Raw genomic sequence first — 55,191 nt, 5'->3', positions numbered from 1 at the left:
CAGGCCGAGCGGGACGCGGTCGAGGCCGCCGTCGCCGAGTTCACCCCCGACGCGGCCGGCGTGCACCGGCTGCTCGACCGCTACGTCGACTTCTGCGCGGCGCACCCGGAGATCCCCGCGCTCTGGATGCACCGCTGGCTGTCGGACGCCGCCGACATCGCCGGCCTGGAGGAGCGCTACGCCCGCCCGCTGCTGGACCGGATCGCCGGGACGGTGCGCGCGGTCGCCCCGCCCGGCGTGGACGCCGGGTACGCCGTCATGACGGTCGTGTGGTGCACCCACGGGTTCGGGCAGGGCGGCGTCCTGGACGCCGCCGGCGCCCGCCGCTCCCTCGCCGACGACGCCGAGACCGCCCGCTTCCGCGCCCACCTGCACCAGCTCATCGGCCGGCTGCTGTGCATCTGACCAGGGCGCGGCTGCTCGGCTACGGCATCGGCTCGGTCGGCACCGGCGTCTTCTCGGCCGTCCCGGGCCTGCTGCTGCTCTACTACCTGACCGACGTGCTCGGCGCCCCGGCCGCGCTCGCCGGGGCCGTCCTGGTGCTGCCGAAGGCGTGGGACGTGGTGCTGAACCCCGTCGTCGGCGCGGCCAGCGACCGCGAGGCGGTGCGCACCGGCCGCCGCACCCGCCTCCTGCTGACCGGCGCGCTCGCGCTGCCGGTGCTGTTCGCGGCCATGTTCGCGCTGCCCTCGCCGCTGCTGACCGGCGCGGCGTTCCTGCTGGCCGCGACCGCCTTCGCCTGCTTCCAGGTGCCCTACGTCGCGCTGCCCGCCGAGATCTCCGAACTGCCCGACCAGCGGTCGCGCGCGATGGCCTGGCGGGTCGTCTGCCTCACCCTCGGCATCCTGCTCGCGGGCGGGCTCGCGCCGGCGCTGGTGGACGCGGCCGGCGGCGGGCGCGGCGGGTACGCCCTGATGGGCGCCGTCGTCGGGGCCCTGCTGCTCGCCGCGACCCTGGCCGCCGCGCTGGCCACCCGCTGGATCCCCTCCCGCCCCGGCCCGCGCCCGCTCGGCCTCGCCGCCGCGCTGCGCACCGCCCGCGGCAACCGGCCGTTCTTCGCGCTGCTCGGGGCGTTCACCACGCAGTCGCTCGCGGTCGCGGTCATGCTGGCGGGCGCCCCCTACATCGCGACCTACCGGCTGGACGGCTACGGGCTCACCTCCGCCATGTTCGTGTGCATGGTGGCGCCGAGCGCGCTCGCCGTGCCGATGTGGCGCAGGCTCGGCCGCCGGTACGGCCAGGAGACCTGTTATCTCTTCGCCGTCGTCCTGTTCGCCGCCATCGCGGCCCTGCTGTATCCAGCGGTCAGCGCCGGCACGCCCTTCGTCCTGGCCCTGACCGCCCTCATCGGGGTCTGCTACGCCGCCGTGCAACTGCTGCCGCTCTCTCTCCTGCCCGAGACCGTGCACGCGGACACGGGCCGCACCGGCCACGCCCAGGCGGGCGCGTTCACCGGACTGTGGACGGCCGCCGAAACCGGCGCGCTCGCCCTCGGCCCCGGGCTTTTCGCACTGCTCCTGGCCGCCACCGGATTCCGCTCGGCGGACTTCGAGCACCCCGTCCGCCAGCCTGATTCGGCCCTGACCGGCCTCACCGCCGGATTCACCTTCGTCCCCGCCCTGCTGCTGCTGGCCGGCGTCCCGATGCTGCTGGCCTACCGACGCCTGAAGGAAAACCATGCTGCCTGAGATCGGACGCCCCGTCCCCGACCTGCTCGCCGAACTCGCCGCGCTGCGCGAGAACGACCTGCCGGTGCGCGGCGGCAAGGTCACCGCCTACGTCTACGACACCGGCCGCGCCGCGATCCACGACGGCGCCGCCCGCGCCTACCAGGAGATGCTGGAGGTCAACTGCCTGGACCCGACGGCGTTCCCCAGCATCGTCGCGCTGGAGCGGCAGGTCGTCGGCGCCGTCGCGGACCGGCTCGGCGGCGGCACGGGGATCTTCACCAGCGGCGGCACCGAATCGATCATGCTGGCGGTGAAGGCGGCCCGCGACGCCCGCCCCGTCGACGGGCGCGCCCAGCTCGTCGTGCCGGCCACCGCGCACCCGGCGTTCCACAAGGCCGCGCACTACCTGGGCATGGACATCGCCGCGGTCCCCGTCGGGCCCGACCTGCGCGCCGACGTGCCCGCCATGGCCGCCGCGATCACCCCGCGCACCGTGCTGCTCGTCGCGTCCGCGCCGTCCTACCCGCACGGCGTGCTGGACCCGGTGGCCGAGATCGCCGCGCTCGCCCGCGCCCGCGGCGTCCTCTGCCACGTGGACGCCTGCGTCGGCGGCTGGGTGCTGCCGTGGCTGCCGGACGTCCCCCCGTTCGACCTGTCGGTGCCCGGCGTCACCTCCCTCTCGTGCGACCTGCACAAGTACGGGTACGCGCCGAAGGGCGCCTCGGTCGTCCTGTTCGCTTCCGAGGACCTGCGGCGGCACGCCTACTTCGCGTCCGCCTCCTGGCCCGGCTACACCGTCATCAACGCGGGCGTGCAGAGCAGCCGGAGCGCGGGCCCGCTCGGCGCCGCCTGGGCGACCATGATGGCGCTCGGCGACGACGGCTACCGCGCCCTCGCCACCGAGGCCAAGGCCGCCGCAGACCGCCTGGTCGCGGGCGTCGCCGCGATCCCGGGGCTGCGGGTGCTGGGCGAGCCCGTCGCGCCGCTCGTCGCGGTCGCCTCCGACGACCCGGCGCTGGACGTGTTCGTCCTCGCCGACCAGGCCCGCGCCCGCGGCTGGTTCTTCCAGCCCCAGCTCGCCTACCAGGGCATCCCGGCGAACCTGCACTTCACGCTGACCGGCGTCTCCGCGGCCGGCGACCTGCTCGCCGTCCTCGCCGAATCGGCCGAGGCGGCCCGCGCCGCCGGGCCGGTCCCGCCCGGCCTGCTGGACGGCGTGGACCTGGCGGCCCTCACCGACGCCGACTTCGCCGCCCTGCTGGAATCGACCACGGCCACCGGGATGGCCGTGGTCAACACCATCTTGGACGGGCTGCCGCCCGAGACCCGCGAGGCCCTGCTGATCCGGTTCCTGTCGGCCCTGTACTCAGGAAAGGCGTAGCAGCCGCTGGACGGGCGACGGCTCGTCCAGCTTGCTCTCCAGCACCAGCGGGATCTTCCCGGCGCCCACCGTGACGGCGCCGACCCGGTCGCCCGCCGCACCCGTGTGCGGCGGGTCGCCCGCCACGCCGATCGGCACGGTCATGCCGGGCCAGCCGATCACGTTCACCGGGACGTCGGTCTTCAGCGGCGTGTGCCCGCCGAGCCCGTCGTCGACCTGCGCGACCCTGCCCCCGGCCGGGGCCAGCGTCACCGACGTCAGCGCGCCCTCGGCGGCCTGCACCAGCCGCTGCGCGACGCTGATCGCGCCGACCGCGCTCGGCGACCGCTGCCCCATCACCGCGCCGACGATCATCGTGGACACCCCGCCGACCTTCTTGCGGGCCGCGAACACGTAGTTGCCGCCCGCCTTGTCGGTGTAGCCGGTCTTGCCGCCGACGACGCCGAGCCGGCCGAGCAGGATGTTCCCGCCGGGCCGCGCCGGGCCGCCGTCGGCCGGGACGTAGGCGCGGTTGCCGACGACCTCCGCGAAGGCGGGCACCTTCATGGCCGCCGTCAGCAGCTTGACCTGGTCGGCCGCGGTGCTGACCGTCCCGGCGTCGTAGCCGCTCGGGTCGGTGTAGGTCGTGTCGTTCATGCCGAGCGCCTTGGCGGCCTCGTTCATCTTCCGCACGAACGCCTGGTCGGCGCCCGAGTCCCAGCGGGCCAGCTCGTGCGCCACGTCGTTCGCCGAGATGATCATCAGGGCCTCCAGCGCCTTGCGCTCGCTGAGCCGCTGCCCCGCCGTGATGCCGAGCATGGACTCGCCGCGCTTGCGCCGCGCGGGCAGCTCCGCCACGCCCTGCGCCGAGACGGCGCGCTCGGGCCCGGCCTCACCCGGCTTGAGCGGGTGGTTCTTCAGGAACACATAGGCCGTCATCACCTTGGCGACGCTCGCCGTCGGCGTCGGGGAGCCCCCGCCGGAGGAGCCCATGGTGCCGAGCCCGTCCACGTAGACGCTGGCCTGCCCCTGCCCCGACCAGGGCAGCTGCGGCGCCGTCCCCGCGAAGGTGTGGCTGGTGGCCGGCAGGGTCAGCTTCAGCTCCGGCTCGGGAACGGGCCGCACCAGCTGCCCGGTGACCCCGCCGGCGACGAGCAGGAGCACGACCAGGCCGACGACGAGCCACAGCCGCTTCTTCTTTTTCGGCTCAGGCTCCTCGGCCGCCGCCTGCTGCTGCTGTTCCGACCACGGCACCGCCCACTGCCCGGACGACTTGGTGGAGGGAACCTCGGAGGCGGGCAGCCGCAGCTCCATGGGGAACCGGCCGTCGTTCTCAGCGGCCGGCGTGGCGGACCAGGCCCCCGAATCCCGCGTGCCGCCCTGCTGCTGCCAGCCCTCCACGTTGGGCCGGATGTCCTCCCGCGTCCGCGAGAGGGAGTCGTCCCACTGAGGCGCAGGCGGAGCCTCCCACCCGGCCAGGTCCTCACGCTGCGGTGCGACCCCAGCCGACGCCGCGCCAGGCCACGGAGCCGCGGGCCCAGCCGGCGGCGCGTCGGGCGCACGGTGCTGCGCGCCGGGCCACTGAGACGGCGAGCCTTCACGCTGCGGCGCGGGCCCAGCGCCCGGCGTGCGGTGCTGCGCGCCAGGCTGTGGGGGCTGCTCTTCCTGCTGTGGCGTAGGCCGAGCCATCGGTGCGTCGGGCGCACGGTGTTGCGCAGCGGGCCGCTGGGGCATGGAGTCTTCGCGCTGCGGCGCGGGCCCGGCACCCGGCGTGCGGTGCTGCGCGCCGGGCTGTGGAGACTGCTCTTCCTGCTGTGGCGTGGGCCGAGCCATTGGTGCGTCGGGCGCACGGTGTTGCGCAGCGGGACGCCGTGGCGCCGAGTCTTCGCGCTCTGGCGCAGCCCCAACCCCCGGTGTGCGGTGCTGCACACCGGTCTGCGGCTGCCCTTCCTGCTGCGCCGCAGGCCTGGCCGCTGGCGCGTCGGGCGCTTGGTGCTGTGCGGCGGGACGCTGAGGCGTGGAGTCTTCGCGCTCTGGCGCCGGTCCGGCACCCGGTACGCCGTGCTGCGCGCCAGGCTGTGGTTGCCCTTCCTGCTGTGGTGCAGGCCGGGTCGTCGGCGCGTCGGGCGCTTGGTGCTGCGCGGCGGGACGCCGTGGCGCTGAGTCTTCGCGGTGTGGCGCGGGTCCGGCACCTGGTGCGCGGTGCTGCGCACCGACCTGCGGCGGCCCTTCCTGCTGTGGTGCAGGCCCAGCCGAGGGTGCGTTGGGCGCTGGGTGTTGCGCGGCAGGCCGCTGAGGCGCGGAGACTTCGCGCTGCGACGCGGATCCGGCGCCCGGTGCGCTGGGCTGCGGTGGCTGCTTCTCCTGCTGCGGCGCAGGCCCAGCCGACGATGCGTCGGGCGCTTGACGCTGCGCGGCGGGACGCCGTGGCGCTGAATCTTCGCGTTGCGGCGCGGCTTCAACTGCCGACGTCTCAGACGTATCGGAGCTCTCGGGCCTCGGCGCATGGCGGTGCGCACCGGGCTGCGGCGGCTGCCCTTCCTGCTGCGGTGCAGGCCGGGCCATCGGTGCGTCGGGTGCACGGTGTTGCGCGGCGGGCCGCTGGGGCGTCGAGTCTTCGCGCTCTGGCGCGGGTTCCGCGCTAGGTGCGCGGTGCTGCGCGCCGGGCTGTGGCGTGGGCTGGGCCGTCGGCGCGTCGGGCGCTTGGCGCTGTGCGGCAGGACGCCGTGGTGCCGAGTCTTCGCGCTGGGGCGCGGCTTCAGTCAGCGGTGTCTCAGGCGTAGCGGAGCCCTCAGACCTCGGCGCACCAGGCTGCGGCGGCTGCTTCTCCTGCTGCGGCGCAGCCTCGGCCGACGGTGCTCCAGGTGCAGCGGAACTCTCGCGCTCTGGCGCAGGTCCGGCACTCGGCGCGCGATGTTGCGTGCTGGGCTGTGGCGCGGGCCCAGCCGAGGGCGCGTCGGGGACCTGATGTTGCGCGGCGGGCCGCTGGGGCGTCGAGTCTTCGCGCTGCGGTGTGGCTTCAGCCGGCTGCGTCTCAGGTGTAGCGGAGTCCTCGCGCTCTGGCGCGTGTCCAGCGCTCGGCGCACTGGGCTGCGGTGCAGGCCCGGCCGACGGGGCGTCGGGCGTTTGGTGCTGCTCGGCGGGACGCCGGGGTGCTGAATCTTCGCGCTGCGGTGCGGCGGAGCCCTCGGGCTGCGGCGTGGGCTTGGTGGACGCCGCGTCTTCCCGCTGCGGCGCAGGTCCCGCCGACGGCGTCTCCGGCTTCGGGGCGGGCGTGGCGAATGGCGTGTCGGGTATGCCCGACACGCCTGGACGTGAGTCCTCACGCTGCGCGGCGGGGCGCCGGGACTTCGGCTCTTCACGCCGCGGCTCAGCCTCGGAAGGCGGCGCTTCAGACGCGGCGCCGTAGCCCTCGGGTGTCGGCGCAGCTTCAGCCGGTGCGCGGTGTTGCGCGGTGGGACGCGGTGACGCCGGCCCTTCCTGCTGCGGTGCTTCAGACGTAGCGGTGCCCTCGGGCGTGGGCGCGCCTGGTGCGCGGTGCTGCGCGGCCGGTCGCTGGGGCGTCGGGTCTTCGGCCGGCGGCGTCTCGGGCGCAGCGGCGCTCTCGGGCTCCGGCGCGTCAGGGCGCGGTGGCGCCGGGCGTTCCTGCGCGGCCTCAGCCAGCGGAGTTTCAGGGGCGGCGGTGGAGCCTTCCGGCTTCGGTGCGGGCGTGGCGAACGGCGTGTCGGGCATGGCCTGCGCGCGCCGCGGTGCGTCGGGACGCCGAGGCGTCGCCTCCTCGCGCTGCGGTACGCCTTCGGCCGGCGGTGTCTCGGGTGCGGCGTGGCCTTCGGGCTTCGGCGCGGCGGCAGAGCTCTCGCGCTTGGGGGCGTCTTCGGCGAATCCCGCTTCGGGCGCGCGGTGCGGCGCGGCGGGAAGAGGGGCTGCCGGGCCTTCCTGCTGCGGCGTCGGCTCGTCCTCTGAGGCCGGCATTTCGGATGCGGCGGAGTCTTCGGGCTGCGGTGCGGGCGCGGCCGGGCGCGCGGCGGCGGAACTCTCGCGCTTCGCGGCGTCTTCGGTCGGCGGCGCCTCGGGCTCGGCTTCGGCGGACGGCGCCTCAGGCGCGCGATCCGGCGCGGCGGGTTCCTCCGGCGTGTCGTCTTCGGGCTGGGGCGCCTCCGCCTTGCCGGCAGGGGCCGGGCGGCGGGGCGGCCAGGGCACTTCGACCGTCTTCTCCTGCGCGATCCGCGCCGCGTCGGGCACCTCGGCGGGCTTCTGCCGCGGGGTGAACCAGGGGTTCGCGGGCTCCGCCGGGCGGGTATGCCCGGGGACGGTGAACTCCGTCGTCTCCGCACGGCTCGCCTCGTCTTCGGAGACGTCCGCGTCGCGCTCCACGGGCTCCGTCGGATCCGGTTCGTTCACGGCGACCTCCTCGGCTCTGTGCCTTTGCCACGCACACGGAGCGGTCTGTCGCTCACAAGCCCCCCGTACCCCTTTCAAGGATGCGTAGCTTAGCCGGAAAGTTCACTTTGTTATGTATTGGTGATCAAGAAAAGCGGGGCTGACCGTGAACCCGGATCCGGGGGTGTGGCGATACATCCCTGTCATGTCCCCCCGCACGGGAAGGCCGGTCCGCATGCCATGGTGTCCGCGATGACCGCACCCCCCGCCCTCGGCGCCGCGACGGCCGACGCCGAGATCATCCGGCGGTCGCTCGCCGAGCCGGAGGCGTTCGCCGTCCTGTTCGACCGGTATTCGGGAATGCTCTACCGCTACGTCTCCCGCCGGCTCGGCCCCGAGGTCGCCGAGGACCTGGTCGGCGAGACGTTCCTGGTGGCCTTCAGCAAGCGCCGCCGCTACGACCTCGAGCACGCCGACGCCCGGCCCTGGCTGTTCGGCATCGTGACCAGGCTCGTCGCGCGGCACCACCGCGGCGAGGCCGCGCGCTACCGGGCGCTGCGGCGCAGCCCCGTCGAGGAGCGGGTGGAGTGCCCGGCCGACGAGGTCGCGGCCCTGGTCACCGCGTCCGCGTCGCGCCCGCTGCTGGCCGAGGCGCTGGCCGCGCTGCCCCGCCGCGACCGCGACGTCCTGCTGCTGGTCGCCTGGGGCGACCTGTCCTACGCCGAGGTCGCGCAGGCGCTCGGCATTCCGGTCGGGACGGTCCGGTCCCGTCTCAACCGGGCCCGGCGCAAGGTGCGGGCGGCGCTCGGCGAAGTCGACCCGATGAGCGAGGAGGCGTAGCCATGGACGACCTGAAGATGCTCCGCGACCTCGGCCGCGACCTGGAGCACGAGCCGCCCGCGTCCCTGGTCCGGCAGCGGCAGCGGCTCGCGGACGCCGCCTCGGGGCGGCGCGGGGCGCTCCGGCGGCCCGGCGGCTGGACGCTCCTCGGCGTCGTCGCCGTGGTCACCGCCGCGCTCATCCTCGTCCCGACGGTCCTGCTGCGCGGCTCCGAGCGCGCCCCGGCCGGCACGCAGAAGATCGGGAAGACGGCGCACCGGACCCTCAACCTCCTGGTGCTCGGTTCGGACAAGCGGGGCTTCGGCGCGCCCCGCACGGACACGATGCTGCTGGTCCACCTGCCCGCCGACCGCAGGAACGCCAAGGTGGTGAGCCTGCCCCGCGACCTGATGGTGCCGATCCCGGCCTGCAAGAAGGGCGGCCAGGTCATCCCGGCCCGCGCCTCCGCCCTGCTCAACTCCGCCTACACCCTGGGCGGGGTGCAGTGCGCCATCAAGACCGTGGAGAGCGTCACCGGCATCCGCATCGACCAGACCCTCACGATCGACTTCGGTGGCTTCAAGGACATGGTGGACGCGCTCGGCGGTGTGGAGGTCACCCTGCCGCAGAGCGTCAACGACTCGAAGTCGGGGCTGCGCCTCTCCGCGGGCCGGCACTTCGTCAAGGGCAAGGTCGCGCTCGCCTACGTGCGCGCCCGGCACGGCCTGGGCGACGGCTCCGACCTGGACCGGGTCAAGCGCCAGCAGCGGTTCCTGGCGGCGCTGTCGCGCCGGGCGCGCGGCCAGGTGTTCAAGGACCCGGCGGGCGTCGCCGCGTTCGCGCGGGTGGCGGCCCGGTCGATCGACGCGGTGCCGCGCCTCGGCCTCACCGAGTACCAGGACCTCGCCCGCAGCCTGGAGCACACCGACCCGGGCGAGGTCGACTACAGCACCGTCCCGTGCGGGCCGTCGCCGAAGGACCCGAACCGGCTCGCCCTGACGCCCGAGGCCGCCGAGGTCTTCGCCCGGTTCAGGTGAGCGCGCGGCACTACAGGGCCGTGACCAGCCGCTCCAGTTCGGCCTCGGTGTTGTAGTAGTGCACCGAGGCCCGGACGGCGGCCGGGGCCGCGTCCAGGTCGTAGCCGTGCTGCCGGGGCGTGGTCACGCTGACGTTGACGTCCCGCTCCCGCAGCGCGAGCTTGATCTCGCCGGGGTCGCGCCCGGCCACGGTGAACGTGACGATCCCCGACATCCGCTCGCCCCGGTCCAGGACGGTCACGCCGGGCCGCTCGGCCAGGTCCGCCCGCAGCCGCGCCGCCAGCGACGTCACCCGCTCCTCGATCGCCCGCAGCCCGAGTGCCGTCGCGTAGTCGACGGCGACGCCCAGTCCGATCTGCCCGGCCACGAAACGCTCCCAGGTCTCGAAGCGCCGTGCGTCGTCGCGCATCTCGTAGGCGTCCGGGGCCTGCCAGTCCGCCGCCTGCAGGTCCAGGAACGGCGGCTCCAGCGTCCGCAGGACGTCGCGCCGCACATACAGGAAGCCGGTGCCGCGCGGGCCGCGCAGGAACTTGCGGCCGGTCGCCGACAGCATGTCGCAGCCGATCTCCCCGACGTCCACCGGGAGCTGCCCGACCGACTGGCAGGCGTCCAGCAGGAACAGCGCGCCCGCCTCCCGGCACAGCCGTCCCACCTCCGCGGCCGGGTTGACCAGGCCGTTCTGTGTCGGGACGTGGTTCAGCGAGACCAGCCGGACGCCGCCCCGGCCCAGTTCGGCGGCGAGCGCCTCCAGGGAGATCTGGCCGTGGGCGTCGTCGGGCACCACGTCGACCCGCACGTCCCGCGCGCGCGCGACCTGCCGGTAGGCGATCGCGTTGCTGGAGTATTCGCTGGCGGTGGTGAGGATGCGGTCGCCGGCCGCGAACGGCACCGAGTAGAACGCCATGTCCCAGGCGCGGGTGGCGTTCTCGACGTAGGCGATCTCGTCGGGAGCGGCGCCGAGCAGCGCGGCGACGGCGTCGTAGAAGCGGCCGATCGCCGCGGCGTTCTGCTCGTACGCCTCGTACCCGCCGATCGACGCCTCCAGCGTCAGGTGCCCGACGACCGCGTCCAGCACCGCAGCCGGCTGCAGCGCGGCGCCGGCGTTGTTGAGGTGGACGACCTCGGCGCATCCCGGTGTCTCCGCCCGGACCTTCTCGACATCCATCACGATCACCCCTTCCTGATCATCATCTCCTGCCGCGAAAATGTCAGACCCCCGCGCGACGCTGGGATCGTCCGACCCGGAGGTGACCTCGCTCACGCCGGGCTTGACCTCAACCAATGTTGAGGGCACAGCATGGCCGATGAGATCCCCGAGCACTGGCGGTAACGATGGACATGGAAGTGACCGCGTGGATGTCGCTGCACCACGCGATGAACGCGCAGAACGGCACCAAACCGTTCTCCCGCGCCACGCTGCGGCGCATCGGGGCCTTCGCCCGCCCGCACCGCCGGCGGCTCGCGGCCTTCCTCGCGCTGAGCGTCGTGATGGCCGTGCTCGCGGTCGCCACGCCGGTGCTGGCCGGACGCGTCGTCAACGAGATCGTCGGGCACGCGAGCACCGGCACCGTGGTGGGCCTGGCGGTGCTCATCGCGATCCTGGCCCTGGCCGAGGGCGGCCTCGGCCTGCTCACCCGGTGGCTGTCGGCCCGCATCGGCGAGGGGCTGATCCTGGACCTGCGCACCTCGGTGTTCGACCACGTCCAGCGGATGCCGGTCGCGTTCTTCACCCGCACCCGCACCGGCGCCCTGGTCAGCCGCCTCAACAACGACGTGATCGGCGCCCAGCGCGCGTTCAGCGACACCCTGTCGGGCGTGGTCAGCAACCTGGTCACGCTGCTGCTGACCTTCGCCGTCATGGTCAAGATCTCCTGGCAGGTGACGCTGCTGGCGCTGGTGCTGCTGCCGGTGTTCGTGCTGCCGGCCCGCCGGATGGGCCGCCGCCTGGCCGCGCTGCAGCGCGAGGCCGCCGCGCACGACGCCGCGATGAGCACCCAGATGACCGAGCGCTTCTCCGCCCCCGGCGCGACGCTGGTCAAGCTGTTCGGGCGGCCCGCCCGCGAGTCGGCCGAGTTCGCCGCGCGGGCCGGCCGCGTCCGTGACATCGGCGTGCGCACCGCGATGGTGCAGCACGTCTTCATCACCGCGCTGACCGTCGTCTCGGCCCTCGCCCTCGCGCTGGTCTACGGGCTCGGCGGCTGGTTCTCGCTGCGCGGGCAGCTCGACGCGGGCGCCGTCGTCGCGCTCGCCCTGCTGCTGACCCGCCTCTACGCGCCGCTCACCGCCCTGGCCAGCGCCCGCGTCGAGGTGATGAGCGCGCTGGTCAGCTTCGACCGCGTCTTCGAGGTGCTCGACCTGAAGCCCCTGGTCGCCGAGCGCCCGGACGCCCGCCCGGCGCCCGAGGGCCCGGTCTCGGTCGAGTTCGAGGACGTCACCTTCGCCTACCCGTCCGCCGACAAGGTGTCCCTGGCCTCTTTGGAGGAGGTCGCCACCCTGGACACCCGGGGCGGCGTGGACGTCCTGCACGGGGTGTCGTTCCGCGCCGAACCCGGCCAGATGGTCGCGCTGGTCGGCTCGTCGGGGGCGGGCAAGTCCACCATCGCGCAGCTGCTGCCGCGCCTGTACGACGTGGACGCGGGCGCGGTCCGGCTCGGCGGCGTCGACGTCCGCGACCTGTCCTTCGAGGCCGTCCGCGACACCCTCGGCATGGTCACCCAGGACGGCCACCTGTTCCACGAGTCGATCCGCGAGAACCTCCTGCTGGCCCGCCCCGAGGCCACCGAGGACGACATCTGGGACGTGCTGCGCCGGGCCCGCCTGGACACCCTCATCGCGGGCCTGCCCGACGGCCTCGACACGATCGTCGGCGAGCGCGGCTACCGCCTGTCGGGCGGCGAGCGCCAGCGCCTCACCATCGCCCGCCTGCTGCTGGCCCGCCCCCGCGTGGTGATCCTCGACGAGGCCACCGCGCACCTGGACTCCACCTCCGAGGCGGCGGTCCAGGAGGCGCTGTCGGAGGCCCTGGACGGCCGCACCGCCATCGTGATCGCGCACCGCCTGTCCACCATCCGCGCCGCCGACCTCATCCTGGTCGTCGAGGACGGCCGGATCGTCGAGCGCGGCACCCACGAGCAGCTCCTCGCCGAGAACGGCCGCTACACCGAGCTGCACCGCACCCAGTTCGCCCAGCCGGCCCCGGCGGAGGCCATCGCCTGACCCGGGAAGGGGGGCACCGCCCCCCTTCCCGGTTTTCAGGCGAAGTCGGCGACGTGGTCGCGGGCCCACTCGGCGTAGGAGCGGGCCGGGTGGCCGGTGAGCCGCTCGACCACCGTGGTGACCTGGGCGGGCTTGCCGGCCGTCGCCGCCATCAGGTCGAACAGCGCGTTGACGAAGTCGGGGTCCATGAACCGGCCCATCTGCTCACGGACCGGCGCCGGGTCGAGCTCCTCGAAGCTCAGCGGGCGGCCCAGTGCCGCGCCCAGGACGGCCACCTGCTCGGCCTGCGTCAGCGACTCCGGGCCGGTCGGCTCGTAGACCGCGCCGTCGTGCCCGGTGCCGGTGAGCACGGCCGCCGCGACCTCGGCGACGTCCCGCTCGTGGACGGGGGCGCTCGCCGCGTCCGCGTACGGCGCGCGCACCACATCGCCGTTCGCGAGCTGCATCCCGAACGACAACGAGTTGATGGCGGGGAAGAACAGCCGCAGGAACGTCCACCGCAGCCCCGACGCGATGATCGCCTGCTCGACCCCGTGGTGGTACTCGGCGATGACGTCCGGCTGCCGCTCGGCGCCGTCCACGACCGCGCCCGACGACAGGAACACCACGCGCTCCACCCCGGCCTCCCGCGCGGCCCGCAGGAACGCGGCCGGGTCCAGGCCGTAGGGCAGGACGAGGAACACCGCCGTCACGCCCTCCAGGGCCGCCGGCAGCGTCTCGGGCACGGCGAGATCCCCGCGGACGACCTCGACCTGCGCGGGCAGCCCGGCCTTCTCGGGCGTCCGCGTCAGCGCCCGGACGGGCCGGCCCTCGGCCAGCAGGGCGTCAACGGTCTGCCGACCGAAGTGAGCGGTGGCACCAATGACCAGGTACATGGGAAACCCCTTTCGACACCCCCACCATATCAGAACGGAATGATCTGTTCCACAGGGCGAACCCAAGTACCCTGCTTCCGTCACCCCACGGCCCCGCACCCCGCCGGCGTCCTCGACGCAGCCCACACGGGCACGACTGCAGCAGAGCATGACCGTCATGACGCCGACCGCCGATGCGCCTCCATCAACACGGCCACGCAGGTGCAGGGGCTCGGTGCGGCGCCGGCCTATATGAGCGGCGGTGCCGCCATCGCCAATGCGGCTGTGCCGCCGGCGCGGCCTTCATCCGGCGTTGGCCGCCACCAGCGCACAAGCGCGAGCGGTGGCGTCACCATCGCGGCCCGGAGTGATCGGAGGTATGGCACTGGTCGGCGTACGCGGCCATCGAGTCCGGGGCGGCGGGGCCGCGGAAGGTGTCGCACGAGGTCCTTGCCGCGGCGGGCGTCGCCCTCCCTGCTCTGGGAGATGGGCGGCAGCGGGCCGGTCCCGCGGATCTCGTAGTGGACGCGACGGCCGGCGGGGCGCCCGTGGTGATCGCGTCCATGGGTGCTCTCTTGCTGTGAAGGCGGCGGGGTCAGTTCCGGTTCAGGTCGCGGCCCAGGAAGGCCAGCAGCATGCGGTGGGGCGGCGCGCCGTCCTGGGCGGGGACGGCGGGGCCGAACATGCCGGGGCGGCGGAAGGCGTCGAAGTCCATGCCGCGCATGATGCCGAGCAGAGCGGCGCAGGGTTCTTCGGCGATGAGGTGCTCCTCACCGGTGGCCAGCGCCAGGTCGGCACCGTGCACGAGGACCTCGGTGAGGTGGATGAGCGCGGCCGCCGGCCCGGGGACCTCGCCGAAGCCCAGGCGGACGGTGGTGTCCAGGGCGTCCGGCCGGTGCCAGGCGGCGCGGTCGAGTTCGGCGGCGGCGGCGTAGGCGGCCTGGGGGCCGGGGCCGAGCCAGTCGTCCTCGTGGGCGCCTCCGGGGTCGGTTCCGGTCAGTTCGGCGGCGAAGACGCGCATGCCGCCGACGAGGTGGTTCAGTTCGGTGCGCACGTCCCAGCCGGGGCACGGCGTGGGGGCCGCCAGCCGGTCGCCGGTGATGGTCGCGACGATGGCGCCGGTCATGTCGAGGGCGTCATCGATCTGGTCGATCACCGAAGCGGTCATCGTGGCCTCCAGGGGGTCTGCATCGTGGTCGGGCGGGAACGCGGCCGGCCTGTCGTCGAGCCGGTCGCCGACGTGGCCGGAACTCCTAACGCAGTTCTTGGCTGCGTTACGGCAGCGTAGATCACTGGCTTCAATAAACGCAAGTGCGGGCTGCGTTAAGCTGGACGGCGTGCCGGAGCAGAAGCCGGCCCGGCGTCCTGGGGGCCGCAGCGCCCATGACCGCGCCGCAGTGCACCAGGGCGGTCACCGGCCTGGTCTCCGAACGCGGCTACGGTGGCTTCACTGTCGGTGAGATCGCGGCCCGCGCCGGGGTGGCCGATACCGGCGGCCACCGCCGTTGGGGCACGCTGGAGTCGCTGCTCATGGGTGGGGAGAGCGCCCGTCCGCGAGCCTGGACATCCTGGCCCCGATGTACATCCGCGTCCTGCTCGGCATGGACGCCCGCACCTCTGGCTACACCGACAACCTCGTCGACCGGCTCCTGCACCTCTGCGCCGCCCGCCCCTCTTCTGGCCCGCGGCCCTGGGCGCGGCAGGGTCGCCCCCCTCAACTAGAGAGGCGGCGGTTCGTTCGGCGCGGGCGCGGCGGTAGGGGATCGGTGCCGGTTTCGGTCGGTGTGGTCCCTCTGGGGTTGCTCGCACGGCCGCGCGGCGTCATCGCCAACGTCGCCGGCCCGGAACGGTCGCGAGCCAGGACGCTGATCGGTGTGCGGCTTGGCGCGTCGCCATCGGGATGGCGGGCCGGCCCCAGCTAGCGGCGGGGGTGCTCAGCCGGGCTTGCCGGCGGTGCGGCCGGCGGGCTGGCGCATGCGGTCGGAGGACTGCAGTTCGGCCAGGAGCTCGCCCTGGCCGGCCGGCAGGTCGGTGAGGATGCGCCGGGCCGCGAGCATCAGTTCCGAGACGTCGGCGCCGGCCAGCTCGTAGGTCACCGTGGCGCCCTGCCGGCGGGCGTCCACGATGCCGGCCCGGCGCAGCACCGCCAGCTGCTGGGACAGGTTCGACGGCTCCACCTCGATGGCCGCCAGCAGGTCGCGGACCGGCATCGGCCCCCGGCCCAGCAGCTCCAGCACCCGGACGCGCACCGGGTGGCCGAGCGTCTTGAACAGCTCGGCCTTGGCCTGATGCAGCGGTACCGGCACCCGCTCAACCCCCCACCCCGCGGCCGGGGTGCGGCCCGGCCGTCCTTGCGAACCTCACCGCCCGGCGGACGCGGCTCAGCCCCGGGCCGCTACTCGGCCCGGTCGCCGCTCTCGTCGGCGCGGTCGGCGGTCTCGCCGGACGGGCGCGCGGCGGCGCCCAGCTCCCGGCGCAGCCGCTCGAAATCGGCGCCCGCGTTGCCGTACTTCACCTGGCGGGCGATCTTCGTCTGCTTGGCCTTGGCCCGTCCTCGCCCCACGGCTGACCCCCTCGACCGGACGCGCCGCGCCCGGCACCTCTCCCTGCCATCAGATGATTGCAGCATACACAATTGAAGGATTCTTCAAGTCCTCATGCCCGCGGCGGGCGGGCGCCCTGCTGCGGCGCGCCGATCTGCCCTAGGGTGCGGCTGCGACCACGCGGACCCCTGAGGACAGTTCATGGACGATGCCCGGACCCAACCGAAACGCGTCACCTGGGCGGAGTTGTTCTTCGACCTGGTCTTCGTCTTCGCCGTCACCCAGGTGTCGGCCCTGCTGCACCACGACCACTCCTGGGCCGGGGCCGGCCGCGCCCTGGTGGTGTTCGTGCCGGTCTACTGGGCGTGGGTCGGCATGTCGGTGCACGCCGACACCCGCGACGTCGACAACCCCCTCGACCGGATCGGGATCTTCGGCGTCGGGCTGTGCGCGCTGTTCATGGCGCTGGCCACCCCGCTCGCCTACGCGGAGCGGGGGCTGCTGTTCGGGGCGTCGTACTACGCGGCCCGCCTGCTGCTGGCCGTGCTGATCTTCCGGGGCGGCCGGATGGCGCTCAGCCCGTTCAGCGTCGCCATCGTCGTGAGCGGCCCGCTGCTGGTCGCCGGCGGCCTGGCGGACGGCGGCCTGCGGACGGGCCTGTGGGCCCTCGCCGCCGCCGTCGACCTGCTCACGCCGCGGCTGCTGCGGTCGCGGCTGACGGGGCTGCGCTTCGACGCCGACCACATGCCCGAGCGGTTCGGCCTGTTCCTGCTGATCGCGCTCGGCGAGTCGGTCGTGGCGACCGGCGCGGCCGCCGCGTCCGCGGACCGGCTCGGCGCGGACGTGCTCGGCGCGGTCGCCGCCTCGTTCGTCCTGGTCTGCGCCCTGTGGTGGGTCTACTATCACTTCGCCGCGGACGCGGTCCGGCACGCGCTGGAGACCGCGGAGGTGCAGACCGACATCGTCCGGCAGGTCCTGTCGTACGGCCATTTGGCGTTCATCGCCGGCGTCGTCGCGCTGGCGGGCGGCCTCGCCGAGGTGGTCGGCCACCCCGGCGACCACCTGCACCCCGGCACCGCCGGGCTGCTGTTCGGCGGCTGCGCCCTCTACCTGACGACGTTCGGCTACACGCGCTGGCGGATGTTCCGCAAGATGTCGTGGACGCGGGTCGCCGCCGGGCTCGTCGTCCTCGCGCTGCTGCCGGCGGCGCCGCTGGTCCCGGCCCTCGCGGCGCTGGTGCTCGTCGCCGCCGTCGCCGTCGCGCTCAACGCGGTGGAGTTCGCGGTGGTGCGCCGGCGGGGCGGCCTGTGACGCCGCGCGCCGGCACCGCCGCGCCGTGCACGGCGGCGAGCGGCCCGAGCGCCGCGGCGAGCGCGTCGGCGAGGGCGTCCAGCGCCTCGTCCCGCACCCGCGCGGCGTCCGGGTCGCCGCCGACGTCCAGCGCGACGACCGTCACTTCACCGATCCCGCCGTGAGCCCGCCGACCAGGTACCGCTCGATGAACACGAACAGGATCACCACCGGCACGATCGCGATCAGCGAGGTGGCGAACAGGAACTGCCAGTGCTCCTGGTAGAGCGTGACGAACGAGGGGATCGCGACCGTCAGCGGCTTGCGGTTCGGCGACGAGGAGATCGTCAGGGCGACGATGTACTCGTTCCACGCCGAGATGAAGGTGTAGACGACGGCCGTCACCACCCCCGGCATGGAGATCGGCAGGGTGACCCGGGTGAGCGCGCCGAGCCGGCCCGCGCCGTCCAGGAACGCCGCCTCCTCCAGCTCGCGCGGGATCGAGGCGAAGTAGCCGTGCAGGATCCACACGCAGAACGGCAGGTTGAACGCCGAGTTCACCAGGATCAGCGCGAGCAGCGTGTCGGTCAGGTTCAGCGCGACCATCTCGCGGAAGATGCCGACGACCAGCGCGGTCGGCGCGAACATCTGGGTGACCAGCACCAGCAGCAGGAACGCGCCGCGCCCGCGGAACCGGTTGCGGGCGGTGTAGTACGCCGCGGGCAGCGCGCACACCAGCGTCACCAGCGTCGCCACCGCCGAGACGATCAGCGAGACCTGGATGCTCTGCCAGATGTCGGACTGCGACCACACGTCGACGAAGTTGCCGAACTTCCAGTGCTGCGGGACGTACCCGCCGGGGGAGCGGGTCAGCTCCGGCTCGGGCTTCAGCGCCGTCAGCAGCATCTGCGCGTAGGGCATCAGGAAGATCAGCGCGACCAGCCAGCCGACGCCGGTGAGGACGATCGTGCGGGGCCTCATCGGGTCTCCTCCCGCCAGCGCGAGGCGCGCAGGTACAGCAGCACCAGCACCAGGATCAGCGCGAAGTTCACCACGGCCATCGCGGCCGACATGCCCACGTCCTGGTCCGCGAAGGCGAGCTTGTACATGAACGTGGTGGTGGTGTCGGTGGCGTGCCCGGGGCCGCCGCCGGTCATCGCCCAGATGATCGGGAACGAGTTGAACACGTTGATGATGTTGATGATGGAGGCGATCAGCACGGCCGGCCGCAGCAGCGGCAGCGTGATCGTGAAGTAGGTGCGCAGGGTGCCCGCGCCGTCGACCCGGGCCGCCTCGTAGACCTCACCGGGGACGGTCTGCAGCCCGGCCAGGATGACGAACGAGGTGAACGGCAGCGACACGAACACCGCGACCCACATCATCCACAGCATCGCCTGCGTGGGGTGCGCCAGCCAGTTGACGGGCTCGTCCAGCACGCCGAGGTCCAGCAGCACCCGGTTGACCAGGCCCGAGTCGTTGTCCAGCATCCAGCGCCAGATCAGCGACGTCATCAGCACCGACGCCGCCCACGGCACGATCACCGCCCAGCGCACCACGCGCCGCCCGGGGAAGCGGGCGTTCAGCAGCTGGCCGAGCGCGAGCGACAGCAGCACCGTCACCACCACCACGCCCGCGACCCACCCCAGCGTGCGCAGCACGACCGGCCAGAAGTCCTCGTCGGCGAACAGGTCGGTGTACTTGCCCGCGCCCGCCGAGCCGAGCGTGGCGCCCGACGAGCTGATCCGCAGCAGCGAGGTGCGGACCATCTCCACCACCGGCCAGAGCACGACCAGGCCGATCAGCGCGATCGACGGGCCGAGCCACAGCAGCGGCGCGAGCGCCCGCCCGAGCCGCCGCGCGGGTCCCGGGCGGGGCGCGGTTCCCGGACGGGGCGCGGAGGCGGCCGCCGCCTCCGCGCCCTGCGTCCCGGCTTCGGACATGGCCAACTCAGCCGCTCTTCTCGGCCGTCTGCTGGATCTTGTCCAGCACCTTCTTCGGCTCCTGGCCCGCGACCGCCGAGCCGAGGTCCTGCTTGACGGCCCCGGCCACCGCGGTCCACGCCGGGTTGGTGGTCGGCGCGAACTTCGAGGCCGGCAGCGCGTCCACGAACTGCTTGAAGTACGGGTCGGCGCTGAGCGCGTCACCGGCCGACTTGGTGACCGGCAGGAAGTTCTCCAGCTTCAGGAACTTGGCCGTGTTCTCCTTCTGGTAGTAGAAGTCGAGGAACTTCTTCACGGCCTCCTTGTTCTTGCCGCCGTCCTTCTTGAACGCGGCCAGAACGTCCATCACGCCGAGCGTGTTGTGCTCGCTGCCGCTCTTGCTCGGCAGCGGCGCGATCCCGTACTGCAGATCCTTGTTCACCTTGTCGATGAACCCGGCGCGGGTGAACGGGCCGCCGATCGCCATGCCGATCCGGCCCTGCGCGAACTGGTTGAAGACCTTCTTGCGGTCGGTGGTCTCGGGGTTGGGCTGGGTGAGGCCGGACTTGGTGAGGTCGCGCAGGTAGTTCAGCGTGTCGACGTTGGCCTGCTGGTTGATCGCCCACTTGCCGGACGCGTCGACCCAGCCGCCGCCGTTGTTCATCGCCCAGGAGTAGAACTCCGCCTGCGCCTCCTCGGGCCCGAGCGGCAGGCCGTAGCCGATCGCGCCGCTGCCCTTGATCTTCTGCGCGTCGGCCTTCACCTCGTCCCAGGTCTTCGGCGCGTCGGTGATGCCGGCCTTCTTGAACAGGTCCTTGTTGTAGAACAGCAGCCGCGCGCTGGAGATGAACGGCAGCGCGTACTGCTCGCCCTGGTACTTGGCCTGCTCGACGAAGGTCGGGGTGAAGTCGCCCAGCACCTCCGGCGAGACGACCTCGGAGGCCTTGTAGATGAGGCCGTCGCGGGCGTAGTCGGAGAAGGAGTTGTAGTTGAGGACGTCGGGGACCTGCTTGGTCTGCACGTAGGTCTTGACCTTGCCGTCCATCACGGTCCAGTCGACCATCTCCAGCTGGACCTTGTAGCCGGGGTTCTTGGCCTCGAAGTCCTTGATGAGCTGGTCCCAGTAGCCCTGGGTGTTGTCGTCGTAGATCGCGGCGACGAACTTGATGGTCTTGCCGCCGCCGTCGCCGTCGCTCGACGAGCTGCCCTTGCCGCACGCGCTCACGCCGAGCGCCACGGTCAGACCTGCGGCGATGACGCCGGTGAGGTGCCGTTTCATGTGTCCGCCTTCGACTCGCGGGCGCGCCCGCGCGCGTCCGTTGTGGGGGTGCGGCGTGCTCGCGGCGAGCGCGCCCTCGGTGCGGTCATGACCGAACATGCGCGATTCGTGCACAGATTGAGCACAAACGCGCGCTGTCCTGGAAAGATAAGAGGTGGTCCGTACCAGTTCAAGGGCCTGTTTCCGCAAGAGTCTTAACTGTTATCGGAGGCGTCTGTGGTCCGGGTCACACGCTGGACTGGTCCGGTCGGGCCCCGCAAGCGCGGTCCGGTCCGCCGCGCGGGCCGGACCGGCGGCGGCGCTGCTCGCTGCTGCTTGTTTCGCCCGATTTTGGGCGGGTAATCGCCGCACGTACCCCAGCCGACGGGGAGGTGGCGAGACCATGAACTTCCGTAGCGGGATCGCGCTCGGCGCGGGCGCGACGGCCGCGGCTTACGCGGCCTCCCGGTCGGCCCGGGCCGGGCTGAGGCGCCTGCGCCCCGGCCGCCGCCTGATGGACGCTGTCACCACCCGCGTCCAGAACAGGCTCGACCAGGCGGCGCGCACGCTGACGGCCAAGGCCGAGCACGGCGGCCCGCTGCCGAAGGCCGCGCTGGCCGGCGTCCGCGCGCTCGCCGAGGGGAAGTCCCCGGTGCGGGCGCTGCTCGGCTTCGGGTGGACGCTGCTGAAGGAGACCCTCAAGAAGATCTTCGGTGGCGGTAAGAAGCAGAAGGTCACCAACATCGTCGAGGAGATCGACATCGGCGCGCCCCGGCGGCTGGTGTACGACCAGTTCACGCAGTTCCAGCAGTTCCCGGGCTTCATGAAGAAGGTCGTCAGCGTCGACCAGGCCGGCGACGAGAAGCTGAACTGGAAGGCGAAGATCTTCTGGTCGAACCGGACGTGGGAGGCCACGATCGTCGAGCAGGTGCCCGACGATCACATCACCTGGCGCTCCAAGGCGCCGAAGGGCCACGTCGACGGCACCGTCAGCTTCCACAGCCTGGCACCGAACCTGACCCGCGTGCTCGTGGTGCTGGAGTACCACGCGCAAGGGCTGTTCGAGCGGACCGGCAACCTGTGGCGCGCGCAGGGCCGCCGCGTCCGGCTGGAACTCAAGCACTTCCGGCGGCACGTCATGACCCGCACCCTCCTGCACCCCGAGGAGCTGGAGGGATGGCGCGGAGAGATCCGCGACAGCCAGGTCGTCAGGTCCCACGAGGACGCCGTCGCGCAGGAACGCAAGCAGAGGCCGAAGTCGGCCGCGCGGGCCGGCTGAGACCGGCCCGCACCACCCCCCGGACATCGACACAGGCGGAGGAACGCACATGGCACGTGGAGGGATCGCACAGAAGCTGCCGGTCGGAAAGGCCGTGAAACGGCTGCCGATCGGCCGGCGCAAGAAGGGGATCGCCAAGGTCCTGAGCAACCTGCCGCTCCCCAAGAGCCTGCCGGGCGGCAAGGCCACCGGCACCGCCGGCGGGCTGCTCCTCGGCGCGGGCGCCGCCGTCGCCGCCAACCAGGCCGTCAACCGGATGGGCAAGCGGAACGCCGCCCGCGAGGACGAGGACGCCAAGACGCGGCGCGCCGATGACGAGTCCGCCGACCAGGCCGACCTGGAAGAAGAGGACGAGGAGTACGAGGACGAGCCCCGCGCCGAGGACGACGACGCGGACGAGGGCGAGCAGAAGCCGGGCTTCTTCAGCCGGCTGTTCAAGCGCGACGGCAAGAAGGGCGGTGGCGGTGGCGGCAAGAAGCAGAAGGTCACCAACATCGTCGAGGAGATCGACATCGGCGCGCCGCGCCGGGTCGTCTACGACCAGTTCACGCAGTTCCAGGAGTTCCCGGGCTTCATGAAGAAGGTCGTCAGCGTCGACCAGGCCGCGGACGAGAAGCTGAACTGGAAGGCCAAGATCTTCTGGTCGAACCGGACGTGGGAGGCCACGATCGTCGAGCAGGTGCCCGACGACCACGTCACCTGGCGCTCCAAGGCGCCGAAGGGCCACGTCGACGGCACCGTCAGCTTCCACAGCCTCGCGCCGAACCTGACCCGGGTCCTGGTGATCCTGGAGTACCACCCGCAGGGCCTGTTCGAGCGGACCGGCAACCTGTGGCGCGCGCAGGGCCGCCGCGTCCGGCTGGAACTCAAGCACTTCCGCCGGCACGTGATGACCCAGACGATCCTGCGCGCCGACGAGCTGGAGGGATGGCGCGGGGAGATCCGCGACAGCGAGGTCGTCAAGACCCACGAGGACGCCATCGCGGAGGAAGAGGACAAGAAGTCCGGGCGGGACGAGGAGTACGACGAGTACGAGGAGAAGCCCGCCGAGGAGTACGAGGAGGCCCGCTGACCTGCGGCGCGTAGCCCCCGCCGCCCCGCGCGGCGGGGACCACGCCACCCGTCGTCAGCGCCGCAGCGTGGCGCGCACCAGGCGGGCGAACTCGAACGGGCGCAGGGCGTCGTCCCGCTGCCAGCAGGCGGCGGGGACCGCGTCCCGGAGCCCGACGTCCTCGACCACCGTCAGGCCGTGGCCCGCCAGCAGCCGCTCCGTCTCCCCGGGCGTGAGGAAGGTGAGGTAGGGCTCGCCGCGCTCGGCGACGGCCTGCGCCGCGTGCGCGGCGTAGGCGTCACCGGCGGCGTCCCGCAGCGCGGGCGGCAGCAGGTACTCCATGACCAGCTCGCTGCCCTCCGCCAGGGCGGCGAGCCCGGCCAGCGTCGCGCCGATCGCCTCGGACGTCAGGTAGACGCTGACGCCGAGCCAGCTCACCAGGGCCGGGCGGTGCGGGTCGAGGCCCGCTGCGGCGAGCGCCCGCCACGGGTCGTCCGCCTCGAAGTCGACGGGAACGTGCACGACCTCCCCACGCGGGGAGAGCCCGGCCGCGGCGAGGAGCGTGCGCTTCCACTCCTGCGTGGCGGGGTGGTCGACCTCGAAGACGCGCACGCCGCCGTCGCAGCGGTAGGCGAACGTGTCCAGGCCCGCGCCGAGGATGACGTACTGGCTCGCGCCCGATTCGGCGACCCGCCGCTCGGTGTAATGCGCGCGGGCGGTCGTCAACGCGCGCGTTCCAGCGAGCAGGAGATGGTCGCCGTGCGCACGGTGGTAGCCGATGATCTCCTCGGCCAGGCCGCCGAGCAGCGGGGCCGCGACGGTGTCGCGCAGCAGGTGGGGGGAGTGGTCCACGACCAGGTGGGCGGCGCGGGCCGCGGCCGTGGCCAGGGCGGTCCGGCTGGGCTTTCCGATATCCATGAAAGGGAAAGTACAAACCTTTCCCGTGACCATATCAGCCGGATATAAATTATGAATAACCAGAGCATTCCGGTGTCGTCAGGGTGCCGCTGCGGGACGGTCCGGTGCACACCGGGCAACCCGTTTCATAGGCGACGCCCGGCGCGGGGCGCTAGGGTGGCCGCGAAACCGGCCAGACGACAGGAGAATCGGCAATGCGCAGGCTGCTGATCGCCGTCATCCTCTTGACGGTGCTCGCCGGCCTCGGCCTCAGCCAGGTCCGGCAGACCTCCCCGGCGGGGGCGTGCCCCGAGGACGGCCGCGAGGCGTCCCGGCTGGCGCGCGCCGTCGACCGGCTGACCGACACCATGGACGAGGCCCTCGCCGCCGGCGGCCGCAGCGGGCCGTGCCGGCACGCCGACCCGCCCCGGGCCGAGCAGCCCGGCGCGGAGCAGCCGCACTACAGCCCGGCCGGCGCCTGACGGGCGCGCTCAGACGTCGCCGTCGAGGTAGACCCACGCCCCGTCCACCCGCGCGAACCGGCTGATCTCGTGCAGCTCGCCGCCGTTGTGGCGGGCGCGGAACTCCACGACGCCGGTGCGGTTGAACGGCGTGCCGTCCACCGTCCGCACGATCGTCAGCCCCTCCCAGGCCAGGCCCGGGTCGAAGTCGATGCGCGGCGGCCGGGTCGAGGGGTGCCAGCTGGCGAGCAGGTAGCGGGCGTCGCGCACCACGTAGGCGCTGTAGCGGGACCGCATGAGCTGCTCGGCGGTCGTGGCCGCGGCCTCGCCCCGGTGCAGCCGGCCGCAGCACTCCTGGTAGGTCCGGGGCAGCCCGCACGGGCAGGGCTTGGTTTTCGGCATGCCCCTATTGTTCTACGCCCGGTCGGCGCGGCGGCCGAGGAAGTGCAGCAGCACGGTCACGTCGTCGTCGCCGCCCTCGATCACGGGCCCGAACGCGCCGTAGTCGCGCAGCGGCTGGATGACGACCTGCCGCGCGACCGGCAGCAGCTCCCGGGCGAGGCCGGCGGTGAGCGGCGACGGCTGCCCGGTCGCGACCGCGACGTCCCAGGCGTGCACGGCGGCGTCGAGCGCGCAGGCGCCCGAGCCGACGACGGCGCTCATCGTGTTCGGCGGCATCGGGACGGGCACCTCGGCGGCGTCCGCGGCGACCTTCGCCCACGCCCGCGAGGCCGCCGCCACGGCTTCGTCGATCATGTCGGCGGGGGAGCCGGCCAGCGTCCCGGACGGTGCGAACGGGTCCTCCGCGGGCATCGACCCCTCGCCGAGGAAGGCGGCGTAGGCGATCTGGTCGCCGGCCGCGTGCTGGAGCACCTGGGCGACGGTCCACTGCGCGCACGGCGTCGGCCGGGCGAGGTCGTCGGCGGAGACGCCGCGCGCGACCGTGCGCAGCGCCTCGTGGGCCTCGGCCAGGACGGGCCACGCGGTGTTCTCGCTCATCGTTCCCTGCTTCCCTCGGGGGCGTTTCCGATGCCTCCACTCTAGCAGAACGGAACGATCTATTCCACTCTTCGGACGTGCTCCGCGATCTCGTCCACCACGCTCGCGTAGAGCCCGAACAGCCGCGGCACCGGGGTTTCGGCCGACCGCTCCAGAAGCCCGGCCCAGCACCGCGCGATGAGCTCGCGCGCCGTCGCCCCCGGCCAGGGCCGGGGCAGCAGCTCGGGCGGCAGCAGGGGGTCGGGCTCCATCGCGCGGGTGAACTCGGCGGCCAGTTCGATCGCGACCGTCAGCAGCTCCGGCCGCCCCAGCGGGGCGGGGTCCGCCAGCCGCGCCAGGCGCTCGCGCGCGACGCGGGCGAGCCGCTCGTGCCCGGCGGCCAGGTCGTCCAGCGGCCAGAGGCGCGCGGCCAGCTCCCGGGCGTCGCGGGTGCCGCCGACCCGCAGATCGGTGCTGGTCAGCAGGGTCACATAGGGCTCGGCGCCGAGCCGCGCCACCTCGGCCTCCAGCAGCTCCTCCCACGGGTTGGCCGTCACGTACAGGCCGCCCTGCAGCGCCGCACCGCCGAGCGCGACGATCGCGTCGCGCAGCGCGTCGCGGGCCGTCCGCGCCGGCTCGGGGACGGCGAAGGCCGCCAGGTGCCACACCCCGTCCCAGGGCGCCTCGCCCCGGTCCTGCTCGTACATGAACCGCACGAACGCCGCGTTCGGTTCCAGCGCCCGGTGCGTCTCGGCGGTCGCGCGCAGCACCGCGCGCCGGCCCCGCCCCTCCTGGGCGAACCGCCCGTCGGCGACCAGGCGCTTCACGCAGAGCCGCACCTGCTGGTCGGTCATCCCGAGCGCCCCGGCGACCGCGTAGAGCTCGCCTGCGTCCACGGTGCCGTCCGCGCGGACCATGGCCTCCACCAGCGTCCGGGTGGGGACCTCCACCTCTCCGGTCGGCATGCGCCGCCCCCTTCCTGCGTCACCTCGTGTGTGCAACTATAGTACGGTCGATCTAGAAACGATCGTTTGGAAAACGTACGAAAGTGAGGGTGCCGATGCGACGGATCCTGGCCACGCTGCTCGCCCTGGCCGCGCTCGCGGTCGCCGCGGGGGGCTGGGTGGTCTACCAGAACGCCTACGACATCCGGGAGCGCAAGGTCACGATCACCGGCGGGAGGCAGCCGCTGCAGGGCGTCCTCGCGCTGCCGAAGCAGGGGAGGGGCCCCTACGGGCTGGTCGTGTTCGTGCACGGCGACGGCCCGGTCGACGCCACCCACGACACCTTCTACCGGCCCCAGTGGGAGGCGTTCGCCAAGGCCGGCTACGCCTCGCTGTCCTGGGACAAGCCGGGCGTCAACGGCGCGCCGGGCGACTGGCTGGACCAGAGCATGGACGACCGCGCCGCCGAGACGGCCGCCGCGATCGCGTGGGCGAAGCGGCACGCCGGCGTCGACCCGGGCCGGATCGGCCTGTGGGGCGCCAGCCAGGCGGGCTGGGTCATGCCGAAGGTCGCCGCCCGCGTGCCGGGGCTGCGCTTCGTCATCGCGCTCTCCCCGGCGGTCAACTGGATGCGCCAGGGCCGCTACAACCTGCTGGCCGAACTGCACGACGAGCACGCCCCGCCCGCCAAGGTCCGGGCCGAGCTGGCCCGCCGCGACACGACCACCGCGCTGCTGCGCCGGCGCGCCACGTTCGAGGAGTACAAGGCGGCGGTCGGCGACGTGCGCGGGCTGACCCCGGCCCGCTGGCGCTTCATCCTCAAGAACCACACGGCCGACGCCACCGCGGACCTGGCCGCCATGCGCACGCCGACCCTGCTGATCCTGGCCGGCCACGACCGCAACGTGGACGTCGCCGACACCGAGGCCGGCTACCGCCGCCTGCCCGCCCTGCGGATCCGGCGCTACCCGGACGCGACCCACTCCCTGGTCCGCAAGGACATCGAGGACTCCGAGGCCAAGGCGTTCCTGGTCGCCGTCGCGGCGCCCCGGTCGCTGTTCGCCGCGGGACTGCTGGACGACGAGCGCCGCTTCCTGGAGGAGCAGGCCGGAACGGAGCAGAGATGAGAGTGCTCGCCCTCGGCGGGCCCGGGGCCATGGGCGCGGTCGCCGTCCGCGTCGCCGCCGGGCTGCCCGCCGTCACCGAGATCGTCGTCGCCGACCGCGATCTCGCCGCCGCGCAGGCCCTGGTCCGGCGCCTCGCCTGCACCGGCGCCCCGCTGCGCGCCCGGCGCGTCGACGTGACCGACGCCGCCGCCCTGCACGCCGCCCTCGCCGAGGCCGACGTCGTGCTCAACACCGTCGGCCCCTACTACCGCTTCGGCGTCGCCGTGCTCGGCGCCGCCATCGCGACCGGCACCCACTACCTGGACATCTGCGACGACTGGGAGCCGACGCTGCAGATGCTGGAACTGGACGGGGCCGCCCGCGCGGCCGGGGTCCGCGCCGTCGTCGGGATGGGGGTGAGTCCAGGCGTCAGCAACCTGCTCGCCGCCCTCGCCGTCCGCGAGCTGGACACCGTCCGCGACCTGCACACCGCCTGGCCGGTCGACGTCCCCGGCTCCGGCACCGACGGCGAGGCGGCGCTGGTCGCCCCGGACGGCGGCCCGAGCGCGGCGGCGGTGCACTGGATGCAGCAGCTCAGCGGCGAGATCACCGTGGTCGAGGGCGGCGAGCCGGTGCGCCGCCGCCCGCTCCGCCCGGTGACCCTCGCCCTGCCCGGCGGCCGGCGCGGCACCGCCTACACCGTCGGGCACCCCGAACCGGTCACGCTGCGGCGCAGCTTCGGGCTGCCGGGGGACGCCGCCAACCTGATGGTCGTCACCCGCGGCACCGCCGCCTACCTGGACGTCCTGCGCGACGACATCGACGCGGGCCGCCTCACCCTCCACGCGGCGGCGGCGGACATGGCCAAGCCGACCCTGCGCCGCGCGCTGCGCTCCTTCCTGCGCGTGCCCGCCCTGCGCGGCCCGCGCACCCTGCCGCCGTTCTTCGCGGCCGCGACCGGCACCCGCGCGGGCCGCCCGGCGACGGCCCTCGCCCACCTGCCGGGCACCGTGGCGATCACCACCACGGCCGAGGCGACCGGCGTCCCGCTCGCCCTCGGCCTGGCCCAGCTGCTGGACGGCACGATCGGCGAACCGGGCGTCCACCCGCCCGAGACGGCCGTGGACACGGGCCGCTTCTTCCGCGACCTGGCCCCCTACACCGGCGTCCCCGAGGAGGTGATCGTGGAGCAGGGCTAGGGCTTGCGGCCGATCCCGCCGAGGATCCACTGGTGCCCGCCGAGGATCCCCTGCCGCGTCGGCCAGTCCATCACCGGCACCACGCCCGGCTCCAGCAGCTCGGCACCGCGGAACAGCGCCTCGATCCGCTCCTTGGACCGCGTCACCATGGGCGCCGAGGCGCGGTTGTAGACCGACGCGGCCTTGTGCGCGTCGTCGGGGCGGACATCGGCCGTCGCGTGCGAGATGACCAGGTGGCTCCCGGGCGGCATCGCGTCCATGAACGCCCTGACGACCTCGCCGGGCCTTTCCTCGTCGGTCAGGAAATGCAGCACCGACACGAAAAGCACCGCGACGGGCTCGCCCGCGGCGACGATTTCCCGGACCAGCGGATCCGCAAGGATCTCCGCCGTGTCGCGCATGTCCGCGTTGATGATGCCGACCTGCTCGCTGGCTCCGATGAGCGCCTGGGCGTGCATCGTCACCATCGGGTCGTTGTCGACATAGACGACCCGCGCGTCGGGCCGGACATCGAGCGCGACCTGGTGCACGTTCTCCTGCGTGGGCAGCCCGGCGCCCAGGTCCAGGAACCGCCCCACCCCCCGCCCGGCGAGCCACCGGACGGCCCGCCCGAGGAACGCCCGGTTGGCCCGTGCCAGCGCGGCGGCCTCGGGCGCGGCCTTCAGCACCTCGGCGACGGCGGCCCGGTCGGCCGCGAAATTGTCCTTGCCGCCGAGATAGTAGTCGTACATCCGGGCGACGTTAGGCCGCGTTCCGTCCACACCCGACATCCGGTCACCCATGCACGGCTCCTCTGTTCTCGAGTCCCTCGAAATCTAGCCGCACCATTCACGTCACAACAGCTGTTCCTTGACGAAGCCGGCGAGCAGGACGCAGAAGCCGCCGATCTCACCGGCGATCAACGAGTTCATGAATACGGCCGTTCCGCGTGCGGGGCGGCGGAACTGGTTGTCGGTGTCGCGGCGCAGCCCGTGCACGACATAGGACACGATCGCGGCCACGAAGAAGAAGACCAGGACACCGGCCGCCGTCAGGTCCACCCATATCGGCCAGCCGCTCAGCTCGACGAACACCGCGAGCAGCAGCGTCGCGAACGAGTAGAGCAGCGCGGCCCGGTGCGCGATGTCCACATACGGGTGGGCCAGGTGCTCCGCCGAGACGGCCATCTGCCGGTACTTCCACGCCCCCAGCACCAGCGCCCACAAAAAGATCAGCCCGGCGGCCAGCAGGACCGCCCGGGTGTCCGCGCTAATGGACATGCGGGCCTCCCGGCAGCTCCGGCTTTCCGGCCGGGACGAGCCCGGCGGCGAGCACGGCCGCCACCGCCGCGACGGCGGCGAACACCGCGAAGGCGTCGGTGAACCCGCCGACCGACGGCGCCTCGGCCAGCCCGGCCGCCGCGACCGTCGAGGCCACCGCGACCCCCGACGCCGCGCCCAGCTCGTGGCAGGTGTTGATCATCCCGGCCGCGAGCCCGGCCTCGCCGTGGCCCGCGTGCCCGAGCGCCGACGTGGTCGCGGCGACGAACACCGGCCCGACGCCGGCGGCGGCGACCACGAGCCCCGGCAGCAGGACGCCGTCCGCCGGCAGCCCGGTGAGCAGGGCGGCCCCCGCCGCGACCAGGACCAGGCCGCCGACGGCGACCGGCCGGGTGCCTGCCGTCCCGACGAGCCGCCCGGCGACATGCGCCCCGGCCCCGGTCGCCAGCGCCGCGGGCAGGAAGAGCAGCCCGGTCCGCAGGGCGCCGGCACCCCGCGCGTGCTGCAGGTACAGCGACCCGAGGAAGAACAGGGAGATGAGCAGGCCGGAGGCGACGAGCATGAGGAACGCGCCCGCCGCGACCGGGCGCCGGGTGAGCATGCCGACGTGCATCAGCGGGAACCGGACCGTCCGCTCGACCCACCCGAACACCGCGTACAGCGCAAGAGCCCCCACCAGCGGCAGGACCGTCTCGCCGGCGCCCCACCCCTCATCGCCCGCATGGGTCATCCCGTAGATGAACGAGGCCGTCGCGGCGGTGACGGCCAGCGCCCCGAGCACGTCAAGGCGCCGCTCCCGGCTCGGCTCGCCCGCCCGGACGAACGCGGGCAGAGCCGCCAGAACGGCCAGCCCGACCGGAACATTGACGAAGAACACCCAGCGCCATCCCGGCCCGGCCGTCAGAAGCCCGCCGATCAGCACCCCGGCCGCGAACCCGATGCCGCCCAGCCCGGCCCACACCGCCAGCGCCTTGTTGCGCTCGCCGCCATGGAAGGACGCGGTGACCGTGGACAGCGCCGCGGGCGACAGCATCGCGGCCCCGACGCCCTGCACGGCACGCGCGGCGAGCAGCGACACCTCGCCCTGCGCCAGCCCGGCCGCCAGCGAGGCGCCGGTGAAGACGACCAGCCCGGCGGTGAGCATCCGGCGCGCCCCGAAGGCGTCGGCCAGCCGCCCGCCGAGCAGCATCAGCCCGCCGAAGAACAGCGTGTAGACGGTGACGGCCCAGGTCAGGCCGGTGCGCCCGAGTCGCAGCTCGGCCCCGAGTTCGGGCAGCGCCACGTTCACGACGGTGACGTCCAGGACCAGCATGAACTGCGCGACGCAGACCAGCGCGAGCGCCGCCCAGCGCCGCGGATCGGCCTGCCCGCCCGTGCCGTGCCGTACCGGTGCGGTGTGCGCCATACGAGGACCCCCTGCTCAGCACCGGACACGACTCGACCGCCACATCTCGAACAGTGCTGTACGGGTTATAGCGCCGGCGCCCCTCAGAACGCAAACACCTGTGTTCGACTTGGCGTCCGCTCAGTCCAGCGCCAGCTGGATCATCCAGACGCCCATGGCACCGAAGAGGAACCCGCCACCACCCGGGCGATCAGCGGCGGCAGCATGTTCGTCCCCTCCTTGGCCACGTAGTAGCAGGCCTGGATGGCGCCGGCGATGGGCGCGATCAGGCAGAGGGCGCCCACGAGCAGAAGAATGATCATCGTGGGATCGAAGCGCCGCCGCCCATCCGCCCACAAGATCGCCCCGTGTCCGCCACCGGCCACATCCCGTTCCGCCGAAACAACCTGGGAACGACACCCTTACGTGGTGAGTTGAAACGGCAAAGCGGCCGGCGCGAATCGATGGCGCCCGTGCGGTAAGCCGGAGAGGGGCAAGTCCGTCATGGAACGCTTCAGGAATTTCCGCCTGTTTCTCTTCATGGTGGTTTATCGGGCCTTCCGCGTGGTGACCTTGCAGGCGCGCCGTGACGACATGGACGTGGACGAGGAAAGGCCGCCCCCTCTCCCCGGTGTGCTTCCTCCTTGGGACGGCCCGCCCCCGCAAGCCGAGGCCAGGCGGCTCTGGTGATCTGAAGGCGGGAATGCCGACACTGGGCGTGCGTGTGGGGTGCGGTTCCGTCTTTCATGGGGGCAGAGGGGCAAAGCCGGCCGCCCTGCGCCGCGTCTACTCCGGCGCGGGCATCGGCTGGAGCCGCACGAGGATCATCCAGTCGTGGTCGCCTTCCCGGTAGGGGTGCCGCCGGAATGCGGCAGAAAGGGGCCGCGCCCGCGCTGACCGGACAGAGGCGCGGTTCTGCCCGGTCCAGCCGGGAAGATCACCGCAGGTCATCGCCACGGTGACGACCTTGGCGCCGATCAGGTCCCGAGCCCTGCGCCACCATCCACAGCCGAAACCAGGGCGCTGGGGGCGCAGCCCTCGTAGATGCGCCGGTAGGCGGCGATCCAGCGGGCGACCTCGTCCTCGTCGCTGCCGCAGGCCACCGCGAAGCCGCGCATGTAGGCGTGCTTCATCGGGGGGCGCTTAGCGGGGTTCTCGTTCAGCGGGCCCGCGATCGTGGTGTGCGAGAACGTCCCGTGCGACCACGTGGCCGGCTGGCGGGTGGTGTAACCGCCGGCCCGGCGGCGGAGCGCCCCATCACCGCCACGAACTTGGAGCGTGAGGACCAACGGCGCAGGATCGTGCGCTTGGCGCGCTGCCGCAGATAACGGGGCCGCTTCATGTCGTCTCTGGCGGACAGCGCCGCTGCTCAACGTGATCGGTGCCATAGATATCAGGTCCTTATCTGTGGCAGGTCGTCACGAGCCGTACAGGCGCACGATCCGGACCGGATGTTCCTCGGCCCCCGGGTCCGGCCGTCCCTCAACTGAGCCCGGCATTACGGCCGGTCGTACGCACCCGAGTCCCGGTCCCGATGGTGCGGGCCACTTGTCAGGGGTTACCTGACGGGCTAGCTTTGTCAGGTAACCCCTGACGAAAGGATCCTCGTGAACCGCTGCTCCTTCTGCAACCGCTCGGCCGACGACGTCGACACCCTGGTCGCCGGCGCCGGCGTCTACATCTGCAATGACTGCGTGGCTTTGAGTGCCGACATCATCAAGAGCAAACCCGCAGGGCCGAAGCGCACCACCCCCGTCTGGGAAGGCGTCGACGACGACGCTCTTCTGGCGCACCTGCCGCGCATCGACGCGATCCGGCACCAGGTCGACGACGATCTGCGCTCCTGGGTCGGCGAGGCCCGCCGTCGCGGCATGTCCTGGGACCGTATCGGCGAAGCACTCGGGATGCGCCGCCAATCGGCGTGGGAACGGTTCTCGTGACCCGCCCAGAGCGCCGCCGGACACCGACAGACCTGGATTTTCTGTCAGCTCAGCGCCCGCCGGGCACGGTGCATTTCTGGCGTACTCGGCCGGGTTCGAGACCGACGGAATGGCTGCTGCCGCTTCCCAATTCAGGGCCGGGCCAGGCGGAGCCGAACAGCACCACCGCCCCGTCCACGTCCCAGGCGAGGTCCTCCTCCCAGGGGAAGCCATCGCGCAGGGCCTGCCGGGCGGCCTCCAGCAGAGACGCTTCGAAGTCCGCCGCTGGCAGGTAGGTGGTCGCGGCCGGTTCATCTCTCAGCACAAGTACCTGTTGCTCGCCGATCGGTACCAGGCCGATATGCCCCTCGACCGCGCAGGCCCGCCCGTAGTCACCCCACGTCTCGACCGGCCCGTCGTTCACATAGGAGCCGCCTCGATGCGGGAGCCCCGAAGGCGGCGCGAGCAGAAGTGGCCTGCCATTCGATCGACCTCCGGCGGCTTCCTGGCGGCCCGCTACGACGGCTCCGTCCCCGCCCGGGGCGCGCACCTGTTCGCGCAGTCGCCGAGCAGGGACGGCGTCTACGTGTACGCCGGCTACGGCAGCACCTGGGCCAAGGCCGGCGGCCTCGGTGCCCAGTTCGCGGTGACCGGCGACCACCTGTACGGGCTCGGCACCGACAAGAGCGGCGTCCACCTGTGGTCGGGCTCTGGCCCGGCCTGGACGAAGGTCGGCGGCCCCGCCGCGGGCATCGCCACCGGCTGACCTGCGGCGCGCCGGGAATTGTCCCGGGGCGCTGGTCCGTTGGGCTGGCGTGACAGCAGCGGAACTGGACGAGGGCGGTGTCCTGGTCGTGGACGACCAGGCCGAGGTGCGGGAGGCGCTGGCCGAGGGCCTGCGGATCGCCGGGTACGAGGTGCGCGCCGAGGCCGACGGCGCGGCCGCCCTGCGCGCCGCCGCGGCCTGGCACCCCGACGTGATGATCGTCGATGTGATGATGCCGGGGATCGACGGCCTGGCCGTCTGCCGCGCGCTGCGCGCCCGCGGCGACCGGACCCCGGTGCTGGTGCTCACCGCGCGCGGCGCCGTCAGCGACCGGATCGAGGGCCTGGACGCGGGCGCCGACGACTACCTGAGCAAGCCGTTCGACCTCGGCGAGCTGGTGGCGCGGGTGCGGGCCCTGCTGCGCCGGTCCCGGCCCGTCCCGGCGCAGGGGTTCGCCGACCTCACCGTGGACGCGCGGACCCGGACGGGCTGGCGCGGCGACCGCCGGATCGAGTTCTCGCTCACCGAGTGGAACGTGCTGGAGGTCCTGCTGGAGCATCCGGGCCGGACGCTCAGCCGGGCGCAGATCGGGGAGCGGGTGTGGGGCCTGGACTTCGGCCCCTCGTCCAACTCGCTGGCGGTCTACATCGGCTACCTGCGCCGCAAGCTCGAGGACGGCGGCGAGCCGCGCTTGGTGCACACGGTGCGCGGTCTCGGCTACCGGCTGGGCACCGAATGAGCGGCGGGCGGTGGCGCCGCGCGCGGCTGCGCACCCGGCTGGCGGCGGCGACGGCCGGGGTGATGGCGCTGATCGTGACGGGCCTGACCGCCGGCGTGTACGTCGCGGTCCGGCACGAGCTCGACTGGCAGCTGAACCTCGTCCTGCGGCGGTCCCTGGACGACTGGCGCAAGGGCCCGCAGGCGCGGACGGCGTCCCCGCCGTGGGTCTCGTCCGTCTCCTGTTCCCTGCGCGGCCCCGACGTGTGCGTCCAGACGATCCCCGCCGGGACCCCGGCCGGAACGGTCGGGCGCTCAGGCATGCCGGTCACCGTGGGCGCGGCCCGGGTCGCGGCGGGCCGGGCGGTGTCCGACCGCTCCGACGTCATGGTGAACGGCGCGCGGGGACGGGCGCTGACCGTCCAGCTCGAGGGCGGCGCCGTCCAGGCGGCGGTCCAGTCCCAGACCTACGCCAACTCGGTGGCGCGGCTGCAGGCCCTGCTCCTCGCGCTCGGCGCGGCGGGGATCGCGCTGGCGGCCGGCGCCGGCTGGCTCGTCGCCCGCGCCGGCCTCGGCGGGGTGACCCGGCTGACCGAGACCGCCGAGCTCATCGCCGCGACCGGCGACCCGCGGCGCCGCGTGGAGCTGCCGGTCGCGGCCGGCGAGCCGGGCCGCGACGAGGTCGCCCGGCTCGCCGGCGCGTTCGACACCATGCTGGACGTGCTGGAGCGGTCGCTGGCCGCGCGCCGCCGGCTCGTCGCCGACGCCTCGCACGAGCTGCGCACCCCGCTGACCGCGCTGCGGACCAACATCGACATCCTCGGTTTCGGCGACCGCCTCACGCCCGCGCAGCGCGACCGCGCGGTCGCCGCCTTGAGCGGGCAGCTCCGCTCGATCACCGGCCTGGTCGACGACCTGGTCGAGCTGGCCCGCGGCAAGGAGCCGCCCGCGCTGCTGGAGGACGTGCGCCTGGACGAGCTGGTGCTGGACGCCGTGGCGACCGCCCGCGCGAACTGGCCGCGCATCGTCTTCGAGGCCACCACGACCGAGACGGTCGTGACCGGAGTGCCCGCCCGCCTGGCCCGCCTGATCTCGACCGTCCTGGACAACGCCGCCAAGTTCAGCCCGGACGGCGGCACCGTCGAGGTCGTGCTCACCACAGGCGAGCTGACGATCCGCGACCACGGCCCGGGCATCGCCGAAGAGGACCTGCCCTACATCTTCGACCACTTCTACCGGGCACGCAGCGCGCGCGCTCTGCCCGGCTCGGGCCTCGGCCTGGCGATGGCCCGCCAGATCGCGGTCTCCCACGAGGCGTCCCTGGACGCCGAGAACGCACCCGGCGGCGGCACCCTGATCCGGCTCCGCTACGCGGCCACCCAGCCCTGAACCCGCTCGGCCGCACCGCTCCGCGGCGGCCGCTCCAGCCCGCGGACGGCCGCCTCGACCAGCGGCGGCGCCAGCCGGCACGTCGAGGCCGAGCTGAAGGCGTCCCGATGCCCCAGGATCACCCCTTGCACCAGCACCGGAACACCCTCCTTGCGAACCAGCGCCAGGAACACGAAGTTGCCGCCCGCCGCACGCGTATAGCCCGTCTTGCCAGCCACGATGCCCTGCTGCCCGAGCGCCAGATTGGTGGTCGGGCGACGCCCCACCGTCCCCGGCGCCTCGAACCAGGGCCGGGACGCCGCCGCGAGAAAACCCGGCAGCCGCGAGGCCGCCCGCAGCAGCACCAGCTGATCGACCGCCGTGCTCACCGTCCCGGAGTCGAACCCGCTCGGGTCGGTGTAGCGCGTGTCCTTCATCCCCAGCTCACGGGCCGCGGCGTTCATCTTGGCGACGAAGGCGCCCTCGCTCCCGGCGTCCCACCGCGCGATCTCGTGCGCCAGGTTGTTGGCCGAGACGGTGAGCAGCGCCTCCAGCGCCTGCCGCCGCGTGTACCGCTGCCCGGCCCGCACCGGCACCAGCGACTCCTGCCGCGCGAGCCGCTCCCCGTACCGCTCCGCCTCCTCGGCGGAGACGGTGTAGACGGCCCGCCCCCGGCCCTTGAGGAAGACGTAGGCGGTCATGACCTTGGCGACACTCGCGATCGGCGTGGGCCGCCGCGCCCCGTGCCGCAGCACCCCCGGCATCCCCTCGATCTGCAGCGCCCCCTGCGCCCCCTGAGGCCACGGCAGCCCGCCGGCCTGCCCCCTGGCCAGGCCGAACACCCCCGCCACGACCGCCAACGCCAGCCCTACGGCACCCGTCACCAGCATCCAGCGCCGTCCCCGCAACCAGTGGATTCTCACCATGACCGCGACGCTAGAAACCCCCGATAAGCCGTAAATAAGACCTTTATAGAGAGCTTCTCTAGAAAATCTCTCTAGTTTGGCCTACGCTCCCCAGGCATGGGTGAAGCAAGGACCGTCGTCGTCACGGGGGCCAATCGGGGGATCGGGTACGCCGTCGCCGCCGGGCTGCTCGCGGCCGGGCATGACGTGGTGCTCGTCGCGCGCGACCGGGCCAAAGGAGAGGCCGCGCTGGCCTCGCTGGGCGGCGGGCGGCTCGTCGTCGGCGACCTGTCCAGCGTGCGCGCCACGCGCGACACCGCCGAGGCGCTGCGGAAGGAGTGCCCGCGCATCGACGTGCTCGTCCACAACGCGGGGGTGTGGCCGAGCCGCAAGGTCCTCAACGAGGACGGCCTGGAGCAGGCGTTCGTCACCAACCACCTGGCGCCGTTCCTGCTCAACCACGAGCTGGAGCCGCTCCTGCTGGAGTCGCGGGCCAGGGTCGTCCAGGTCAGCGCCGGCCTCTACATCAAGGGCCGGGCCGACCCCGAGCGCACCCCGGCCGGCCTGGACTTCCACCCGATGCGCACCTACGCCGACACCAAACTGTGCAACCTGCTGATGATGCCGCGGTTCGCCGCGCGGTGGCAGGGCACCGGGGTGACGATCAACGCCCTGCACCCCGGCGTCATCCGGACCGGCCTCGGCGACCGGCCAGGCCCGGTCGGCCTGCTCCTCAAGGGGGCCAAGCTGCTGTGGAAGCCGCCCGCCACCGGCGCGCGGCCCGTCGTCCGCCTCGCCACGGCCGAACCGCCGCCGAACGGGCGCTACTTCCACCTGGACGAGGAGCAGCCCCTCGCGCCCGTCGCCCTCGACGACGTGCTGGCCGGGCGGCTCTGGGAGCAGGCCCTAAAGTACGTGGGTGTCACCTAAACAGCAGCGGGGCGAGGCGACCGTCGCGAAGGTCCTCGCGGCGGCGCTGGACCTGTACGCCGCCGAAGGGCCGGGTGCGCTCACCACGACCGCCGTGATCGAGCGGTCCGGGGTCAGCAGCGGCAGCCTCTACCACCACTTCGGCGGCATCGACGGCCTCTCCGCCGCGCTGTACGGCCGCTGCATGGCCGGCCTTCTGGACGCCCTCGTGGCCGCGCTGGAACGCGCCCCGTCGGCCCGCGAAGGGGTGCGCGCGATGGTCGAGGCCTACCTGGGCTTCACCGAGGAGCACCGGGCCGAGGCGCACTTCATCCACGCCTCCTCCTACGCCGACCACCTGCCGTCCCACGCCGCGCTCATCGCGGCGGAGAAGACGCCCCGGATGCTGCGGATCGCCGCCTGGCTGCGCCCGCACGTCGAGAGCGGCGAGATCGTGGCGCTGCCCGACCCCCTCACCGAGATGCTGGTGATCGGGCCGGTGGCCGAGACGGCGCGGCGCTGGCTGGCGGGCGCGCCGGACATCGACCTGGCCACGGCCGCGCGCGTCCTGCCCGAGCGCATCTGGCGGTCGGTCAGCGGCGACCGGCCCGCCGGACGATAGCGCGGGCCGAATCAAAGTATTCCTAGGGCGCCATTCCCGGCGCCCTGCCTAGACTGCGTGCATGGCGCAGGCGGAAGAAAGCCGGAGTGGCGTGATTCCGGCGGTCCTCAAAGAAATGAAGGACAATCCGGCGACCCTTATCGTCGGATTCGTTTCGGCGGTCGCCGGAGTACTGGCCCTGTCCAAAGGACGGCAGTTGCTGGCCTTGGCGTGCGTCGCCGTCGTCCTTGTGTGGCTGCTGCCGTTCGCGCCCTGGGTGAAGGACCGCCGGGTGCTGCGCCTCGTCCTGCCGGGCGTGCTGACGTTGACCGTGGTCGTCGCCGCGGCGCTGACGGCCCTGGACCGGCCGCGGCCGAGCGGGCCCGCGTTCGAGGCGGTCGACGGGCCCGTGCCGCCGTGCGCCGCCTTCAGGGGCAAGGGCGCCATTCCCGCGGACAAGAAGCTGCTCGTCTTCGACAGGCAGGTGTCGAAGAACGGGATGCCGGTGGGATCGGGCAAATACTATTTCGACGGCCCCGCCACTCCGGTGAAGGACGGCTGGGCCGTCTATGACGTCCAGATCGGCGGCAGCGAAGTCGACTACGACTTCTACGTCGAAGTGACGGCGGGCCTCGTCGACGCGCACACCGCCGACCGGTACATCTCCGATCACCGGGACGTGAAGTCCCGGCTGGACGTCCCCCTGCCCGCGTTCGACGCCGGCTCCAGGACCAGCGTCCGCGTCGTCCGCAACCGGCAGAAGGGCACCTGCTAGCCCGGGGCCCGCGGGCCGCGGCGCCCGCCGGACGGTCCGCCAGGTGATCGTTGCCAAAATTCTTTGCGAAAGTCCGTAATCGGGCGCGGGGCGCGCCGTCTCTCCTGCACGTCGTTCCAGTGAAGGAGATCTCAATGCCTGAACTCAGCCAGGTGGTCCCCCTTCCACAGCGCCGCATCGAGATCGGCGTCTCGTTCGCCGGCGCCGCCGGGCTCGCCACCGCACTGCGTGCCCACGTGCCCGGCATCGCCGCGGAGGTGGTGCGCCGGATCGAGGCGGAGCTGACCGAGTTCACGCGCCCCCACGACCCCAGATACGCCGAGGCGCTCGGGCTCGGCGTCGAGTACGCCATCGGCCACTTCCTCGACCTGATGGCCGACCCCGCCATCTCCTCGACCGAGGTGCTGGAGTTCTGGCGGCGGATCGGCGCCGGCGAGGCCCGCGAGGGGCGGACGCTGGAGGCCTGGCAGGCGGCGACCCGGCTCGGGGCCGGCGTGGCGGTCGAACGGCTCACCGAGCAGGCCGAGCGCCTCGGGCACAAGACCAGCGCGGCGAACGTGGCGTCCATCGCCGGCGCGGTCTTCGGCTACCTGAACCAGCTGGCGACGGTCGTCGCCGAGGGGTACGGCGAGGCCGGCGGCCGCGCCGCGGCCACCCGCCAGGACCACCGGCGGCGCCTGTTCGACCTGCTCCTGCAGCCGGACACCGACCCCCGGCAGCTCGCCGAGGCCGCGCGCGAGGCGGACTGGCCGCTGCCGCGCACCGTCGCCGCCGTGGCGCTGCGTGAGCACCCCTCCGGCGCCCGGCCGCCGGTCCTGTTCCCGGACGTGCTGGTCGGCCTGCACCTGCCCGAGCCCTGTCTGATCGTCCCCGACCCCGACGGTCCCGGCCGGCGCCAGTTCGTCGCGCGCAAGCTGCGCGGCCGGGCCGCCGCGATCGGCCCCACGGTGGAGCCGGCCGGCGTGGCCTCCTCGCTCGGCTGGGCCCGGCACGCCCTGGCCCTGGCCGACGAGGGCCTGATCGACGGCGGCGAGCTCATCGTCACCGAGAAGCACATGCCGATCATGCTGATGATGCGCGAGCGCGAGCTGGTCGAGAAGATGATCGACCGCAGGCTGGCGCCGCTGTTCACGGTCCGCCCGGCGCAGCGCCACCGGCTCGCCGAGACCCTGCTGGTCTCCCTGGAGTGCGGGTTCAACGCCACCGAGGTCGCCGGTCACCTGCACCTGCACGCCCAGACCGTCCGCTACCGGCTGCGCCGGCTCGGCGAGCTGTTCGGCGACACCCTGCAGGCCACGTCCGGCCGGCTGGAACTGCACATGGCGCTGCAGGCCTGGCTGGCCCTCAACGCCGAGCCCGTCCCGTACCGTCGGCTGCGCACCGGGTGACCCGTTAGGGGGCGTCGAAGACCCAGCCCTGGGCGGCCATGCCGGCGAACGACGCCGGCTTCAGCGTCACCGCCTTCAGCCCCGACCAGCTGGCCTGCAGGTAGTAGCCGTCACCGTTGGCGAGGCGCCGGCCGCCGGTGATGGAACCCTCCAGCGACCAGACCTGGTACGGCCCCCCGCACGCGGCGGTCGTCACCGTGTACGCGCTGCCGCCCTCCCAGGGGACGCCGCCGGTCGCCTGCCCGCGGCTCAGGCACTTGCCGTTGGAGGCGTTGGTCAGCGTGAACCCGCCCGCGGTGTCGCGGCGCCGCCAGGTCGTCGTCGCCCCGCTGCAGGGACGCTGCACCACGCTCCCGCCGCTCGGGGCCAGGCACGACTGCAGGGACGAGTTGCGGATCCGCGAGGTGGCGCCCGCCCCCGCCCCGGCCTGCGCCGGCGGGGTGGTCGCGCCCGGCTTCGGCTTGCCGCTCTTCTTCGGTATGACCAGCGCCTCGCCCGGGACCGGGCTCTCGGGCACCGCCGAACCCGGCACGACGGAGCCGGGCGGCGCGGACGGGGAGAGCGGCGACTCGGCCCGCGGCGGCCCGTCCGGGCCGCCGCCGATCGTCGTGACCACGATGGCCAGGACGAACACCAGCGCGCCCGCCCCGCCGGCCGGCAGCACCCAGGCCGGCATGGTCGCCGCCACCGGCGTGTGGTGGACGACCGGGTCCGACGGCTCGCCCAGCATGACGAGCCCGATCGGCAGCGCGGCCCGCAGCCGCCCGTTCAGGTCCGACATCTCCGCCGCCGCCCGCCGGCAGCGCTCGCAGGTCTCCAGATGCTGCCGCAGCGCGCGGCTGCGCCGCCGGCCCGGGCGGCGCGTGCTCGCCGCGAGCTGCGCGGTGAACTCCGCGCAGTCGGGGTGGCCCTCGACGCTCGCGGCCAGGAAGGCCGTCCGCAGCCCCTCGCGCGCCCGGAACGCCAGCTGGGCGACGGCGTTGGCCTCCATGCCGAGCAGCTCGGCGACCTCCTGGACCGGCTCCTCCTCGATGACGGTGTGCCACAGCACCGCCTGCCAGCGCTCGGGCAGCGACCGGAAGGCACGCACCAGCGCGTCCAGCTCGTCGACGTCGGGGATCTCCTCGGGGGACCCGTCGGCCCACTGGGCGACCTCGTCGGTCACCACGGTGCGCCGGGCCGTCCGCGCCCAGTCCACCGCCGTGTTCCGCACCACCGCGTACAGGTAGGGCCGGTACGCCTCCTTCGGGCCGCGGCCCTCCCGCAGCGCCGCGATCGTCCGCGCGAACGCCTCGCTCACCAGGTCCTCGGCCGCGTGCTGATCCCGCGACAGGCTGCGCGCGTACCCCAGCACCGCGCCGTGATGCCGCTGGAACAGCTCACCCGAGGCGCGCTCGTCCCCCGACCGGGCCGCCGCGACCAGAGCGGCGTCCGACTCCGCCGTCGCCTCCATCACCACCAGGCCATCAAACTCAAGGTTCGCACCTCACCACAACCCTCTCATCGGCCGCCGGCGCCACCACCGCCTTGATCGCACAGCGGGGCCTCCTCTAAAGGACGCGCTGCCGCCCTCCCGGTTACGCGGTTTCGAGAAAATTTATGAGAAGTGTCAACTTCTCACCCCGGCCGCCCTCGTGAACACCCTCCGACCTCGTCTTTTACGGTCGTCCCCTGTGCACAACACCACAGAGGCCGGCCGATCCCGGCTCACCCCGCGGGTCTTGTGGGCGGTCAGTCGATGTGCACGCCGTGGGAACGGGCGAGGCCGTCCAGGCCGTCGGCCCAGCCTTGGCCGAGTGCGCGCAGCTTCCAAACGGGACGGCCGTCCAGAGTGTGCCGGTAGAGCTCGGCCATGACCATCGCCCGGATGGCGGGGTCGGCAGGCGGCCTGAACTCCCAGGACGTCCCGTCGACGCCTTGCAGCCGCAGTACCGCGTGGGTGAGAGCGCCGCATGTGCGGCCGGTGTCGACGTCCATGTTGATGGACACGATGACGCGCTGGACGCGGTCGGGAAGCGCGGACAGATGCAGGGCCGCCCGCTCGGTGCTGCACATGCCTTCCGATCGCTTGCCCAGAAGGCGTGCGGCGCCCTGCAGGGCGAACGGCTGGTTGTAGAAGACGAAGTCGTCATCACCGGCCACCTGTCCGTTGGAGCCGGTCAGCAGCAAGGTGAGATCGGCGTCCGCGCCGCTGAAGGAGAAGGCGGCGAGCAGTCCCTGGAGGGCGCCCTCCGGTAGAACGACGGCCTGCCCTGGCGCGAGGGTCATCGGCGGCGCACTCTGGAACGGTGGTAGCGGCGCCGCGCCGGCCTCTTGCTTCCACTGGGCGAAGGAGCGCACCGGGTACGGTTCGGCGCGCGCGGGGACGTCCTGCCCCATGGACAGCGACTCGTCGAGCCCCGCCTCGTCGGTGGAGTTGTCGAGCAGGGCCTGCAGCCCGGGCAGCCGGTCGGTGTCCAGTGGCTTGATCATGCCGGCCGGGTTCCCCGATGCCGTGGTCACCGAGCAGACCACGTCCTGGCCGATGTCGAGAAACCTGAGGGCGTCCTCAGCTGTCCGCCACCTACGGGACTCGATCGCCGCCCGGTCCCAGCGGCCGTAGGCGACGAAGCCGAGGCGTCCGGTGGCCGGGATGCGTGTCAGCACGGCCAGGTCGATCGCGGTGATCGCAGGCGCGGTCGCGAACGCCTCCTTGAGCGTGGCGATCACGTTGGAGCCCATGACGGTGAGCCACCACCTCGTCCGGTCGCGCTTGGTGAGCCGTTTCAGCGTGGGGCGTCCGGCCGGGGTCAGCCCCGGCATCTGCTCGGGCAGGGAGTCCAGGTCCGGCAGGCGCACGACCACCGACAGGACGCCGCCGTCGACACCGACCGCGCAGCCGGCGGCGGGATTGTCGGCGAAGGCCGTGTTCACCGCCTCGCAGACGGTCTGCTCATCGTTGGCGTTGAGCGCCTCCCACCAGTTCCGGGCCTCGGCCGCGAGCCGCTGGTGCTCGTGGCCGAGCCGCGCCTGCTCGGCCGCCAGATAAAGGTGCGCGTCCTGCTCGGCCGCGCGGCCGGCGCCGGCCCGCTCGGCACGGGCGAACCTCCCCACCCCGTGCAGGTGGAAAGCCCGCGCTTCGGCCAGCGCCCACGGAAGTCCCAGCTGCGGAGGCGGCGGGACCTGCGGCGGGCGGGCCGGCGGGAACATGGTCAGGTGGACGCTGGTGGTCTGCCGCCGCAGCTCGTTCAGCCTGGCGATGGCGGCGTCCCGCTCCGCCTCCTGTTGTGCCCGCTCGGCCTGCCACCGGGCCCGTTCCAACTGAGCGGGGGAGGGGCCTGCGGGCCTGCTCCGCGGCGATCTGCGCGTGCTGGTGCCCTTGCGGCCGCGGCTGCCGCTGACCGAGGTGGACGCGAAGAAGGGACCCATCCCGCTGGAGACCCGCGTCCCTCCGCTACCCACACTGACCCGCGCGACCCGGGGCCCTGCGGAGGCCCGCACGCCGCGCGTCGAGACGCGCACGCTCGCCCCAGGGATCCCCACCCGAAACCCGAATCCCATCCGGCCCCCTCGAAGAAGTCCAGGTCAGGCTACGAGCCATGGGAGCCGCCTTCGCTGCGAAGGCCACCTCCGGACACGACGGTCATCGAGCTCGCCGAGGCCAAGGCGGGAACGTCCCTGCGCCGGCGGAATGACGTGCGCCTGCCGGCTCCGGAAACGCAGAACCCGCGCATGATGTGCATCATGCGCGGGTCGGTGAGGTGCCCCCTGCAGGATTCGAACCTGCGCACACGGCTCCGGAGGCCGTTGCTCTATCCCCTGAGCTAAGGGGGCCCTTTGCGCCGCTCCGGGCGGCGCGAGGAAAAGGCTACCAGGATCGGCGGGCTTGCGCGCACCTGGGCGTTCGCCGTGCGTGCGGAGGGGGAGTCGACTAACTTCGTGGCCGTGACCGAGCCACTGGGACGCGTGCTGGTCGTCGACGACGACGAGGTGATCAGGCAGCTCATCGCGGTGAACCTGCAGCTCGAGGGGTTCGAGGTGGTGACGGCGGTGGACGGGCGGGACTGCCTGGACAAGGTGGCCGAGGTGGCGCCCGACGTGATCACGCTGGACGTGATGATGCCGCGGCTGGACGGGTGGGTCACCGCGGGCCGGCTGCGCGAGGATCCCGGCACCCGGCACATCCGGGTCGTGATGATCACGGCGCGGGCGCAGGAGCACGACATCAGGCGCGGCCGCGAGATCGGGGTGGACGCGTACGTGACCAAGCCGTTCGACCCCAACCACCTGATCCAGACGGTGCGCAAACTCGCTGCGGTGTCCAGATAGTGGTCGGCTAGTCTCACCAGGGTGACCCCAGCCGATGTGAGCGCCGCCCTCGCGGCCGCCGTGGGCGCCGCCGAGGCGCCCGTGAGCGTGCGCGGGCCCGGGGTCTACGCCAGCCCCGTGGCGCTGCGGATGGGGCTGGACGCCGAGGCCGTCGCCGAGCGGGTGCGCAGCAGGCCGGGGATCCAGGGCGTCTCGGTCGTGCGGGGCCTGCTCGTGGTGCGGGTCGAGGCGGGCGCGCTGGCCGCCGGGATCGTGGCCGAAGGGCCCCGGTACGGGGCCGCGCGGGTGCCGCGCGGGGAATGGCGCGAATGGCCCCGGACGTTCGCCAACCCGGGGTTCTGCGTGCGTTTCGCCTATGCGCGCGCCGCCTGGGTTCGGCGGTGGGCGGCGGATCTGGGGGTCGGGGCCGGTGAGCCCGTGGGGTACGCCGGGGACGAGCTGACGCTGCTCGGGGTGCTGGCCGAGATGCCCGGGCGGAGCGCGCAGGCCGAGCGGGAGGGCGACGCGAGGGTCTTCCAGGCCTACCTGGAGCGGCTCGCGGGGGCCTACCACGACGTGCACGAGGGGTGTCCGGCGCTGCCCCGGGGCGATGAGAAACCCGGGGCGGTGCACGCGGCGCGGGTCACGCTCGCGGAGGCTGCGCGCATCGCCCTCGCCAACGGCCTGTACATGATCGGTGAGACACCTAGAGAGCGGATATGAGCAGAGTTCACCCTGCCGGTGGCCGGCACGCTGACGTTTTGCCGGAAGACCACCCGCTGCCCCCGGCGGAGGACCTGAACGCGCTGGACGAGCAGGTCTGGCCCCTTGGGACCGTCCGTGCCGACGGCGCGATGACGGTGGGGGGCGTAGACGTCCGGGATCTGGCCCGTGAGTACGGAACCCCCCTGTACGTCTATGACGAGGCGGACGTGCGAGCGCGCGCGCGGGAGTACGCCCAGGCCTTCCACGACGGCAACGTGCACTACGCCGGCAAGGCCTTCCTCTGCGTGGCCCTCGCGAAGTGGCTGAAGGAGGAGGGCCTCGGCCTCGACGTGTGCAGCGGCGGAGAGCTCGCCATCGCCCTGGCGGCCGGCTTCCCGCCCGAGCGCATCACGCTGCACGGCAACAACAAGGCCATGTGGGAGCTGGAGCGGGCCCTGGACGCCGGGGTCGGGCACATCGTCATCGACTCCTTCGAGGAGATCGCCCGGCTGGGCTATCTGGCCAGGGAGAAGGGCGTCCGCCCGAAGGTGATGCTGCGCGTCACCACCGGTGTCGAAGCCCACACCCACGAGTTCATCGCCACCGCGCACGACGACCAGAAGTTCGGGTTCTCGCGCAGCTCCGGCGCCGCGCTGGAGGCCGTCCGGCGGGTGCTGGCGCTGCCCGAGCTGGACCTGGTCGGCCTGCACAGCCACATCGGGTCGCAGATCTTCGACGCCGACGGCTTCCAGGTCGCCGCGCACCGCCTGGCCGAGCTGCTGGTCGCGATCCGCGACGAGCACGGCGTCGAGCTGCCCGAGCTGGACCTCGGCGGCGGCTACGGCATCGCCTACCTGCCCGGCGACAGCCCCATCGACCCGAAGACGATGGCCGACTCGCTGCGCGAGATCGTCGGCCGCGAGTGCCGGGCGTACGGGCTGGCCATGCCCGAGCTGACGGTGGAGCCGGGCCGCGCGATCGTCGGGCCGGGCGGCGTCACCCTGTACGAGGTCGGCACCGTCAAGGACGTCGAGGGCCTGCGCACCTACGTCTCGGTGGACGGCGGGATGAGCGACAACCTGCGCACCGCCCTGTACGGCGCCGAGTACACCTGCGTCCTGGCGAGCCGGACGTCCGAGGCGCCCCCTATGCTCAGCAGACTCGTCGGCAAGCACTGCGAAAGCGGCGACATCGTCGTGCGCGACCTGTGGTTGCCCGAAGATCTTGCGGCGGGGGACCTGGTGGCGGTCGCCGGCACCGGTGCGTACTGTCGTTCGATGTCCAGTAACTACAACCATCTCCCGCGGCCCGCTGTGGTGGCCGTCCGGGACGGCAGGTCGCGGATCGTCATCCGCCGGGAGACCGAGGACGACCTGCTGCGGCTCGATGCGGAGGTCGAAGCGTGAAACCGTTGCGGGTGGCGCTGCTGGGCTGTGGCGTTGTCGGCATTGAGGTCGTCCGGCTGCTGCGCGAGCAGGCCGCCGACCTGGCCGCGCGCGTCGGGGCTCCGCTGGAGCTGGCCGGGATCGCCGTGCGGCGTCCCGACCGCGTCCGCGAGGGCGTCGATCCCGCCCTGCTCACCACCGACGCCGAGGCGCTGGTCACCCGGCCGGACGTGGACATCGTCATCGAGGTGATCGGCGGCATCGAGCCGGCCCGGTCGCTGCTGCTGGCGGCGATGAAGACCGGCAAGTCGGTGATCACGGCCAACAAGGCGCTGCTGGCCGAGGACGGCGCGACGCTGTTCGCCGCCGCCCGCGAGTACAACGCCGACCTGTACTACGAGGCGTCGGTGGCCGGGGCGATCCCGCTGCTGCGGCCGCTGCGCGAGTCGCTGGTCGGCGACCACGTGCAGCGGGTGCTCGGCATCGTCAACGGCACGACGAACTACATCCTGGACCAGATGGACACCCACGGCGCCGGGTTCACCGAGGCGCTGGAGGAGGCCCAGGCGCTCGGCTACGCCGAGGCCGACCCGACGGCCGACGTCGAGGGCTTCGACGCCGCCGCCAAGGCCGCCATCCTGGCCCAGCTGGCGTTCCACACCCCGGTGACGGCCGCCGACGTGCACCGCGAGGGCATCACCGAGGTGACCGCCGCGGACGTGGCGGGCGCCAAGGAGATGGACAGCGTGGTGAAGCTGCTGGCCATCTGCGAGCGGATCCCGTCGGCCGGCGGCCGCAACGGCCGCGGCGTCTCGGTGCGCGTCTACCCGGCGATGATCCCGCGGACGCATCCGCTGGCCAGCGTGCGCGAGGCCTACAACGCGGTCTTCGTGGAGGCCGAGTCGGCCGGGTCGCTGATGTTCTACGGGGCGGGCGCGGGCGGCGCCCCGACCGCCTCGGCGATCATGGGCGACCTGGTCGCGGTGGCCCGCAACCTGATCGCGGGCACGCCGGGGCCGGTGGAGGTGACGTACGCGTCACTGCCGGTGCTGCCGATGGGCGAGACGACGACGCGGTACTACATCGAGCTCGACGTGGCCGACGAGGCCGGCGTGCTGGCGACCGTCGCCGAGGAGTTCGCCCGCAACGACGTGTCGATCAAGGCGGTGCGCCAGGAGGGCCTCGGCGCCGAGGCCAAGCTCGTCGTGGTGACGCACCGGGCGCCCGACGCGGCGCTGTCGGCGACCGTCGAGACGCTGGGCCGGCTGCCCAGCGTGCGCGAGGTGGCCAGCGTCATGCGCGTCGAAGGCGACGAATAACCCCTTCCGGGCTCTACACTCTGCGGCAACACCGCAGGTCATGCGAGGAGATCGAAGTGAACGGGACCGCCCGCGCCTGGCGTGGCCTCATCGAGGAGTACCGGGACCGCCTCCCGGTGTCGGACCGCACCCCCGTGGTCACCCTGCTGGAGGGCGGCACGCCGCTGGTCCCGGCGAACCGGGTCTCGCAGCTGACCGGCTGCGAGGTGTACTTCAAGGTCGAGGGCGCCAACCCGACCGGGTCCTTCAAGGACCGCGGGATGACGATGGCCATCAGCAAGGCCGCCGAGGACGGCGCCAAGGCCGTCATCTGCGCCTCCACCGGCAACACCTCGGCGTCGGCCGCCGCCTACGCGGTGCGCGCCGGGATGACCTGCGCGGTGCTGGTGCCGCAGGGCAAGATCGCGATGGGCAAGCTGGCGCAGGCGCTGGTGCACGGCGCCCGGCTGCTGCAGGTCGACGGCAACTTCGACGACTGCCTGGAGCTCGCCCGCAAGCTGTCGGTCGACTACCCGGTCGCCCTGGTCAACTCGGTGAACAAGTACCGGCTGCAGGGGCAGAAGACCGCCGCGTTCGAGATCGTGGACGCGCTCGGCGACGCCCCCGACATCCACTGCCTGCCGGTCGGCAACGCCGGCAACATCTCCGCCTACTGGATGGGCTACGGCGAGTACGCCGCCGACGGCGTCGCGTCGCGCCGGCCGCGCATGCTGGGCTTCCAGGCGTCGGGCGCCGCGCCGTTCGTCAAGGGCGAGCCGGTGCTGAAGCCGCAGACGATCGCGACCGCGATCCGGATCGGCAACCCCGCCTCCTGGGACCTGGCGATCGCCGCGCGCGACGAGTCCGGCGGCGCGATCGACTCGGTCACCGACCGGCAGATCCTGGCCGCGTACCGGATGCTGGCCGCCGAGGAGGGCGTGTTCGTCGAGCCCGCGTCGGCGGCGAGCGTGGCCGGGCTGCTGCAGGCCAGCGAGCAGGGCCTGGTGCCGCGCGGCTCCACGGTCGTGTGCACCGTGACCGGAAACGGGCTGAAGGACCCCGACTGGGCCATCTCGGGGGCGCCCGCGCCGACGACCGTGAAGGTCGACGCGCACGCCGCCGCGTCCGCGCTGGGCCTCGCGTGAGCGGTTGGCGGCCCGCGCCGGTCACCGTGCAGGTGCCGGCGACGAGCGCCAACCTCGGGCCGGGCTTCGACTCGCTCGGGCTGGCGCTCGGGCTGTGGGACGAGGTCACCGTCCAGGTCGGCACCGCCGTGGCCGGGGTGTCGATCGAGGTCGAGGGCGAGGGGACCGAGGTCGCCGAGCGGGGCGAGCGGCACCTGATCGTCAAGGTGCTGCGGCAGACGCTGGAGGCCATCGACGGGCTCGCCTCCACGCGGATGGCCGGGCAGGTCCAGGGGATCGGGCTGCGGTGCGTGAACCGGATCCCGCACAGCCGGGGCCTCGGCTCGTCGTCGGCGGCGATCGTGGCGGGCATCCTCGCGGCCCGGCACCTGCATCCGCACGGGCACCTGCTGGACGACGAGGGCGCGCTGCGGCTCGCCACCGCCATCGAAGGCCATCCCGACAACGTCGCGCCGTGCCTGGCGGGCGGCCTCACCGTCGCCTGGACGACGCCGGGCGGGCCCCGGCTCGTCCGGCTGGAGTCGCAGGTGAAGCAGGTCGTGGCGTTCGTCCCGGACCAGCGGCTGGCGACCGAGCGCGCGCGCGGGCTGCTGCCCGAGACCGTCCCGCACGGCGACGCCGCCGCCAACGCGGGACGCGCCGCGCTGCTCATCGCGGCGCTCAGCCAGGGCCTCGCGTCCGACGTGCTGCTGGACGCCACCGAGGACCGGCTGCACCAGGACTACCGTGCTCCGGCGATGCCCGAATCGGCGGAACTCGTCGCGCGGCTGCGCGCGAACGGGGCGCCGGCGGTGATTTCCGGGGCAGGTCCCACTGTCCTCGCCTTCACAACGGCGGCGCAGGTTGATTCGATGGGCCTGAAAGTGGGTAATGGGTGGCACGAGTACCCCTTGGACGTCGCCCCCCACGGAGCCCGTATCCAGTCCGGTGACGTCGGCGCAGCGCGCTGACGTCCACCTGAGCGGGGCCGTGGGCCGGAGCGTCGCGCCGGGCAGGTGCAATGATCCGCCTAGGTAAAATGCGAAGACATCGACCTCTGGGGAATAGCAGTGTGCCCTGGTGATGTTAGGCTGAATGCCGCACCAGATGCCCCGTTCGGGGCCCAGTGCTCGTCAGCCACGCGTCACCTGTCCGGCCCTTGGGGCCGTGTCGGTCCCGCGTACCAGGCTTCCCGTGACCGAGGCACTCCGTTGTCCGGTCTTCCACCGAAACTTCGGTCGTGGCGGTTGCGGGATCCCAGCGAGCCGACCGCTTCGATCACCATCTGGCTGCGCCCAGAAAACACACATCGCGGACCCGTCGCGGTCCGCGCAGCCCGACTCGGCGCCCCCGCCGGGCCGCACTACCGGGTTGACTGGCCGATCGCCGGCCAACGCCCGCTCCCTGGGAAGGACCCTTAGTGAGCGAATCCAGCGAACTCCTTACGGACGCGACCAGTCCCGCAGCCGACGCCGACGCGGGCGCCGAGCGCGCCGCCCCCCGGCGCCGCCGCGCGGGCACCGGCCTGTCGGCCATGCTGCTGCCCGAGCTGAAGGCGCTCGCGTCCAGCCTTGGCATCACCGGCACCACCGGGATGCGCAAGAGCCAGCTCATCACCGCCATCCAGGAGAAGCAGGGCGGCGGCCAGGGGCAGGGCGCGGCCGGGGGCGACCAGGGAGCCGCTGAGACGGTGAAGGCCGAGCGTCCGCGCCGCACCCGCGCCACCGCCGCCAAGCGCGACACCGCCGAGGAGCAGGTCACCGTCGCCGACGCCGCGAAGACCGAGGCCAAGCCGGAGAAGACCGCGCCCGAGAACACCGGCAAGCCGGAGAAGGCCGCGTCCGACAAGGGCGAGGGCAAGGGCGAGGGCAAGGGCGGCCGGCAGCAGCAGGCCGACAGGCCGCAGGGCGGCAAGCCCGAGGCCGGTGCCGAGGACGGCGAGGGCCAGGGCCAGCAGAACCAGGGCGGCGGGCGCGAGGGCGGCCGTGAAGGCGGACGCGAGGGCGGCCGGCAGCGCAGCCGCGGCGGACGCGACCGCGCCGAGCGGGGCGACCGCGGTGAGCGCGGCGACCGTGGCGACCGCGGTGAGCGGGGCGACCGCGGCGAGGGCCGCAACGAGCGCGGCGAGCGCGGCGAAGGCCGTGGCGACCGCAACGACCGCGGCGAGGGCCGCAACGACCGCGGCGACCGCGGCGACCGGCAGCGCGGCGGCGGCCAGAACGCCGGCGGCGGTGGCGGCCAGGGCGGTCAGGGCGGCAACGACGACGACGAGCGCGGTGGCCGCCGGGGCCGCCGGTTCCGCGAGCGCAACCGCGGCCGTGGCGGCCGTGAGCGCTACGAGGAGCCGGTGATCAGCGAGGACGACGTCCTCATCCCCGTCGCCGGCATCCTGGACATCCTGGACAACTACGCGTTCGTGCGGACCACCGGCTACCTGCCCGGCCCGAACGACGTGTACGTCTCGCTCGCCCAGGTCCGCAAGAACGGCCTGCGCAAGGGCGACGTCATCACCGGCGCGGTCCGCCAGGCCCGCGACGGCGAGCGGCGCGAGAAGTTCAACGCGCTCGTCCGCCTGGACACCGTCAACGGCATGGAGCCCGACCAGGCCAAGGGCCGCGTCGACTTCTCCAAGCTGACCCCGCTGTACCCGCAGGAGCGGCTGCGGCTGGAGACCGACCCGGGCGTGCTGACCACCCGGATCATCGACCTGGTGTCGCCGATCGGCAAGGGCCAGCGCGGCCTCATCGTGTCGCCGCCGAAGGCCGGCAAGACGATGGTGCTCCAGTCGATCGCCAACGCGATCACCAAGAACAACCCCGAGTGCCACCTGATGGTCGTGCTGGTCGACGAGCGGCCCGAAGAGGTCACCGACATGCAGCGGACGGTGAAGGGCGAGGTCATCCACTCGACCTTCGACCGTCCCGCCGAGGACCACACCACGGTCGCCGAGCTGGCCATCGAGCGCGCCAAGCGGCTGGTCGAGCTGGGCCACGACGTCGTGGTGCTGCTCGACTCCATCACCCGCCTCGGCCGTGCCTACAACCTGGCCGCGCCGGCCTCCGGGCGCATCCTGTCCGGCGGTGTCGACTCGACCGCGCTGTACCCGCCCAAGCGGTTCTTCGGCGCGGCGCGCAACATCGAGAACGGCGGCTCGCTGACCATCCTCGCCACCGCCCTGGTGGAGACCGGGTCCCGCATGGACGAGGTCATCTTCGAGGAGTTCAAGGGCACCGGCAACATGGAGCTGAAGCTCAACCGCTCCCTGGCCGACAAGCGCATCTTCCCGGCGGTGGACGTCGACCAGTCCAGCACCCGTAAGGAAGAGATCCTCATGGCTCCCGAGGAGCTGCGGGTGGTCTGGCAGCTGCGCCGGGTGCTGCACGCCCTCGACACGCAGCAGGCGCTGGAGCTCCTCATCGAGAAGATGAAGGAGACCAAGTCCAACGCCGAGTTCCTGCTCCAGGTCCAGAAGACCACGGTCTCCGACGACCGCTGAGAGTAGAACGACCGCAAACGGCGTCGCCCCCGTCCGGTTCCCGGACGGGGGCGACGCCGTTTGGTGGGGCCCCGCCCTGCGCGTTGTTCTGCGCAGCGCGCAGGTGGGGTGCCACCCCGCGATCGCTTGCGCAGTTGGGACGCCGTTGTGTGGCGGGGTCCCGGTCTGCGCGATGCGCTGCGTAGCGCGCGACTGAAGTGTCACCCCTTCCTCGCCCGCGCAGGCGGGAGGACGGCACGTGATTGGGGTCGGCCTGCGCCGAGGCGTGTTTCCCAGCGATCTGAGTGATCACGCGAGTGCGCTGCCAACCCGGGCGGGCCAGGCCGAAGGCGAGGCCCCTTGGGCCGGGCTTGAAAAAGGTAGGGCTAGCCCTACCTCGGGAGGCCGGAGCGCTGCATGGTCTGTGGCCTGGGGGTTCGGCAGGGTGGGGACGTACGGTGGACCAGGCACGGAGGGACGATGTGGGCGAGTTGAGCGCGCGGCGGACAGTGGTGGACGGCTCGTGGCGGCCCCTGGCGATGGCCGGGTCGTCGCTGACCTGGCGCGCCGCCGCCTACTTCGTGGCGCATGTCGCGATCGGGTTCGGGTGCTTCGTCGGGCTGGTGGTCGGGCTGGGCGTCTCGCTCGCCACCACGATCATCTGGGTGGGCATCCCGCTGCTGGTGCTGATGATGCTCGCGTGGCGGACCGTCGCGGCCGTCGAACGGCTGCTGCTCCGGGCCGCGTTCGGGGTGGAGGTGCCGAGCCCGTACCGGCCGCTGCCCCAGGGGCGCAACCCGCTGCGCAAGCTGAAGGTCATGTCGGCCGACCCGGCGACGTGGAAGGACCTGCTGTACGTCGGGCTGCTGTTCCCGGTGGCGCTGGTGGAGTTCCTCGTGGTCTTCCCGCTGTGGCTGGCCACCGGGATCCTGACCTTCCTGCCGGTGATCGTGCTCGTGGACGGCGGCGGCATGGAGGTCGGCGCCGGGAACGTCTCGTACTGGGCCGGCGACCCGCTGAGCGCGCTGCCGGTGACGGCCGTCGGGCTCGTCCTGCTGCTCCCCGCGATGTACCTCACGCGGACGCTGGCGATCGGGCACGTCCTGTACGCGCGTCTCCTGCTCGGCCCGAGCCGGTCGCAGGCCGAGAACAAGGAGCTGCGCGAGCGGACCGCGCACCTGCAGGCGAGCCGCGCCCGGGGCGTGGACGCGGTGGAGTTCGAGCGCCGCCGCATCGAGCGGGACCTGCACGACGGCGCCCAGCAGCGGCTGCTGGCCGTCGCGATGGACATCGGCCGGGCCCGCGCCAAGCTCGAGGACGACCCCGAGGGCGCGCGGGCCCTCATCGAGCAGGCCCACTCGGGCACCAAGGAGGCCATCGCCGAGCTGCGCGACCTGGCCCGCGGCATCTACCCCGCGATCCTGACCGACCGGGGCCTGGACCCGGCGCTGTCGGGCCTGGCGGCGCGCGCGCCGGTGCCGGTGCAGGTCGAGGTGGACCTGCCCGAGCGGCCGCCGGCGGCGGTGGAGAGCATCGCCTACTTCATCGTCGCCGAGGCCCTCGCCAACATCGCCAAGTACGCGCGGGCGACGCAGGCGTCGGTGCGGGCCGTCAAGGACGGCCCGTGGGTCGTGGTGGAGATCAGCGACAACGGGGTCGGCGGCGCCGTGGCGGCCAAGGGCGGCGGCCTGGCCGGGCTGGCCGACCGCGCCGCGACCATCGACGGGCTGCTGACCGTGGACAGCCCCGTCGGCGGCCCGACCGTCGTCCGCGCCGACCTGCCGTGCAGCTGGTGACGGCGCGGTCGGCGATACTGGGCCCATGCGGGTGGTGATCGCCGAGGATTCGGTGCTGTTGCGCGAAGGGCTGGTCCGGCTGCTGGCCGACGCCGGCGTCGAGACCGTGGCGACGGTGGGCGACGGCCCCGGCCTGCTCGGCATCGTCCAGGAGCACCGGCCCGACCTGGCGATCGTGGACGTGCGGATGCCGCCGTCGTTCACCGACGAGGGGCTGCGCGCCGCGCTCGCCGTCCGCGAGGCGGTGCCGGGCACCCCGATCCTGGTGCTGTCGCAGTACGTGGAGGAGCGGTACGCGACCGACCTCATCGGCGGCGGCGCCGAGGGCGTCGGCTACCTGCTGAAGGAGCGGGTCGCCGACGTCGCCGAGTTCATCGACGCGGTGCGCCGCATCGCGGCGGGCGGGACCGTCATCGACGCCGAGGTGATCGGGCAGCTGCTCGGCCGCCGCCGGGGCGGCGACCCGCTGCGGGACCTGACGCCGCGCGAGCGCGAGGTGCTCGGGCTGATGGCGCAGGGCCTGTCCAACGGGGAGATCGCGCGGGACCTGGTCGTCACCGAGGGGGCGGTGGAGAAGCACATCTCCAGCATCTTCATGAAGCTGGACCTGCAGCCCGCGCAGGGGGGGCACCGGCGCGTCATGGCCGTACTGGCCTATCTCGGGCACCGGGAGAGCTGACCGGGAATGCCCGATGACCTCGGCACGTTCGGGTATCTGGCACACTTGGTGTGCAACCGCTGCGGTACCGGTTCACGCTTCCCACATCTCCCGCGACGCCGTCGCGCGAGCCGAGGCGCCCGGCGACCGCTCCAGGCGAGGAGACTCTCATGAAGCCCGACATCCACCCGAACTACGTCGTCACCACCGT

At 73.1% G+C, this 55,191-nt stretch carries 55 protein-coding genes and 1 tRNA gene (2 of these 56 only partly in view); 32 read left to right on the top strand and 24 right to left on the bottom strand.

Annotation, left to right across the window (positions count from 1 at the left end):
- The 3 genes in view from ACRB68_RS24940 to ACRB68_RS24930 are tightly spaced (each overlapping or abutting the next) and all read left to right on the top strand, a layout consistent with a single transcriptional unit that may run on beyond the window.
- Positions 1-405, top strand: partial view of a TetR/AcrR family transcriptional regulator gene (locus ACRB68_RS24940; protein ID WP_153536403.1) — the 3' portion only. It extends 183 nt beyond the left edge of the window; only the last 405 of its 588 coding nucleotides appear in the window; the start codon falls outside the window, past its left edge; it ends in the stop codon at positions 403-405.
- On the top strand, positions 396-1,688 hold the full coding sequence (locus ACRB68_RS24935) for an MFS transporter (protein ID WP_328594736.1): 1,293 nt from the start codon (positions 396-398) through the stop codon (positions 1,686-1,688). The genes ACRB68_RS24940 and ACRB68_RS24935 overlap by 10 nt, the downstream gene beginning before the upstream one ends.
- On the top strand, positions 1,678-3,051 hold the full coding sequence (locus ACRB68_RS24930) for a pyridoxal phosphate-dependent decarboxylase family protein (RefSeq protein ID WP_153536401.1): 1,374 nt from the start codon (positions 1,678-1,680) through the stop codon (positions 3,049-3,051). The genes ACRB68_RS24935 and ACRB68_RS24930 overlap by 11 nt, the downstream gene beginning before the upstream one ends.
- Here ACRB68_RS24930 and ACRB68_RS24925 read toward each other — a convergent pair.
- The gene (locus ACRB68_RS24925) at positions 3,037-4,431 is read right to left on the bottom strand and encodes a D-alanyl-D-alanine carboxypeptidase family protein (RefSeq protein ID WP_328594735.1); all 1,395 of its coding nucleotides are present in this window, start codon (positions 4,429-4,431) and stop codon (positions 3,037-3,039) included. The genes ACRB68_RS24930 and ACRB68_RS24925 overlap by 15 nt on opposite strands.
- Before the next feature lie 519 nt (positions 4,432-4,950).
- Between ACRB68_RS24925 and ACRB68_RS24920 the strand changes: the two genes are divergently transcribed.
- The 3 genes from ACRB68_RS24920 (at position 4,951) to ACRB68_RS24910 (ending at position 9,266) form a co-directional block, all read left to right on the top strand.
- On the top strand, positions 4,951-5,193 hold the full coding sequence (locus tag ACRB68_RS24920; protein WP_153536399.1) for a hypothetical protein: 243 nt from the start codon (positions 4,951-4,953) through the stop codon (positions 5,191-5,193).
- 2,469 nt (positions 5,194-7,662) lie between these two features.
- On the top strand, positions 7,663-8,250 hold the full coding sequence (locus ACRB68_RS24915; RefSeq protein WP_153536397.1) for an RNA polymerase sigma factor: 588 nt from the start codon (positions 7,663-7,665) through the stop codon (positions 8,248-8,250).
- A 2-nt stretch (positions 8,251-8,252) separates the two neighbouring features.
- Positions 8,253-9,266 (top strand): LCP family protein, encoded by a 1,014-nt coding sequence (locus tag ACRB68_RS24910; protein ID WP_153536394.1) that lies wholly within the window; start codon positions 8,253-8,255, stop codon positions 9,264-9,266.
- Between the two features lie 10 nt (positions 9,267-9,276).
- Here the strand turns inward: ACRB68_RS24910 and ACRB68_RS24905 are convergent, their stop codons facing one another.
- A complete protein-coding gene (locus tag ACRB68_RS24905; protein WP_153537761.1) occupies positions 9,277-10,431 on the bottom strand; it encodes an aminotransferase class V-fold PLP-dependent enzyme in 1,155 nt (384 codons plus the stop codon).
- A gap of 167 nt (positions 10,432-10,598) precedes the next feature.
- On the opposite strand from ACRB68_RS24905, the gene ACRB68_RS24900 reads away from it, so the two are divergent.
- Positions 10,599-12,482 carry an ABC transporter ATP-binding protein gene (locus tag ACRB68_RS24900; protein ID WP_153536392.1) on the top strand — a complete coding sequence of 628 codons (1,884 nt, stop codon included), beginning with the start codon at positions 10,599-10,601 and terminating at the stop codon, positions 12,480-12,482.
- Between the two features lie 35 nt (positions 12,483-12,517).
- Here the strand turns inward: ACRB68_RS24900 and ACRB68_RS24895 are convergent, their stop codons facing one another.
- The 4 genes from ACRB68_RS24895 to ACRB68_RS42870 all read right to left on the bottom strand — a co-directional run bounded on the left by ACRB68_RS24895 (position 12,518) and on the right by ACRB68_RS42870 (position 15,899).
- Positions 12,518-13,357 (bottom strand): NAD(P)H-binding protein, encoded by an 840-nt coding sequence (locus ACRB68_RS24895; RefSeq protein WP_153536390.1) that lies wholly within the window; start codon positions 13,355-13,357, stop codon positions 12,518-12,520.
- Positions 13,358-13,931: 574 nt separating this feature from the next.
- Positions 13,932-14,504: a TIGR03086 family metal-binding protein gene (locus ACRB68_RS24890; protein WP_153536388.1), complete on the bottom strand. Its 573-nt coding sequence runs from the start codon at positions 14,502-14,504 to the stop codon at positions 13,932-13,934.
- 766 nt (positions 14,505-15,270) lie between these two features.
- Complete coding sequence (locus ACRB68_RS24880) at positions 15,271-15,642, bottom strand: ArsR/SmtB family transcription factor (protein ID WP_328594734.1); 372 nt, start codon at positions 15,640-15,642, stop codon at positions 15,271-15,273.
- A gap of 89 nt (positions 15,643-15,731) precedes the next feature.
- Positions 15,732-15,899, bottom strand: a complete 168-nt coding sequence (locus tag ACRB68_RS42870; protein ID WP_407924307.1) for a DUF3073 family protein — start codon at positions 15,897-15,899, stop codon at positions 15,732-15,734.
- A 181-nt stretch (positions 15,900-16,080) separates the two neighbouring features.
- On the opposite strand from ACRB68_RS42870, the gene ACRB68_RS24870 reads away from it, so the two are divergent.
- Positions 16,081-17,190, top strand: coding sequence for a low temperature requirement protein A (locus ACRB68_RS24870; protein ID WP_153536384.1), 1,110 nt, complete (start codon positions 16,081-16,083; stop codon positions 17,188-17,190).
- Here ACRB68_RS24870 and ACRB68_RS24865 read toward each other — a convergent pair.
- The 4 genes from ACRB68_RS24865 to ACRB68_RS24850 are packed head-to-tail and all read right to left on the bottom strand — an operon-like array spanning position 17,144 to position 20,367.
- Positions 17,144-17,335, bottom strand: a complete 192-nt coding sequence (locus tag ACRB68_RS24865) for a hypothetical protein (RefSeq protein ID WP_153536382.1) — start codon at positions 17,333-17,335, stop codon at positions 17,144-17,146. The genes ACRB68_RS24870 and ACRB68_RS24865 overlap by 47 nt on opposite strands.
- Complete coding sequence (locus ACRB68_RS24860) at positions 17,332-18,150, bottom strand: carbohydrate ABC transporter permease (protein WP_153536380.1); 819 nt, start codon at positions 18,148-18,150, stop codon at positions 17,332-17,334. Before ACRB68_RS24860 ends, ACRB68_RS24865 begins: the two co-directional genes overlap by 4 nt.
- Positions 18,147-19,109, bottom strand: coding sequence for a carbohydrate ABC transporter permease (locus ACRB68_RS24855; protein WP_153536378.1), 963 nt, complete (start codon positions 19,107-19,109; stop codon positions 18,147-18,149). The genes ACRB68_RS24860 and ACRB68_RS24855 overlap by 4 nt, the downstream gene beginning before the upstream one ends.
- A gap of 7 nt (positions 19,110-19,116) precedes the next feature.
- On the bottom strand, positions 19,117-20,367 hold the full coding sequence (locus tag ACRB68_RS24850; RefSeq protein ID WP_153536376.1) for an extracellular solute-binding protein: 1,251 nt from the start codon (positions 20,365-20,367) through the stop codon (positions 19,117-19,119).
- Positions 20,368-20,749: 382 nt separating this feature from the next.
- Between ACRB68_RS24850 and ACRB68_RS24845 the strand changes: the two genes are divergently transcribed.
- A complete protein-coding gene (locus ACRB68_RS24845; RefSeq protein WP_153536374.1) occupies positions 20,750-21,625 on the top strand; it encodes an SRPBCC family protein in 876 nt (291 codons plus the stop codon).
- A gap of 49 nt (positions 21,626-21,674) precedes the next feature.
- A complete protein-coding gene (locus ACRB68_RS24840; RefSeq protein WP_235959875.1) occupies positions 21,675-22,697 on the top strand; it encodes an SRPBCC family protein in 1,023 nt (340 codons plus the stop codon).
- A 54-nt stretch (positions 22,698-22,751) separates the two neighbouring features.
- Here the strand turns inward: ACRB68_RS24840 and ACRB68_RS24835 are convergent, their stop codons facing one another.
- Positions 22,752-23,594: a class I SAM-dependent methyltransferase gene (locus tag ACRB68_RS24835; RefSeq protein ID WP_153536372.1), complete on the bottom strand. Its 843-nt coding sequence runs from the start codon at positions 23,592-23,594 to the stop codon at positions 22,752-22,754.
- Positions 23,595-23,788: 194 nt separating this feature from the next.
- Between ACRB68_RS24835 and ACRB68_RS24830 the strand changes: the two genes are divergently transcribed.
- Positions 23,789-24,055 carry a hypothetical protein gene (locus ACRB68_RS24830; protein ID WP_153536370.1) on the top strand — a complete coding sequence of 89 codons (267 nt, stop codon included), beginning with the start codon at positions 23,789-23,791 and terminating at the stop codon, positions 24,053-24,055.
- Positions 24,056-24,064: 9 nt separating this feature from the next.
- Here ACRB68_RS24830 and ACRB68_RS24825 read toward each other — a convergent pair whose 3' ends face one another.
- Genes ACRB68_RS24825 through ACRB68_RS24815 form a run of 3 tightly spaced genes read right to left on the bottom strand, consistent with a single transcriptional unit; the run spans position 24,065 to position 25,977 of the window.
- Positions 24,065-24,436 carry a YchJ family protein gene (locus ACRB68_RS24825; protein WP_153536368.1) on the bottom strand — a complete coding sequence of 124 codons (372 nt, stop codon included), beginning with the start codon at positions 24,434-24,436 and terminating at the stop codon, positions 24,065-24,067.
- 12 nt (positions 24,437-24,448) lie between these two features.
- Complete coding sequence (locus ACRB68_RS24820) at positions 24,449-25,033, bottom strand: TIGR03086 family metal-binding protein (protein WP_153536366.1); 585 nt, start codon at positions 25,031-25,033, stop codon at positions 24,449-24,451.
- Between the two features lie 59 nt (positions 25,034-25,092).
- On the bottom strand, positions 25,093-25,977 hold the full coding sequence (locus ACRB68_RS24815; protein WP_153536364.1) for a PaaX family transcriptional regulator C-terminal domain-containing protein: 885 nt from the start codon (positions 25,975-25,977) through the stop codon (positions 25,093-25,095).
- Between the two features lie 95 nt (positions 25,978-26,072).
- On the opposite strand from ACRB68_RS24815, the gene ACRB68_RS24810 reads away from it, so the two are divergent.
- The gene (locus ACRB68_RS24810) at positions 26,073-27,083 is read left to right on the top strand and encodes an alpha/beta hydrolase family protein (RefSeq protein ID WP_153537756.1); all 1,011 of its coding nucleotides are present in this window, start codon (positions 26,073-26,075) and stop codon (positions 27,081-27,083) included.
- Positions 27,080-28,261, top strand: coding sequence for a saccharopine dehydrogenase family protein (locus ACRB68_RS24805; protein ID WP_153536362.1), 1,182 nt, complete (start codon positions 27,080-27,082; stop codon positions 28,259-28,261). Before ACRB68_RS24810 ends, ACRB68_RS24805 begins: the two co-directional genes overlap by 4 nt.
- Here the strand turns inward: ACRB68_RS24805 and ACRB68_RS24800 are convergent.
- The 4 genes from ACRB68_RS24800 to ACRB68_RS24785 all read right to left on the bottom strand — a co-directional run bounded on the left by ACRB68_RS24800 (position 28,258) and on the right by ACRB68_RS24785 (position 31,227).
- A complete protein-coding gene (locus ACRB68_RS24800) occupies positions 28,258-29,031 on the bottom strand; it encodes an SAM-dependent methyltransferase (protein ID WP_268890475.1) in 774 nt (257 codons plus the stop codon). The two genes, ACRB68_RS24805 and ACRB68_RS24800, sit on opposite strands and share 4 nt — an antisense overlap.
- A gap of 63 nt (positions 29,032-29,094) precedes the next feature.
- Positions 29,095-29,520: a hypothetical protein gene (locus ACRB68_RS24795; protein WP_153536358.1), complete on the bottom strand. Its 426-nt coding sequence runs from the start codon at positions 29,518-29,520 to the stop codon at positions 29,095-29,097.
- Entirely contained in the window at positions 29,510-30,925 is a 1,416-nt protein-coding gene (locus tag ACRB68_RS24790) for an MFS transporter (RefSeq protein ID WP_153536357.1), read from the bottom strand. The genes ACRB68_RS24795 and ACRB68_RS24790 overlap by 11 nt, the downstream gene beginning before the upstream one ends.
- 140 nt (positions 30,926-31,065) lie before the next feature.
- Positions 31,066-31,227, bottom strand: coding sequence for a hypothetical protein (locus tag ACRB68_RS24785; protein ID WP_153536355.1), 162 nt, complete (start codon positions 31,225-31,227; stop codon positions 31,066-31,068).
- Positions 31,228-31,408: 181 nt separating this feature from the next.
- Here ACRB68_RS24785 and ACRB68_RS24780 point away from each other — a divergent pair, with 181 nt between their 5' ends.
- On the top strand, positions 31,409-31,594 hold the full coding sequence (locus ACRB68_RS24780) for a hypothetical protein (RefSeq protein WP_153536353.1): 186 nt from the start codon (positions 31,409-31,411) through the stop codon (positions 31,592-31,594).
- 287 nt (positions 31,595-31,881) lie between these two features.
- On the opposite strand, the gene ACRB68_RS24775 is transcribed toward ACRB68_RS24780, so the two are convergent.
- Positions 31,882-32,193, bottom strand: a complete 312-nt coding sequence (locus tag ACRB68_RS24775; RefSeq protein ID WP_153536351.1) for a hypothetical protein — start codon at positions 32,191-32,193, stop codon at positions 31,882-31,884.
- A 318-nt stretch (positions 32,194-32,511) separates the two neighbouring features.
- On the opposite strand from ACRB68_RS24775, the gene ACRB68_RS24770 reads away from it, so the two are divergent.
- On the top strand, positions 32,512-32,844 hold the full coding sequence (locus ACRB68_RS24770; protein WP_328594728.1) for a ClpX C4-type zinc finger protein: 333 nt from the start codon (positions 32,512-32,514) through the stop codon (positions 32,842-32,844).
- A gap of 49 nt (positions 32,845-32,893) precedes the next feature.
- Here ACRB68_RS24770 and ACRB68_RS24765 read toward each other — a convergent pair whose 3' ends face one another.
- Positions 32,894-33,373: an Imm21 family immunity protein gene (locus ACRB68_RS24765; protein ID WP_207709811.1), complete on the bottom strand. Its 480-nt coding sequence runs from the start codon at positions 33,371-33,373 to the stop codon at positions 32,894-32,896.
- Between ACRB68_RS24765 and ACRB68_RS40595 the strand changes: the two genes are divergently transcribed.
- From ACRB68_RS40595 to ACRB68_RS24755, 3 genes are read left to right on the top strand one after another with little or no spacing between them, the layout of a single operon-like run.
- The gene (locus ACRB68_RS40595) at positions 33,263-33,589 is read left to right on the top strand and encodes a hypothetical protein (RefSeq protein ID WP_207709849.1); all 327 of its coding nucleotides are present in this window, start codon (positions 33,263-33,265) and stop codon (positions 33,587-33,589) included. The genes ACRB68_RS24765 and ACRB68_RS40595 overlap by 111 nt on opposite strands.
- A gap of 49 nt (positions 33,590-33,638) precedes the next feature.
- Positions 33,639-34,328: a response regulator transcription factor gene (locus ACRB68_RS24760; protein WP_328594727.1), complete on the top strand. Its 690-nt coding sequence runs from the start codon at positions 33,639-33,641 to the stop codon at positions 34,326-34,328.
- Positions 34,325-35,695 (top strand): HAMP domain-containing sensor histidine kinase, encoded by a 1,371-nt coding sequence (locus ACRB68_RS24755; protein ID WP_153536349.1) that lies wholly within the window; start codon positions 34,325-34,327, stop codon positions 35,693-35,695. The genes ACRB68_RS24760 and ACRB68_RS24755 overlap by 4 nt, the downstream gene beginning before the upstream one ends.
- On the opposite strand, the gene ACRB68_RS24750 is transcribed toward ACRB68_RS24755, so the two are convergent.
- Positions 35,674-36,600 carry a D-alanyl-D-alanine carboxypeptidase family protein gene (locus ACRB68_RS24750; RefSeq protein WP_153536347.1) on the bottom strand — a complete coding sequence of 309 codons (927 nt, stop codon included), beginning with the start codon at positions 36,598-36,600 and terminating at the stop codon, positions 35,674-35,676. The two genes, ACRB68_RS24755 and ACRB68_RS24750, sit on opposite strands and share 22 nt — an antisense overlap.
- A 96-nt stretch (positions 36,601-36,696) precedes the next feature.
- Between ACRB68_RS24750 and ACRB68_RS24745 the strand changes: the two genes are divergently transcribed.
- The 4 genes from ACRB68_RS24745 (at position 36,697) to ACRB68_RS24730 (ending at position 40,252) form a co-directional block, all read left to right on the top strand.
- Complete coding sequence (locus ACRB68_RS24745) at positions 36,697-37,509, top strand: SDR family NAD(P)-dependent oxidoreductase (protein ID WP_153536345.1); 813 nt, start codon at positions 36,697-36,699, stop codon at positions 37,507-37,509.
- Positions 37,499-38,110: a TetR/AcrR family transcriptional regulator gene (locus ACRB68_RS24740; protein ID WP_328594725.1), complete on the top strand. Its 612-nt coding sequence runs from the start codon at positions 37,499-37,501 to the stop codon at positions 38,108-38,110. The genes ACRB68_RS24745 and ACRB68_RS24740 overlap by 11 nt, the downstream gene beginning before the upstream one ends.
- Before the next feature lie 61 nt (positions 38,111-38,171).
- Entirely contained in the window at positions 38,172-38,864 is a 693-nt protein-coding gene (locus ACRB68_RS24735; protein ID WP_153536344.1) for a hypothetical protein, read from the top strand.
- Between the two features lie 134 nt (positions 38,865-38,998).
- On the top strand, positions 38,999-40,252 hold the full coding sequence (locus ACRB68_RS24730; protein WP_153536342.1) for a PucR family transcriptional regulator: 1,254 nt from the start codon (positions 38,999-39,001) through the stop codon (positions 40,250-40,252).
- 4 nt (positions 40,253-40,256) lie between these two features.
- Here the strand turns inward: ACRB68_RS24730 and ACRB68_RS24725 are convergent, their stop codons facing one another.
- The 3 genes from ACRB68_RS24725 to ACRB68_RS24715 all read right to left on the bottom strand — a co-directional run bounded on the left by ACRB68_RS24725 (position 40,257) and on the right by ACRB68_RS24715 (position 44,065).
- Positions 40,257-41,705, bottom strand: a complete 1,449-nt coding sequence (locus ACRB68_RS24725; RefSeq protein ID WP_153536340.1) for a sigma-70 family RNA polymerase sigma factor — start codon at positions 41,703-41,705, stop codon at positions 40,257-40,259.
- A 278-nt stretch (positions 41,706-41,983) separates the two neighbouring features.
- Positions 41,984-43,552 (bottom strand): TerD family protein, encoded by a 1,569-nt coding sequence (locus ACRB68_RS24720; protein ID WP_207709810.1) that lies wholly within the window; start codon positions 43,550-43,552, stop codon positions 41,984-41,986.
- A 441-nt stretch (positions 43,553-43,993) separates the two neighbouring features.
- Positions 43,994-44,065 (bottom strand) — tRNA-Arg (locus tag ACRB68_RS24715).
- A gap of 132 nt (positions 44,066-44,197) precedes the next feature.
- On the opposite strand from ACRB68_RS24715, the gene ACRB68_RS24710 reads away from it, so the two are divergent.
- From ACRB68_RS24710 to rpmE, 10 genes are all read left to right on the top strand, one after another.
- Positions 44,198-44,560 (top strand): response regulator transcription factor, encoded by a 363-nt coding sequence (locus tag ACRB68_RS24710; RefSeq protein WP_328594904.1) that lies wholly within the window; start codon positions 44,198-44,200, stop codon positions 44,558-44,560.
- 21 nt (positions 44,561-44,581) lie between these two features.
- Positions 44,582-45,262: a DALR anticodon-binding domain-containing protein gene (locus ACRB68_RS24705; protein WP_153536336.1), complete on the top strand. Its 681-nt coding sequence runs from the start codon at positions 44,582-44,584 to the stop codon at positions 45,260-45,262.
- Positions 45,259-46,650 carry a diaminopimelate decarboxylase gene (gene lysA, locus ACRB68_RS24700; protein ID WP_153536334.1) on the top strand — a complete coding sequence of 464 codons (1,392 nt, stop codon included), beginning with the start codon at positions 45,259-45,261 and terminating at the stop codon, positions 46,648-46,650. The genes ACRB68_RS24705 and lysA overlap by 4 nt, the downstream gene beginning before the upstream one ends.
- Positions 46,647-47,948, top strand: a complete 1,302-nt coding sequence (locus ACRB68_RS24695) for a homoserine dehydrogenase (RefSeq protein WP_328594723.1) — start codon at positions 46,647-46,649, stop codon at positions 47,946-47,948. The genes lysA and ACRB68_RS24695 overlap by 4 nt, the downstream gene beginning before the upstream one ends.
- Before the next feature lie 56 nt (positions 47,949-48,004).
- Positions 48,005-49,072 (top strand): threonine synthase, encoded by a 1,068-nt coding sequence (gene thrC / locus ACRB68_RS24690; protein ID WP_328594721.1) that lies wholly within the window; start codon positions 48,005-48,007, stop codon positions 49,070-49,072.
- The gene (gene thrB / locus ACRB68_RS24685) at positions 49,069-50,022 is read left to right on the top strand and encodes a homoserine kinase (RefSeq protein ID WP_328594720.1); all 954 of its coding nucleotides are present in this window, start codon (positions 49,069-49,071) and stop codon (positions 50,020-50,022) included. The genes thrC and thrB overlap by 4 nt, the downstream gene beginning before the upstream one ends.
- 449 nt (positions 50,023-50,471) lie before the next feature.
- Positions 50,472-52,547, top strand: a complete 2,076-nt coding sequence (gene rho, locus ACRB68_RS24680; RefSeq protein WP_328594719.1) for a transcription termination factor Rho — start codon at positions 50,472-50,474, stop codon at positions 52,545-52,547.
- 461 nt (positions 52,548-53,008) lie between these two features.
- The gene (locus ACRB68_RS24675) at positions 53,009-54,322 is read left to right on the top strand and encodes a sensor histidine kinase (protein ID WP_328594718.1); all 1,314 of its coding nucleotides are present in this window, start codon (positions 53,009-53,011) and stop codon (positions 54,320-54,322) included.
- A 25-nt stretch (positions 54,323-54,347) separates the two neighbouring features.
- Positions 54,348-55,001, top strand: a complete 654-nt coding sequence (locus ACRB68_RS24670; protein WP_153536328.1) for a response regulator transcription factor — start codon at positions 54,348-54,350, stop codon at positions 54,999-55,001.
- Between the two features lie 149 nt (positions 55,002-55,150).
- Positions 55,151-55,191, top strand: partial view of a 50S ribosomal protein L31 gene (gene rpmE / locus ACRB68_RS24665; RefSeq protein WP_153536326.1) — the 5' end (the start) only. 169 nt of this gene lie beyond the right edge of the window; 41 of the gene's 210 nt are visible here — the first part of the coding sequence; it begins with the start codon at positions 55,151-55,153; its stop codon lies beyond the right edge, outside the window.

Source organism: Actinomadura macrotermitis (assembly GCF_009604375.1).
GTDB classification, from domain to species: Bacteria; Actinomycetota; Actinomycetes; order Streptosporangiales; family Streptosporangiaceae; genus Spirillospora; species Spirillospora macrotermitis.
Note: the sequence above shows the minus strand (reverse complement) of the source record. Positions and strands in the feature narration are given on the sequence as shown.

Excerpts from the sequence above, each read along its gene's own strand:
- ACRB68_RS24840 (WP_235959875.1), top strand. The coding sequence starts at position 21,675 with ATGGCACGTGGAGGGATCGCACAGAAGCTGCCGGTCGGAAAGGCCGTG.
- ACRB68_RS24910 (WP_153536394.1), top strand. The coding sequence starts at position 8,253 with ATGGACGACCTGAAGATGCTCCGCGACCTCGGCCGCGACCTGGAGCAC.
- ACRB68_RS24780 (WP_153536353.1), top strand. The coding sequence starts at position 31,409 with ATGGAACGCTTCAGGAATTTCCGCCTGTTTCTCTTCATGGTGGTTTAT.
- ACRB68_RS24905 (WP_153537761.1), bottom strand. The coding sequence starts at position 10,431 with ATGGATGTCGAGAAGGTCCGGGCGGAGACACCGGGATGCGCCGAGGTC.
- ACRB68_RS24930 (WP_153536401.1), top strand. The coding sequence starts at position 1,678 with ATGCTGCCTGAGATCGGACGCCCCGTCCCCGACCTGCTCGCCGAACTC.
- ACRB68_RS24850 (WP_153536376.1), bottom strand. The coding sequence starts at position 20,367 with ATGAAACGGCACCTCACCGGCGTCATCGCCGCAGGTCTGACCGTGGCG.
- ACRB68_RS24870 (WP_153536384.1), top strand. The coding sequence starts at position 16,081 with ATGGACGATGCCCGGACCCAACCGAAACGCGTCACCTGGGCGGAGTTG.
- ACRB68_RS24730 (WP_153536342.1), top strand. The coding sequence starts at position 38,999 with ATGCCTGAACTCAGCCAGGTGGTCCCCCTTCCACAGCGCCGCATCGAG.
- ACRB68_RS24785 (WP_153536355.1), bottom strand. The coding sequence starts at position 31,227 with ATGATCATTCTTCTGCTCGTGGGCGCCCTCTGCCTGATCGCGCCCATC.
- ACRB68_RS24810 (WP_153537756.1), top strand. The coding sequence starts at position 26,073 with ATGCGACGGATCCTGGCCACGCTGCTCGCCCTGGCCGCGCTCGCGGTC.
- ACRB68_RS24790 (WP_153536357.1), bottom strand. The coding sequence starts at position 30,925 with ATGGCGCACACCGCACCGGTACGGCACGGCACGGGCGGGCAGGCCGAT.
- ACRB68_RS24795 (WP_153536358.1), bottom strand. The coding sequence starts at position 29,520 with ATGTCCATTAGCGCGGACACCCGGGCGGTCCTGCTGGCCGCCGGGCTG.
- ACRB68_RS24845 (WP_153536374.1), top strand. The coding sequence starts at position 20,750 with ATGAACTTCCGTAGCGGGATCGCGCTCGGCGCGGGCGCGACGGCCGCG.
- ACRB68_RS24895 (WP_153536390.1), bottom strand. The coding sequence starts at position 13,357 with ATGTACCTGGTCATTGGTGCCACCGCTCACTTCGGTCGGCAGACCGTT.
- ACRB68_RS24900 (WP_153536392.1), top strand. The coding sequence starts at position 10,599 with ATGGACATGGAAGTGACCGCGTGGATGTCGCTGCACCACGCGATGAAC.
- ACRB68_RS24830 (WP_153536370.1), top strand. The coding sequence starts at position 23,789 with ATGCGCAGGCTGCTGATCGCCGTCATCCTCTTGACGGTGCTCGCCGGC.
- ACRB68_RS24755 (WP_153536349.1), top strand. The coding sequence starts at position 34,325 with ATGAGCGGCGGGCGGTGGCGCCGCGCGCGGCTGCGCACCCGGCTGGCG.
- ACRB68_RS24805 (WP_153536362.1), top strand. The coding sequence starts at position 27,080 with ATGAGAGTGCTCGCCCTCGGCGGGCCCGGGGCCATGGGCGCGGTCGCC.
- ACRB68_RS24750 (WP_153536347.1), bottom strand. The coding sequence starts at position 36,600 with ATGGTGAGAATCCACTGGTTGCGGGGACGGCGCTGGATGCTGGTGACG.
- ACRB68_RS24825 (WP_153536368.1), bottom strand. The coding sequence starts at position 24,436 with ATGCCGAAAACCAAGCCCTGCCCGTGCGGGCTGCCCCGGACCTACCAG.
- ACRB68_RS24800 (WP_268890475.1), bottom strand. The coding sequence starts at position 29,031 with ATGTCGGGTGTGGACGGAACGCGGCCTAACGTCGCCCGGATGTACGAC.
- ACRB68_RS24820 (WP_153536366.1), bottom strand. The coding sequence starts at position 25,033 with ATGAGCGAGAACACCGCGTGGCCCGTCCTGGCCGAGGCCCACGAGGCG.
- ACRB68_RS24835 (WP_153536372.1), bottom strand. The coding sequence starts at position 23,594 with ATGGATATCGGAAAGCCCAGCCGGACCGCCCTGGCCACGGCCGCGGCC.
- ACRB68_RS40595 (WP_207709849.1), top strand. The coding sequence starts at position 33,263 with ATGCGGGAGCCCCGAAGGCGGCGCGAGCAGAAGTGGCCTGCCATTCGA.
- ACRB68_RS24915 (WP_153536397.1), top strand. The coding sequence starts at position 7,663 with ATGACCGCACCCCCCGCCCTCGGCGCCGCGACGGCCGACGCCGAGATC.
- ACRB68_RS24855 (WP_153536378.1), bottom strand. The coding sequence starts at position 19,109 with ATGTCCGAAGCCGGGACGCAGGGCGCGGAGGCGGCGGCCGCCTCCGCG.
- ACRB68_RS24725 (WP_153536340.1), bottom strand. The coding sequence starts at position 41,705 with ATGGAGGCGACGGCGGAGTCGGACGCCGCTCTGGTCGCGGCGGCCCGG.
- ACRB68_RS24735 (WP_153536344.1), top strand. The coding sequence starts at position 38,172 with ATGGCGCAGGCGGAAGAAAGCCGGAGTGGCGTGATTCCGGCGGTCCTC.
- ACRB68_RS24815 (WP_153536364.1), bottom strand. The coding sequence starts at position 25,977 with ATGCCGACCGGAGAGGTGGAGGTCCCCACCCGGACGCTGGTGGAGGCC.
- ACRB68_RS24745 (WP_153536345.1), top strand. The coding sequence starts at position 36,697 with ATGGGTGAAGCAAGGACCGTCGTCGTCACGGGGGCCAATCGGGGGATC.
- ACRB68_RS24890 (WP_153536388.1), bottom strand. The coding sequence starts at position 14,504 with ATGACCGCTTCGGTGATCGACCAGATCGATGACGCCCTCGACATGACC.
- ACRB68_RS24670 (WP_153536328.1), top strand. The coding sequence starts at position 54,348 with ATGCGGGTGGTGATCGCCGAGGATTCGGTGCTGTTGCGCGAAGGGCTG.
- ACRB68_RS24860 (WP_153536380.1), bottom strand. The coding sequence starts at position 18,150 with ATGAGGCCCCGCACGATCGTCCTCACCGGCGTCGGCTGGCTGGTCGCG.
- lysA (WP_153536334.1), top strand. The coding sequence starts at position 45,259 with ATGAGCAGAGTTCACCCTGCCGGTGGCCGGCACGCTGACGTTTTGCCG.